Source organism: Neoroseomonas eburnea, from assembly GCF_018129005.1.
GTDB classification, from domain to species: domain Bacteria; phylum Pseudomonadota; class Alphaproteobacteria; order Acetobacterales; family Acetobacteraceae; genus Neoroseomonas; species Neoroseomonas eburnea.
The window spans coordinates 1-57,671 of record NZ_JAAEDL010000004.1; the positions used below are offsets into that span (position 1 = coordinate 1).

Consider the following 57,671-nt stretch of genomic DNA (forward strand, 5'->3'; position numbering starts at 1 on the left):
TCTTGTTGCTCGCGGTGCGCGGCAGGCTGTCCACGAAGGCAAACTCCCGCGGGACCTTGTAGGCTGCCATCTCCCCACGCGCCCAGGATGACAGGCCCGCGGCATCGATCTTTGCGCCACGCCGTAGCACAATATATGCCTTCACCGCCTCACCTCGGCACGGATCGCGGATGCCGATCACGCAGCATTCCTGCACGGCCGGGTGGCGATAGAAGGCAGCTTCGCATTCGGCAGGCCAAACCTTGAATCCGCTCACGTTGATCATCCGCTTCAGCCGGTCCGTGGCGAAGAAGTAGCCTTCCTGGTCGACGCGGCCGAGATCTCCCGTGCGGAGGAAGCGCCGACCATCGCGGTCGAGGAACACCGCTGCCGTTTCCTCCCGCCGATTCCAGTACCCCTTCATGATCTGCGGGCCGGCGATGATGATCTCGCCGACCTCGCCACTCGGTACGTCGTCCAGCGTATCGGGATCGATCACATGCGCGATCGTTTCCTGGATCGGGATGCCGAGACACTGCGGCTTCGGACGATTGAGCGGATTGAGGTGCGTGGCGCAGACGGCTTCGCTCAGCCCGTAACCTTCGATGAAGCGAAGGCCCCAGCGGCGCTCCAGCCGCTCGGCGACGGCAGCCGGCATCGGCGCGCCGCCGCCCGTCAGCACGCGCAGCCGCGCGAAGGCCTGCTCGTCGAAATCGGGCGCGGAGAGCACATCCACCACCATCGTCGGTGCCGCGCTCCAGATCGTCACGCCGTGACGCAGGAACAGCGGGGCGACCAGGTCCCTGTCCCAGCGCGTCATCACAACCACCGTGGCCCCGGCATAGAGACCCCCATTCATCGAGACCTGCATGCCCGCGACATGGAACATCGGCATGAAGCCGGTGATGACCGTGTCGTCGTCGTAGCCGTACCAGCGATGCTGCGCAAAGACATTGAACAGCGTGCCGGCATGGGTGTGCATGCAGGCCTTGGGCGCCCCCGTGGTGCCGGAGGTGTAAGGCAGCATGCAGAGGTCCTCCGGCGCCGCGTCGTCCGGACGGGGCGGGCGCGGTTCGGCCAACGCCTCGGCCCAGGCGATGGCGCACGGCGGCAAGCGTGCCGGCAGGACGCTGTCCGCCATCACTGCCGGCAGGCGGAAAGGCGAGGGGACGGCGACCTCGTCCGCATAGGCAGCGACGACGACAAGCCTCAGCGGTGCCGGCATCAGCGATACGAACCGCTCGAGCAGTTCGGCGCCGACCAGAGCGACCTCGGCGCCGCTGTCCTCGCAGAGATAGGCAAGCTCGGGCGTGGTGTTCATCGGATTGACCGGCACCACGACCGCGCCGGCCCGCACCACGGCCTGGAAGGCGATGATGTACTGCGGTGAATTCTGCATCGCCACCAGCACGCGATCGCCCCGGGCAACCCCGGCCCGATGCTGAAGGAAAGCCGCGAGTCGTTCCACACGGCTCAGCAGCTCCGCGTAGGTGATCTCCGTGCCGTAGTAGGCGAGCGCGACGTGCTCCGGGCGGCGCGATGTCGCCTGGCGCAGCGCCTCGCCCATGCTGCGTGGCAGCGGCCCGACGCGTGGCGGGACGCCTGCCGGCCAGAATGGCGATCGGCCGCTCATGCCGTGCGCGCGGCTGGGTCGTAGGCCCAGGCCTTGCTCACGATGCGCCAGCCCTGCGGGTACCTCACCAGCAGGAGCTCATCCACGAAGCGGTTGGGCAGCAGCGCGTCGCGCACCCGGACATGCGCCGTGGTCGGGCTCGGCTGCGTCAGGGAGACGACCTCGTCGTGCCGGGTGTCTCCGCGCGAGGCCGGCGCCGGCCGACCGGCGACGCGGGCCATGTACGCCTCGAATCCCAGCGCCTCCGTTACGCCTCCCTCGGCGCTGAAGAGTTGCGCCTGCGGGTGGAACACCTCGCGGAAACGCGCGACGCTGCCCTCGTAGAGTGCGTCGAAATAGCCGTGGACCGTGGCCAGGATTGCGTCGCGGTCGGTGCTCATGCCTGCGTCTCCATCATTGCGTTGTGCTCGCGGTCGGCGATGCCGAGGCTCTCGTCGAGGATGGCCAGCAGGGTTTCGGATTCGGCCTCGGAGATCACCAGCGGCGGCGCCAGGAACAGCGACGTCTGCTCGCCGCTGGTGCCGATCACCGCGCCGAGCTCCAGGGCGCGCCCAGCGACACGGGAGGCGACCGGCGCCTCCGCCGTATCGGCCAGCCAGTTGCGCCAGTCCGGCCCGTGCAGCTCGATCGTCCAGTGCAGGCCCTGTCCCGCGACGCGACAAACGCTGGGATGGCGGCGGGCAATCTCGGTCAGGCGCCGTGCGTAGAAGGGCTCCAGCGCCGAAACCCGGTGGAGCAAGGCCTCGTCGCGCAGAATGCGCAGATAGGCGCTGACCGCAGCCATGGCGAGGGGATGGCCGCGCAGCGTCCCGTAGTTCTGCCAGGCGCAGCCTTCCATCGCGGCGACGATGTCGCGCGAGAGAATGACCGCCGCGACCGCGACGGAGCCGCCGCCAAGCCCTTTGCCGAGCGTGACGATGTCCGGCCGGCTGGTACCACCCTGGAAGGCGAAGGTACGGCCGGCACGGCCCAGGCCCGTGACGACCTCGTCCGCGATCCAAAGGGCGCCCTGCTGCCGCGCGATCCCCGCTACAGCGTCCTGGTAAGCGCCATCGTGGTAGAAGCCGCCCTGGGTGTAGTCGAGGATCACCGCCGAGGATTGCGCAAGCATCGCCGGCGCCTCATCGAGCCGGAGCGCGGCCGGCCGTCCACGGCCAGTTGCGCTGTCGTAGGTCAAGCCGTCGGGCGCCGGCAGCACATGCACCGGCGCGCAGGGAAAGGGTCGCCGCGTGTAGCCCTGCGCGGCAAGGCCGCCGTGCCAGTGTGGTTGGACGGTAGCGTCGCGCGACAGGCCAACCAGCCCATGGTAGGCGCGTTCCCGCGTCGCAATCGCCTGGCGCCCGGTCAGCGTCTGCGAGAGCGAAAGGGCGATGTCGTTCGCCTCGCTGCCGCTCAGGCAGAAGCGCACCGCACCGGCCCAGGAATCCTCGCCGGCCAAGCCGATCTCGAACAGATTCTCCGCCGCTTGATCCCGGCCGTGCCAGGACCAGCCTTCGCTGACCATGGGGAGGCTGACCGCCTCGCGCAGCGCCTCGACCATGCGGGGATGGCCATGGCCGAGCGGGCCGCCGGTGTTGCTCCCGTCCAGCACGCGCCGCCCGTCGGCGAGATGGAAATGCACACCGCCCCCACCTACGACGCGTGGCGCCTCGGTGCCTGCATTCAGCCCAGTCCGCAGCAGCCTTTGCATGCTGTCCTTCGCCCTTCCGGCCGTCATCGTGTGATACCGCCGAGCCGTGCTGCCGACCTGTCGGCGGCGAGGCGCGGCGGTATCGCGCAGGGTTGGTGTGGCGGCTGCGCGCGAAACAAGGCGCTCATACCGAGTCAGCCGAAAGGCTGGCCGGTATGAGCCTAGGGCGCACCCTTAGGGGCGACAGCGCCAGCTGTCCGCGTTTGCTGTGGGCCAGTCCCGTCATCGGGCACCGCCACTGCGCGCCCGGCGTATGACGGCGGTCATCCGCGCAGCAGCGCCGCGACGGCAGCGAGCCGCGGCCGAGCCTCCTCCGTCGGCAGCCGGCCGAAGCCGATGACGAGCCCCTGCCGGTCGGGCACCCCAACGTAGCATTGCGACAGCGGCTGAATGAAGTTTCCGGCCCTGCGGCTGCGCGCGGAGGCCTCTCGGTCGGTCAGCCGGGCGGCAAGGCGCGGCGTGAACAGGCCGGTGAGATGCAGGCCGGCGCCGCTTGGCGCGACCTCCAGCTCCTCCGGCAGCAGCGCCTGGAGCGCGTCGAGCACGGCTTGCTTGCGCGCCGCATAGACCGGCCGCATGCGCCGCAGGTAGCGCAGCAAATGGCCTTCGCGGAGGAACTCGGCCAGCGCGGGCTGCGCGGTGCCGGCGGTATGGACATCGATGCGTGCGCGGCCGCGGCCGAAGGCTTCGACGAAGGCGGTGCTCGCCACCAGGTACCCGATGCGCAGGCTCGGCAGCATCACCTTGGAGAAGGTGCCGAGGTAGATGACGTGCCCCGCGCGGTCGAGCGACTTCAGCGAGGCCGCCATGCTGTCGCGGTGGCGGAATTCGGAGTTGTAGTCGTCCTCGATGATCCAGGCGCCCTGCGCCTGCGCCCAGTCGAGCAGTTCGAGCCGCCGGTCGAGGCTCATGGCGACGCCGAGCGGGAACTGGTGGGAGGGCGTGACGACGGCCAACTTTGCGCGCGGCGCGCGGCGGACGCCTTCGGCCACGACCAGGCCCTTGGAGTCGACCGGCACGGGCACCAGGCGCGCGCCGGCGGCCTGCAGCGCCCAGCGCGCCTCGATGAAGCCGGGCTCCTCCACCCAGACCTCGTCGCCCGGGTCGATCAGCATGCGGCAGCACAGGTCCAGCGCGCCGGCGCTCGCCGGGGTGATGACGACCTCCTCGGGCCGGCACAGCAGGCCGCGCACCGTGCCGAGGAATTCCGCCGTCGCCTCGCGCAGTGGCCGCCAGCCGAGCGGCGACATGTCCGTGCAGGCGGAGCGGGGCGCATGGCGCCAGGCCTGGCGCAGCAGTCGCGCCCAGGTGTCGAAGGGGAAGTCCGCGATGTCGGGCGTGCCGGTGCTGAAGGGTGAGGCCAGGTCGAAGGCGTAGTCGATGGCGAGCACCGATCGCCAGCGATGCGACAGGCGCGAGGGCTCGATATCCGCCCGCGGCGGCGGCGCATCCGGGGCGACCTTGCGGCCGAGGGCGGCGACGCGCACCCCGCCGCGCGGCACGGAGAGGAGGTAGCCCTCAGCGTAGAGCAGCTCGAGCGCGGCCAGCACGATGACGCGGGAGCAACCGAGCTCCCGCGCAATCTCCCGCGAGCCGATCAGCCGCGACCCGGCCGGCAGCCCGCCATCGAGGATGCGGTCGCGCAGATGCGCCGCGACCTGCTGGTAGAGCGGCATGTCGGCCGCACGGTCGAGATGCATGCCGGCGACCGAGAGGCGTCGCGCGGTCGAGGCGCGCGGCGCTCCGGCGCGGCTAGCCCGCTGCGGGCGGTCCGTAGCCGCCGCCACCGCAGCTCTCCATCGTGACCAGATCCCCCTGTTGCAGCAGCATGTTCGTCTTGCCGGGCACAGTGCTCCGCTCGCCGCCGCGCTCCAGCGTGATGCGGAAGGGCAGGCCGGGCTCGCCACCCGCGAGGCCATAGGGCGGCACCCGTGTCCGCTCGACGCAGGAGGTCAGCCACATGCTGGGCGAGAGGATACGGTAGCTGCGCACCACGCCATCACCGCCGCGATGCCGGCCCGCGCCGCCCGAGCCGCGCCGGATCGACTGCTCCCCGATCCGCACGGCGTAGTTCGCTTCGATCACCTCGACCGGCGTGTTGGAAGTATTCGTCAGGTGCACGCGCGTGGCGGGCGAGCCGGGGCGGTCATGCCGCGCCCCCTCCCCGCCGCCATGCACCTCGTAGAGCATGCGCCAGGTGTCGCCGGGGCGCGGCTCCGCGAAGGCAAGCAGGCCGGACGTGGCAGGCCCACCGGCCGAGAGACGCTCCGGGATCACCTGCTCCATGGCGCGGAACACGGCATCGACGATGCGCATCGAGGTCTCATGGTTGCCCGCCGCGACCGCCGCATTCCAGCCTGGCTCGAAGACCGAGCCCGGCCGGGTGATGATATTGAAGGGCCGCAGCGCGCCGGCATTCTGCTGCATGTCGCGGCCGCTCAAGATGCGTGCAGCATAGCAGACCGCGGAACGCGCGATGAAGGGCGTGGTGTTGCAGAAATTGGTGACGCGATCAGTGCTGCCGGACAGGTCGAAGGTCGCCGTCTCGCCGCTGATCGCGATGCGGACATGGATGCGCGCGGGCGCGCCGCCCGGGCCGCCATCGTCGAGGAAATCCTCGCCCTCATAGACGCCGTCGGGCAGGTCGCCGAGGGCGGCGCGCATCTCGGCTTCCGAGAGGTCGTGCAGCCGCGCCAGCGTTTCAAGGAAGACATCCGTGCCGTGCTGGGCGCAGAGTTCGTGGATGCGCCGCTCCGCCGCCTGGGTGGCGGCGACCTGCGCCATGAGGTCGCCCTCGCAGGACACCGGGTCGCGCACATTGGCGAGGATGAAGTCCAGCACCGGGCGGTTCACGCCTTCGGTCGAGACAATCGGCATCGGCGGGATGCGCATCGCCTCCTGGAAGGTATCGACCGCCTGGGCGAGATAGGACCCCGGCCAAGTGCCACCGACATCGGGCCAATGGGCGAGGCTGATCGCGAAGGCGACGATGCGCCCATCCACAAAGACCGGCCGCACCACCTTCACGTCGTTGAGGTGATTCCCGCCCAGCGCGCCGAGATTGTAGATGACGGCATCACCTTCGCGGAACCGCTCGGCCGGCCAGACGTTCAGCAGTTCCGGCACGGTGTAGGCCATGGCGCCGAGGTGGATGGGGATGTCGCGCCCCTGGCCGACCAGCCCGCCGGCTGCATCCGTCAGCGCGGAAGAGAGGTCGCCTGCTTCCCGGAGCAGCGGCGAGCGGGCGGAGCGCGTCATCACCAGGCTCATCTCCTCCGCGGCAGCGGAGAGGCCGTGACGGATGACCTCGACGACGAAGGGATCGAGCGGGATCATGCCGTACTCCTGGTCAGGAACAGGTTGCCCGCATCATCGCCGCGCGCCTGCCAGCCTGGCGGCACGATGACGGTGGACCAGGCATCCTCGATGATGGCGGGTCCGTTGACACTGCCACCGAGGGTTTCGCGCGGGAGTATGGATGTGTCGGTCGCGCCGATACCCGGGAAGACGCAGCGCCGCGACCGCGCCGGACGTGCGGGCCGGCCGACATTCGGGCGCGCCATGGGTATGATCGAAGGCTTGCGTGCCTGCACACGCAGGGATTCCACCACGCAGTGCTCTTCGGTCGCGTAGCCGAAAAGCATGTGATGGCGGCGGTGGAATTCCTGCACGATCGCCTGCGGATCGAAGGGCAGAGCGAAGGGAACCGGCAGCGAATCGCTCTGCGCGGCGTAGCGCATCAGGGCGACATGCTCGATGGCGATCTCCCGCGCCGGAATGCCGTTGGCGATCAACGGTGCGATGGCGTCGTGGGTGAGTTCCACGAGACGCTCCTCGAAGACCTTGCGGGCGAAACCGTCGAGCGGCAGGCGTACGGTGCGCTGCTGCAGGAAGGAGAAATCCGCCGTGAGGCAGCCGAGCGCCGAGAAGGCGCTGGAGGCGGCCGGCACGATCACTTCCTTCAACCCATACAGATCCGCGAGGCCCGCCGCGTGCATCGGTCCGCCGCCGCCGAAGGCGAGCAGCGTGCAGTCGCGCCCATCCACGCCGCGTTCCACGGTGACGCGACGCAGCGCGCGCGCCATGGCCGCATTGGCGACGCGCAGGATGCCGAGCGCCGTCTCCGTGACGCCGAGTCCGAGCTCTGCCGCGATCGGCGCGACGGCTCTCTCCGCGGCTGCGATGTCGAGGGTGATCGTATCGCCGAGCTTCACCTCCGGATCGAGGTAGCCGAGGATGGCATTGGCATCGGTGATGGTCGGCCGCTGCCCGCCGCGCCCGTAGCAGGCGGGCCCAGGCTCGGAGCCGGCGCTTTCCGGACCGACCGACAGGCCGCCGGGACCGAGCTTCACGATCGACCCGCCACCGGCGCCGATCGAATGCACGGCGAGCATGGGCTGCCGCAACGGACGGCCGCCGATCATGCGCGTATCGGTCATCTCCGCCTGGCCATCGACGATCAGGCAGACATCGGTGGTGGTGCCACCCATGTCGAAGGTCAGCACGCGCGGCCGGCCGAGTTCCCGCGCCATGCGGGCCGAGGCCGAAACGCCAGCGGCCGGCCCCGATGCGGCCATGACCAGCGGACGGCGCTTGGCGGCCGGCACCGGAACCATCGCGCCGGCGGAGTGGAAGACCTGCAGGCCAGAGCCGAGGGGCAGCTTCGCCTCCAGTTCACTGAGGTACTCCACCGCGATCGGCATGGCTGCCGCGTTGAAGGCGGTGGAGGAAGCGCGTTCGTATTCCCGCGCTTCCGGGTTCACCTCGTGGGAGACGCAGAGATGCGGCACGTGCGGGGCGAGGGCCTCGGCCAACATGCGCTCATGTACCGGGTTGGCGTAGCTGTGCAGCAGGCAGATGGCGACGCTCTCGGCGCCGGTCTCCTTCAGCCAGGCAATGGCACGCGCGATCTCCGCTTCCGTCAGCCCTTCCAGTATCGCGCCGGTATGGTCCAGGCGTTCGCGCAGGCCGAAGCAGCGCTCGTGCGGCACCAGCGGCCGCGGCTTCGGTGGGACATCGAGGCGGTAGAGATCCTCTCGCCGGTAGCGGCCCACCTCCAGCACGTCCTCGAAGCCCGCGGTGGCGATCAGCGCGACCTTGGGCAGCCGCTCCTCCACCAGGGCGTTGGTGACGCGCGTGGTGCCGTGCACGAAGCGCCGGACCTCCCCCGGCGCCAGCCCCACCGCGGCAATCGCTTCCAGCATCGCGCGTACCGGTGCGGTGGGGCGCGACGGCACCTTCGCGATCCGCGCCTCCTGCGTGCCGGCATGCACGGCCAGGATGTCCGTGAAGGTGCCGCCGATGTCGGTTCCGATGTCCCAACCGGTATCCTGCAACAGATGCGTCTCCCCGAGGTGTCGCTCAGCCGGCCAATGCCGGGGCGGGATCGAAATGCGGAATGGCGGCGAGCAGCTCGCGCGTGTAGTCCGCGCATGGCGCGGCAAAGAGCGCGCGGCTGTCGCCCTCCTCAATGATACGGCCCTGCTGAAGGACGATGGTGCGCTCGCACATCATGCGTACGACATTCAGGTCGTGGCTGACGAACAGGAACGCCAGCCCCTCCTCCCGCCGCAGATCATCGAGCAGTTTCAGGATCACCGCCTGCACCGAGACGTCGAGTGCCGCCGTCGGCTCGTCCAGCACCAGCAGTTTCGGGCGCGCGGCGATCGCGCGGGCGATTCCGATACGCGCCTTCTGGCCGCCCGAGAGCTGATGCGGAAAGCGCGTGAGCAGTTCGGTCGGCAGCCCGGCGCGGCGCGCGCACTCCTCGACCCGCGCGCGCAGCTTCGCGCCGTCCCTCAGGCCCAGCATGCGCTTCAGTGGATGTGCGATGCAGTCGAATGCGTTGTAGCGCGGGTTCAGGCTGTCATGCGGATCCTGAAACACGATCTGGATCTCCCGCCGTAGCGGGTTGGCATGGAAGTCTCGCGCCGGGATGCCACCGACATCCTGCCCATCGAACAGGATCGTCCCCTCGCTTCTGTCGATCAGTCGGCAGATGAGACGGGAGATCGTGCTCTTGCCGGAACCGGACTCGCCGACCAGGCCGAGGCTCTCGCCCGGGCGAATACTGAAGGAGACACCGTCCACCGCGGCGAAGCCGGCGTATCGCTTGACGAGGTCGCGCACCTCGAGGAGCAGCGGCGTGCCAGCCGCCTGCGGGCGTGGTGGCGGTGGCGGACGGGGCGGCTCGCCGACCAGGTCTTGCACGGTCGAGCGCGGCGTCGGCGAGGCCGCCACCAGGCGCCGCGTATAGGCGTGGCGTGGGGCGCGGAACAGTGTCGCAGCCGGTGCGCGCTCCACCACCTGGCCTTCCTGCATCACGGCCACGTCGCCGCAGTACTGCACGGCAAGGCCCAGATCGTGGGTGATGAGGATCATGCCCATGTTGCGCTCGGCCGTCAGGCGCGCGAGCAGGTCCATCACGGTCTTTTGCGTGGTGACGTCAAGGCCGGTCGTGGGCTCGTCCGCGATCAGCAGTGCCGGATCGCAGGCGACGGCCATGGCGATCATCACCCGCTGGCACATGCCGCCGGAGAGTTCATGCGGGTAGGCCTCGAAGCGGCGCTCCGGGTCACGGATCAGGACGTCCCGCAGCAGATCGAGCGCGCGATCGCGGCGTTCGCGCCCCGAGAGGTCCTGGTGCGCCCCCAGCGCATCCATCAATTGCCGTCCCACGCTGCGGATCGGATTCAGCGCGGAGCGCGGGTTCTGGAAGATCATGGAAATGGCGCCGCCGCGCAGTGCGCGCATGTCGCCCTCGCTGGCTCGCGTCAGGTCCTGGTCGCGGAACAGGATGCGCCCCGAGGAGATGCGCCCCGCGCGGTCAAGCAGCCGCGTCACGGCATAGGCGGTGACGGACTTGCCTGACCCGCTTTCCCCCACGATCCCAAGCGTGGCGCCGGGCAGCAGGTCGAGCGAGACGCCGCGCACCGCCTGCACCCGCCCACGCCGCGTCGCGAATTCGACGTGCAGGTCCTCGACCTGCAGCAGAGGGGGGATCACGTGCGCATCCGCGGGTCGAGGATGTCCCTCAGCCCATCCCCCAGCAGGTTGAAGCAGAGCACGGCCAGCATCAGCGTGAAGCCGGGGAAGGCGACCAGCCACCACTGGCCGGAGGTGATGAAGCGCGCGCCCTCCGCCACCATGATCCCCCATTCCGGCGTCGGCGCCGTGACGCCGAGGCCGAGGAAGGACAGCCCCGCCGCATTCAGGATCGCCCAGCCGAGGTTGAGCGAGATCTGCACGGCCATCGCCGGAAGGATGTTGGGCAGGAGGAAGCGAAGCACGACGGACAGGTGGCTGTCACCACAGGCACGCGCCGCTTCCACCCATCCGGCGTCGCGGCGGACGTTCACCTCGGCGCGGGCGAAACGGATGTAGAAAGGCAGGTTGATGAAGGCCGTGGCGATGATGATGTTCTCGACGCGATTTCCGAGCGCCGCGACCATCGCCATGGCGAGCACGAATAGTGGGAACGCCATCAGCACGTCGACAAGGCGCCCGACCACACGGTCCATCCTGCCCCCGGCGTAACCGCAAAGGCTTCCGATCACCGCCCCCGCGGCGAAGGAGATCGACACAGCCGAGATGGCGATGGCCAGATCCAACCGTGTCGCGGCGATGAGCCGGCTGAGGATGTCGCGGCCGAGTTGATCGGTGCCCGCCCAATTGGCCGCGGAGGGCGGCTGGAGCGCGTTCCGCACATTGGATGCGATCGGGTCGTAGGGCTGGATCCACGGCGCGAAGATCGCGAGCACAGCCAGCAGCAACACACCGGTGGCGGCGACGGCCGTGATCGGATTGCCGCGCAGCACCCATCCGGCATGGCGAAGGGTTGCGCTCATTCGATCGAAACCCGCGGATCCGCGATGCCGTACAGCGTGTCGATGACCAGGTTCACGATCACGAAGGCGCTCGCCATCAGCAGCACGAAGCCCTGGACCGGCGCATAGTCCGAGCCCAGCAGCGCATCGAGCGCGTAGGAGCCGACGCCCGGCCAGGAGAAGACCTTCTCGACCAGCACATTGGCGCCAAGCATGGTCGAGAACACGATGCCGGTGATGGTGATGACAGGCAGCAGCGCATTTCGCAGCGCATAGACGAGGACCACGCGCCCGCGCCCGAGGCCGATGGATTTCGCAGTGCGGACGAAGTCGCTGCCGAGCACGGCAAGCATCGACGCCCGCGTCATGCGCGCGAGCGGCGCCAGGGTGAAGAGCGCCATGGTGGCTGCCGGCAGCACGAGCTGCGCGGCCGCGGCCCGCCAGCCTTCCATGTCGCCGACCAGCAGGAAGTCGACCAGCAGGAAGCCGGTGATGTCGGGTGGCGAGGCGGCGAAGATGTCCAGCCGCCCGGTCGGATCCGGCGCGATGCCGAGCACGACGTAGAAGACGTAGATCAGCAGCAGCCCGGACACGAAGGTCGGCACGCAGACGCCGAGCGAGCAGACCAGACGTACGCCATGGTCAAGCAGGGATCCCGGCCGCAGCGCGGCCAGGATGCCGAGCGGCAGGGCAAGGCCAAGTGCGAGGATCAGCGCCGTCACCGTCAGTTCCAGCGATGCCGGCAACCGTTCCGTGAGGTCGCGCAGCACAGGCTGCCCCGTGGTGAGCGACCGCCCGAGATTGCCCGTGCCGACGTCGTAGAGGTAGTGCGCGAGCTGCACCGGTATGGGCCTGTCCAGCCCGAGCACCCGGCGCAGCTCGTCGATCTCCTCCTGCCCCGCATTCGGGCCGGAGGCGAAGAACACTGCCGGATCGCCGGGCAGGACCCGCATCAGCAGAAAGGTGAAGACCACCACGCCGAGCAGGGCCGGCGCGGAGGCGACCAGCCGGCGCCCGACGCGACGGCCGACCGCTCGCAGTGCGCGCATCCTCAGCCCCGCTTCAGGTCCCGGAAGTCCGCCTGCCGATGGAACCAGTAGGTGTAGCCGGAGATGTCCTTGGCCATCACCGCGTCCTGGTTCGCCTGCCAGACCATCGCCATCGGCACGTTCTCGGCGACGAGGTTGATCATGCGTTTCACCGCCGCCTCGTACTTCGCCGGATCGGTTTCGAAGCGCGCGGTCTGGGTCAGCGCGGCGACCTCCGGATTGTTCCAGCCGCTGTAGTTCCAGCGATGCGTGCCGGTGAAGTAGGTGCGCATGAAGTAGTCGGGCGCGGGCAGCCAGGCCGAGCCGATATCCGTGAAGAAGGGCAGGCGTCGCTCCACCACCATGGTCGAGATCTGCGCATCCGGCATCTTCTGCACGGTGACCTCGACACCGATGCGTGCGAGGGATTCCTTGATCAGCGCGGCCATCGGCTCGGCGAAGGCGGTCATGCTGTTGGCGAAGGTGAAAGTGGTGGCAAAGCCGTTGGGATGGCCCGCTTCCGCCAGCAGCGCCTTGGCACGGTCGATGTCGAGATTGAGCGGCATGGTGCGCGGGAAGGCGGCATCCGGCACCTCGGCCCAGCGCGCGCCGAACAGGATGCGGCCGCGGCCGAACTGCGCGGCCTGGAACATCGCTTCGTAGGGCAGCGCCGCGGCCAACGCCTGGCGGACCTTCGGGTTGTCGAAGGGTGCCATCTGCGTGTTGAAGACGATGGTCTGGAAGGCGTTGGTCTGCGGGATGGAGACCACCTTCACGCGGCCCCGGCTCTCGATCGCCGGGACATCGCTGGCCGCGAGGTCGATGGCGAGGTCGGCATCGCCGCGCTCGACCAGGCTCGCGCGGGTGGAGGCCTCCGGCACGGTCTGCAGGATGACGCGACGGAAGAAGGGCGGCGTGCCGCCCTCTCCGTTCTTCCAGGCGTCGTTCCGTCGCAGCACCACCTGCTGGCCGGGCCGGTTCGTCTCGACGATGTAGGCGCCGCCGGCGGCCGTGTTCTCCTTGAGCCAGTTCATCGCCCAGGGATCGTCCGCCGTGGCATGCCGCTTCGCGAGCGTGCTGTTGATCATCATCGCGAAGGGGATGCAGAGATTGCCGAGCGCGAGGCGGTCCGGACGGGGCAGCTTCACCTCGACCTGCCGTTCGCCCACCACCTTGAACTGCTCCGGTGAGGTCAGCGATCCGCTGGACAGCTGCGGCGGCGCGAGGCTGCGCGCCGAGACTGCACGGTCGAGCGACCACTTCACGTCAGCCGCCGTCACCGGCGTGCCGTCGTGCCAGGTCGCCCCCTGGCGGATATGGAAGGTCAGCGTCAGCCCGTCCGGAGAGCGATCGATGCGCTCGGCCAGCTCGCCACGGATATTGTCCATGTCGAAGGTCATGCCGCCTTCGCCGGGCTTGCGGCCGAAGGAGGCGAGCCGGTCGTAGATGTTCATGGCGAGGCCGAAATTCTCGCGCGTGCCGCCCGGGGTGGTGGGATCGAGGGAGTTGATGACCCCGCCCATGACCTGGCGCAGCGTTTCCGCCCGCGTCTGCGCGGCGGCTTCGCGCCCGGCCGTGGCGGCCCCGAGCGTTCCGCCGGCCGCGACGCCCAGGAGGCCCTGGAGCCCCTGCCTGCGATTGAACTCCATCTCTGCATCCCCCGTCTGCTGGCCGTGGCGCCGTCGTGCCGTCCCTGTCGGTCTTCGTCTTCTGGTCCGATCGGACCCTTCAAATCGGGTCCAGGTGAAGGTCCAGATTGCACCCGAAGCCCTGGGCCAGATGGCATCGCCTATCGCGGCCGAACCCCGCACGAGCCTTGAGCGTGGCGACGTGAAGGGCCCGCGCGCAAGGCCGATAGCGCCGCCAAGAAGCGCCGCGAAGCAGTAGTTGCCCTTCGAGCGGGCGCGCCATGCCCATGCTGCGGGCAACCGCCGTCGCGGTCCGGCCTGGGCGGTCAGGCCGGTGCGGCCGCGTGGAGGAGGCGGGCGGGGTCGATCTCGACCTGCTTCTGCCCGTAGCTGCGCAGGTCGGCGTAGAGGCGGGGCAGGTCGGCCTCGAACAGGCCGCGCGTGACGCCGGCAGCGACGCGCGGCGCGCTGATCGACATTGCATTGATCGAACTGCCGGAGGGCCCGAAGCTCATCGTCGTGCCGATCCCGAAGAGGTGGATATCCCCGATCCAGGGGGTCTCGCCGGGGCGCCGCTCCAGGAAGGCGCTGTCGGCGTTCAGGTAGGGATACTGGCCGAGACGCTCATTCGCTTCCTCCGGCGGCGGCGTGTAGCGGTCCTGCCATCGCGCGATGTTGTCCGCGCAATGCGTGAGCTCGGGACAGAGCCTGGGGTCCATGCGAACGCCGGTGCCGGCGATGCAGTAGTCGGCGACAAAGGGGCCCGCCGGCGTGGTCAGCACCACGCGCCCGCCCTCGACGCGGGCGGCCTCCCACTCGCGCCCGACATGCATGTGGAAATTCGCGTGGCGGATGACGCGGTCGTAGTGGTCCTGCGCGAAGCCTTCCCGCAGGCCGAGGATGTAGGACATGAAACGCCAGCGCCATTCGTCCGGCATCTCCCCCATGTGGCGCAGGAAGCCCGCGAAGGTGAGCCAGCGATAGGGCTGCACGACCATGGGTTCGGCGCGGCGGCAGAACAGGTGCACCTCGGCTGCGCCGTGCTCGAGTGCAACGGCCGCGTTGTCGAAGGCGGAGGCGCCGGCGCCGAGCACGGCGACGACCTTGTCGCGCAGTGCCGCGAAGTCGATCATCTCATTGGTGTGGGCGCGGAAGGTCCGCGGCAGCGCCGCGATCTGCGGCGGCATCCACCAGCCGCCGATGCCTTCCTGCCCCGTGGCCAGCACGACCTTGCGCGCGAACATCGCGCCGTCGCTGGTCTCGATGCGCAGCGCCGGCAGGCCGTCATCCGTGGCGATCGGGGATATGGCGCCAGCCGCGACGCCGTTGCGCACCGGAATGCCCGTGACACGTCGGAACCACAGCAGGTAGTCGTTCCACAGCTCCTTCGGAATCCAGCGCATCCGCGCCCAGTTCTCCGTACCGAAGCTCGCTTCGTGCCAGGCCTGGTAGGTGAGGGAGGGCAGTCGCAGATCGGGACCTGTCTGGTCCTTGAGAGAGCGCAGCGCCTTCATGCGGCCGTAGGTGACCCAAGGACCCTCCCGGCCGTAGGTTGCACGGTCGATGACCAGCAGGTTGTCCACCTTGTCGCGCTTGAGCGCATGCGCAACGGCGATGCCGCATTGGCCTGCGCCGATGACCAGCGCATCGAGGACCGGTGCGCCGTCGGCGGTCTTCGCCGCCAGCCAGGGCGCGCGAGGATGCGCGACCAGTTCGAGGTCCCGGCTGACATCCTGTTCCAGTTCAAGCAGCGTGCGTGGGGCGGGCAAGGTCACCGACTCCGGTCTGTCCTGCGGCCTTTCAAGCAGGCGGCGTGCCGGTCGTCGACCGGCGGCCGGGGCGAGAGGTGCCGATCGTCGGCACCCGGATCGGCCGGGCAGGCATGGCATCACCACAAGACGGACCGGCCGGGCGGCGACGCGGCTGACTTGCGCCGCACTTCCTTGCTTAGATGCGGCTCAGTTCCGGAGGGTGGATGCGTCAGCCTGTGGCCGAGACGCGAAATGTGCCGAAGGGCGGCTCATTGTGGTCCGCGGCGGTCGCGACTGCCTCGACCTTTCCGCCGCCCGGTCTGTTCGCCCAGGATGCCGGGACGATCGCCGCAATCATGGCGCGCCCGGATGTCTCGCCTGGCGGCCTGGGCGCTGCCATCCGGATGGTGACCTTCTTCATCAATCGTGGCGGACGTGCCATATCCGCATCCCGGCGCGCGGAACTCACACGCGCAAAGCGCCTGCTGCGGGCGCAACTGAAGATCGCTCCCGTGCTTCCACCCGGTGCGCGGCGTGCGGGTCGCTACCGCCACGTCGCTCTCGGCGCGGTGCGTGTCGTCCGTCGCGGCCGCATCTGGCAGATGCTCCGCGGCGATGGTGCACCGCCGATCCCGCTCGGGCCCGACGGCTGGCGCTACCTGCGCGCCGCATGACGATGCCGTGCCGGTACCGGCTTGTTCAGGCCGGATCACTGCTCGCCAGATACCAGGCTGCTATGTCGTCCCCTTGCAGGAAGGCGATCCGCGGATCGGCAGCCAGCTCGGCGTACAGGGCTTCGAGCGCCGCGATCCGGTGCGGCACACCGGTGATGTAGGGGTGGATCGCGATGCACATCACCTTCACACCCGCGGAGGCTTCGGCCTCCTGCAACAGCCGTGCCGCTTGCAGGCGCGCGCGGCGGGGCAGTTCCCGCTCGTCCTGGTGCTGGATCATCACGACGGGGATGTCGTTGAGCTCCACGCTGTACGGCATCGCGAGCAGCGTGCCGTGCGCGGTGGCGATGCGCGCCGGCAGGTCGTCCACCACGAAGTCGCCTGTCCAGCGGAGGCCCGCCTCGGCGAGCAGACCGGGTGTATCCGTCGTCTCCGTCAGTCCGGGTCCCAGCCAGCCCGTGCAGGGCCGGCCGGTAAATTCCAGGATCGCCTGCGCGGTGCGGGCGATCATGCCGCGCTGGTCCTCGATGCGATGCGTCGGCTCCTGGAACCAGCCATGGCCCATGAATTCCCAGCCGGCGTCGCGCGCGGCCGCCGCGACCCGTGGATAAGCGTCGATGACGCTGCCATTGACCGAGAGCGTCGGGCGGATGCCGAGACGCTCGAACAGCGCATGGAAGCGCCAGAAGCCGACGCGCATCCCGTATTCGTGCCAGGCCCAGTTCGGCACGTCCGGCTGCAGCGCGGCGCCGGTCGGCGCCACGAGCACCTGGCGGGGCATCGGGTTCTCGATCAGCCAGTTCTCGACGTTCACCACCGGCCAGACGATCAGCTTCGCGCCGCCTGGTCCTTCGTGGCGCGGCCGATCGGCGGGAGTGGTGTAGCGCAGGCGCTCAACCGGCCGCATCTCAGGCTTCCTTGCGGGCAATGGCGGCGACCGGCCCGCCGCCATCCGGTCCCTGGTGCTCGGCGCCGCCGGAGATGAAGAGGTCCGTCCGTCCGACCGCCGCCGCGGCCACCCCGCAGACCAGCGCGCGCGCATGGCGCGTCGCGTTGATGTCGCTGTCGTCGTTCATGATGTGCCGGTTCCCTCGAATGCGCCCGCTGCTGGAGGGTTCCGCCTTTGCCAGCAGCGCAACGAGCCGCGCACAGTGATCGGGCGCGAGTTGGCCCGCGCCGGGGTCGAGCCCGGCGCCGCGCAGGGCCGCGTGGATCGCCGGCAGGTCGATGCCGTCCTGCATCACGGCGTGCGCGATCGTCAGATCCCCGGCCCAGGACGCGCTATTGCCGAGCACGACGATCTCGTTGCGGGTGAGTTCGACGCCGGCGGAGGCGCTGGCGCGGTGCGAGAACAACGTGGTGTCCTGCCCGATCACGGCATCCGACAGCGCCCCGGCCGGAACCTCGCCCAGGGCCAGGGCGACGACGAGCGCGGAGGCCCCCCGCGACAGGCCCATGGAGGCATAGGTGTCGTGCGTGGCGACCGTCGCGCCGCGCGCCTCGGCCGCTGCGATCCGCTCGCTGGTCAGCAGCGGGCACTTGATCTGCACGTAGTGGACGTCGGCCGGCGAGGTCAACGCGGCGTCCGCCATGGCGGCACGCACCGCGGCGGCGGTCGCCTCGAGCTGGGGCATGCGGCCGATCTCCTCCGGCGCGAAGTCGCGCGTGAAGGCAGTGCCCATGGCGAGGGCCCCGGTCGCGGCCGCGTCCGTCGTGCGCACGCTGAAGACCAGGAAATGAGGGCTGAGGCCGCCTTCGGTCCCGCCCGACATCACCATGGCGATGCGCGCGGCAACCGCCTCCGGTGTCAGTGCCAGCCGTCCGGCCAGCATCACCGACAGCGCCTGCACCGCATAGGCGCGAGTGAAGTCGTTGACGCAGCCATTGCCCTCGGTCTTTCCGAGGATCGCCACGATATCCGCCGGGTCCAGCGCGCCTGCATCGAGCAGGGCCGCAACGCCGGACACGTCGCCGGGATGGCGCATCGGCACCCGATGCACCGTCGCGATCCGGGCCATCGGCGTCAGGCAGCCTTGCGCGCGTGGTGGCTGTGCAGCCGGGCGGAGAGATCCCGCCGGACCTCGTTGAATTCGGGCGAGGCGACGTCACGCGGCCGCGGCAGGGCGATCCCGTGCTCGCTGGCGATACGGCCGGGGCCGGGCTCCATCACCACCACCCGATCGGCGAGGAAGATCGCCTCCTCGATTGAGTGCGTCACGAAAAGCACCGTCAGTCTGGTTCGCTGCCAGATATCGAGCAGCTCATCCTGCAGGCGTTCCCGCGTCATGGCGTCAAGCGCGCCGAAGGGTTCGTCCATCAGCACCATCTCGGCGTCGTTGGCCAGCACGCGCGCGATGGCGACGCGCTGCTTCATCCCGCCTGAGAGCTGGTGCGGCCAGGCGTCGGCGAAGCGGGTGAGCCCGACCATGTTGACGAACCGCTCGACCGTGTCGCGCACCTCGGATCTCGGCAGGCCGCGGGACGCCGGCCCGAAGCCGATGTTCTGCCGCACCGTCAACCAGGGAAAGAGGCCGTAGTCCTGGAACACCATGCCGCGATCCGGCGCCGGACCGCCCACCGGCTTGTCCCACATCAGCGCCTCGCCGGAAGTTGGTACCTCGAACCCCGCGACGATCCGCAGCAGCGTGGACTTGCCGCAGCCGGAGGCGCCGATCAGGCAGACGAACTCGCCTTTCCTCACCACCAGGTTGGCGTCGCGCAGCGCCTCGATCTTCTGGCCGTTCAGCTCGTAGATCTTGCCCACGCCGCGGATGTCGAGGATCGGCAGCTCAGCCATGGTGGGACGGGCTCCAGCGCAGCAGGCGGTTCATGATCGTCACGACGACGCGGTCGGAGAGGTAGCCGGCGATGCCGATCACGATCATGCCGCAGATCACGAGCTCGGTGCGGGACAGCGTGCGGCCGTCCATGATCACGGCGCCGAGCCCCTGCGGCACGCCGGTCATCTCGCCGACGACGATGACGAACCAGGCGAGCCCGAGGCCGAGCCGCAGCCCGGTGAAGATCGAGGGCAGCGCGGCCGGCAGCACCACGCGGAAGAACTGCGCCGACCCGGTGCAGCCGAGCATGGAGGCGGCCTCGAACAGGCGCTTCTCCACGCTGCGCACGCCGAACACCGTATTGAGCAGGATCGGGTAGAAGGCGCCGAGGAACACCAGGAAGAAGGCCGAACGCGCCCCAAGCCCGAACAGGATCATCGACAGCGGCAGCCAGGCGGTGACCGGGACCGGGCGCATGAGCTGCAGGAAGGGATCGAGCACGGCCCGGACCGTCTCGTTCCGCCCGATCAGGATGCCGAGCGGCACCGCAACCAGGGCGGCGAGGGCGAAGCCACCGTAGACGCGGCTCATCGACGCCAGCAGGTGGATGTGCAGCGTCGCGGAGAAGGCATCGTCCCAGATGCCGCCGACCGCGAAGTCGACCATGTACTCGGCGACCTCGGCCGGGGAGGGGATGAGCCGCGTCATCCCCGCCTTCACCGCGACGTGCCAGAAGGCCAGCAGGGCGAGCGGAACGATCAGCGCCAGGCCGAAGGCCTTGAACCGCGCGGGCCATCGGCTCGCGGGGCGTGCCGCATTCGCCGGCTCGGCCGCGGCGGCGGCGGTGGTGACGCTCATCGTGCCATCCTCCCCGACCGTGTCAGGACGTCGCGACCTCGTTCGAGAAGCGCGGGTTGAGGAACTTGTCGAAGCTCGGCAGGGCGCGGATCTGCCGTAGGCTCAACATGTGTTCGGCATAGGTGCGCGACTGCCGCAGCACGGTGTCGTCCAGCTTCCAGGTGTATTCGACGTTGTCGGCGCCGAGCGCCTGATCCACCGCGGCGCGTGGCGCGCCAAGCACGCGGACGGTGGTTTCGGCGACCTCCGCCTTGTTGGCCATCATGTGCTCGGTGGCCCGGCGATGGATGGTCAGCATGGTCCGCACCAGCGCCGGATCCTGTGCGATCACCTGCTCGGAGGTGCCGAGGATCATGTTCAACCCGCCCATGGCGGTGCCGTAGGGGTATTCCACGAGCTCGCCGACACCGGAGGAGATGGAGAGGCCCGGCCCGGGCTCGGCGCCCACATAGGCGTCGATGTCACCGCGGGCGAGCATGGCGTGCATCTCGCCGAAGGGCACGCGCACGGGGGTGATGTCGCGCACGCTCATGCCCGTCATGCGCAGGCGCTCCAGGATGAAGACCTCCTGCGTCGATCCCGGCCAGATGCCGATGCGCTTGCCGCGCAGCCCGGCGATATCGGCGATGCCGGATCCCTTCCTGGCGATGACACCCATGCCCTTGTTGCAGAAGGCGCCGACCACCACCACGGGCTCGCCCGCCGCGGCACCCAAGGTGGCCGCGGCAATGCCGAAGCCGCCAAAGGCGACGCTGCCCGTGACCACCGCGTTCTTGCCGTCGGTCGGGCTGTCGAAGGTGATGACCTCGATGGTCAGGCCGGCCGGCGCGAAGCGCTGATAGAAGTGCGGCGTCATCGAGTGGATGAGGCGCAGGGACCCCATCTTCACGGTGCGCGCCGCCTGGGCCTTCGCCGCATGCGGCGCGGTGAGGGGCACGAGGGCGGCGGCAACAAGCAGGTCTCGGCGGCGGATCATCGTCGTTCTCCTTGTCGGGAAGCCTCAGGCGGTGGTGGGTGCGGCGACGGCGGCGAGGAAGGCGCGCCATCCGCCAAAGCGGGTGATGTCCTCGGCGCCGTGCAGGCCCTCGGGTTCCACCAGGAAGCCCTTGGGCGCGGTGCCGTCGGCGAGCAGCAGCGTGCCGATGCACAGCGGGCCCGGGATGGCGGCGACGAAGCGCCCGAAGCCTTCCTCCGGCAGCGCCCAGACCTCGGCGGCGATGGAGGCACCTTCGCGCGGGGCGACGCGCAGCAGCCCCGGGCGTCGCGGCGGCCCGCCCGCGAGGGCAAAGAGCCGGTAGCAGGGGCGGGTGCCGGTGGCGCGCAGGAAGGTGCCGCCGAGCGCGACCAGCTCATGGTTCAGTGGCAGGCCGGTCAGATGGGCGCCGACGACGGCGATCTCGATCATGCGGCCCGTCCCTCCTGTGCTCCGGCTGCGCGCGCGATGAAATCGACACCGAGCGCGGCGAGCGCCGCATCCGACCCGCGCGGGCCGATGAGGGTGATGCCGGCGGGCAAGCCGTCCGGCCGTGCCGGGCCGGGTACGGCGAGCGCCGCCAGGTCGAGCAGGTTGACGAAGTTGGTGTAGGTGCCGAGCCGTGCATTCGGCCCGATGGGGTCGGCTTCGAGTTCCGCCAGCGTCGGGAAGCAGGGCACGGAAGGCACCGCCAGCACGTCGAAGGCGGCGAAGAAATCCTCTGCCGCGCGGCGATGTTCTGCGAGCCGGTACATGCCGCGGAAGGCATCGACGGCGGTGAAGCGGGCGGCGCCATCCAGGATCTGCTGCGTCACCGGATGGAGCGCGCCCGGGTGCGCAGCGGCGAAGTCGCCGAAGGCGGCGGCGCGCTCGGCGATCCAGGGGCCATCGTAGAGCAGCTTCGCAGTGTCGAGCAGTTCGGTGATGCCGGCCTCGCGTGCCTCCGGCAGCAGCCCCCGTGCTGCGGCCCAGGCGGCCTGCGCCGCCGCATCGTCCAGGTGAAGGTCGGTCGCCACCGGCACGGCGACGCGCGGCGGCGGCGCGGCGGGCTCCCGCCAGGCGATCGGCCGGCTGAACGGATCGGCGCGGTCCTCTCCGGCGATTGCCCGGAAGGCGCTCCAGGCGTCCTCGACGCACGACGCGAAGACCGAAATGCAGTCGAGGCTGCGGCACGCCGGCAGCATGCCGCGCGAGGAGACGGCGCCGACCGACGGCTTCAGCCCGACGATGCCGTTCAGGGCTGCGGGCACGCGTCCCGACCCTGCCGTGTCCGTGCCGAGCGCGACCGCCACGATGCCACGCGCGACCGCGACCGCGGAGCCCGAGGAGGATCCGCCCGGCACACGCGCCGGATCTGCCGTGTTGCGCGGTACGGGGTAGGGCGTGCGCACGCCGACGAGGCCCGTGGCGAACTGATCGAGATTGGTCTTGCCGAGAATGAGTGCCCCCGCCGCGCGCAGGCGGGCGACGGCTTCGGCATCCTCGGCAGGGACATGGGTGAAGGCGGGGCAGGCGGCGGTCATCGGCCGGCCGGCGACGGCGATGTTGTCCTTCACCGCCGTCGGGATGCCCCACAGCGGGTAGCGCCCGGGGTCGAAGGGCGGCAGGGCGGCAGCCTGTGCCTGGGCGGCTTCGAGCGGCACGATATCGAGGAAGATGCCGGGATCCGCGGCCTCGGCGAGGCGGCGATGCGCCTCCACGACCACGGCGTCGACCGTCAGGCCCCTGGCATAGGCCGCGTGCAGTTCGGCAAGGCGGAAGGGCAGGCGGGTGAGATCCATCACCCGAGCGAACAGCAAGCCGCGTGCCGCGCCGCCGACGCCCGTTCAGTGGCGAATTGTATACAATACTGCATGCAGTGTGGGCGGCGGAGCTGGGCAATTGCCGCCCGGGCGAGCACGCGCCGCCCGCCTGCCCGACCTCAGCCCAATCGGCGGGGGGGCTGGCCGGCCATCATGCCCCAGGCCCCCTCGGTCGCCGCGAGATGGGCCCTGACCGCCGCCGCCGCCGCCGCGGGGTCGCCGGCCAGGATCGCCGCCACGATCGCCCCATGTTCGGCATGCGAGGCGGCCAACCGGTCCCGGCCGCCGAGCTGGGCGGCGCGGAACGGTGCCAGCCGCCGCCGCGTGGCCCCGGCCAGTTCCGCGAGATAGCCGTTGCCGGCGCCGGCGTAGATCGCCTCATGGAAGGCCACGTTGGCCTCACGATACGCTTCGAGATGGCCGGTCTGTGCCAGTTGCTCCATCGCGGCGTGCCGGCTGGCGAGCCTCGCCTTCGCAGCCTTGCTCATCGCCTTGGTGCAGAGCGAGGCGCAACTCGCCTCGAGCTCCGCCATGGCCTGGAACATCTCGGCGAGCCTGTGGGGCTCCGGCCGTGCCACCACTGCCCCGCGCCGCGGGCGCTGTTCCACCAACCCCGTCGAAGCGAGCAGGCGCAATGCCTCCCGGACCGGGGTGCGCGAAACGCCGTGGGCGGCGGCGAGGCGCTCCTCCTCGAGCGCAGTTCCGGGTGGCAGCCGGCCATCCGTGATGGCGCGGGCCAGTTCGGCGGAGAGCGCTTCCGCGCGGGTCGGGCGCCGGCTGGCATCAGCGAGGGAGGCGTCAGTATCGTAAGGCATCTGTTGATCTTGGCATTTCATTGCTTGGCGGGCACGGATTGCTTCGGCCCATCCATGTCCTGCACGTGGCGTGCCGCCGTCGGCGTCGCCTCGCATGGGCGACCGCGCGGGGCAGTCGAGGCTTGCCCGGGTGTGGTGTCGATTCCGTTACACGCGCCGCCCGGATCGCTGCGTGGGTTCGCGGTTTGTCGCATTGCATTTGCGCATGACCGGGCAAGTTTCCCTGCTCTAGAAGCGCATGACAAAGGATCAGCCGGACAATCGACGTGGCCTCACCCCGCAGGACCTGGAGCACGATCGCCAAGGCGACGCTGCTCGTTTCCCTCGCCGTTGCGGCATTCTTCGCGTGGCAATATCTCCAACCGGCGCAGCTTCCCACGGGGATCGCCCGCGGCAATGGCCGCATCGAGGCCGTCGAGATCGACGTGGCCTCGAAGATTGCCGGGCGGATTGCCGAGATCCTCGTCGATGAAGGGGATCTCGTGACCGCCGGCCAGGTCGTTGCGCGGATGGATACCGCTGTTCTCGAAGCTCAGCTGCGGGAGGCGGAGGCCCAGCTCCAGCGTGCATTGATCGCGATCGAGACCGCGAACACGCAGGTTGCCCAGCGCCAGGCCGAGAAGACGGCTGCCGAAGCGGTGGTCGCCCAGCGTGAAGCGCAGGTAGACGCGGCACGCCGGCGACTGGCGCGGACCGAGGAACTCGCGGCACGCGGCAACGCCCCCTTGCAGACGCTCGATGACGACCGCGCCACCTTCGAGGGCGCGCGCGCCGCGCTCGCCGCGGCCCGGGCGCAGGTCGCGGCCGCAGAGGCGGCGATCGGCTCCGCTCGGTCCCAGGTGGTCGGCGCACAGGCTGCCGCCGAGGCCGCGCGCGCGACGATCCAGCGCATCCAGGTCGACATCGACGACAGCGCGCTCAAGGCGCCGCGGGGCGGGCGCGTGCAGTATCGCGTCGCGCAGGCGGGCGAGGTCGTCGCGGCGGGCGGCCGCGTGCTGAACATCGTCGATCTCACCGACGTCTACATGACGTTCTTCCTGCCCACGGCCGATGCCGGGCGCATCGCGCTGGGCACGGAGGTTCGCCTCGTCCTCGACGCCGCGCCGAACTTCGTGATCCCGGCACAGATCTCTCTGGTGGCCGATGTGGCGCAGTTCACGCCGAGGACGGTGGAGACCGCGGAGGAAAGGCTGAAGCTGATGTTCCGCGTCCGCGCGCGGGTCAGCGCCGATCTCCTGCGCGAGCATGTGAACCAGGTGAAGACCGGGCTTCCCGGCGTGGCCTATGTGCGTGTGGACCCCCGGGCCGAATGGCCGGCGCAGCTGCAGATCAGGCTGCCGGAATGAGCGGGCCTGTCGGCCGCCTGCACGAGGTCGGCCTGCGCTATGGCAAGACCATCGCGCTCGATGAGGTGACGCTCGACCTGCCCGGCGGCTGCATGGCCGGGCTGATCGGGCCGGACGGCGTCGGCAAGTCGAGTCTGCTCGCCCTCGTCGCCGGCGCCCGGGCGGTCCAGTCCGGGCATGTCGAGGTGCTGGGCGGCGACATGGCGGATGCGCGGCACCGCAGCCGGATCGGTCCGCGCATCGCCTACATGCCGCAGGGCCTCGGCAAGAATCTCTACCCGACCCTGTCGGTGTTCGAGAACATCGACTTCTTCGGCCGCCTCTTCGGCCATGATCGCGCCGAGCGCGAGCGACGCATCGCGGAGCTCGTCGAGGCGACCGGCCTCGCGCGCTTCACGGACCGCCCGGCGGGCAAGCTCTCGGGGGGGATGAAGCAGAAGCTCAGCCTGTGCTGCGCGCTGATCCACGACCCCGAGCTGCTGATCCTGGATGAGCCGACGACCGGCGTGGACCCGCTCTCCCGCCGCCAGTTCTGGGAGCTGATCGCGCACATCCGTGCCGGCAGGCCGGGCATGAGCGTGCTGGTCGCGACCGCCTACATGGAGGAGGCGGCGCGCTTCGACTGGCTCGCGGCGATGGATGCCGGGCGCCTCCTCGCGACCGGAACGCCGCAGGAACTGCTCGCGCGCACCGGCACGACCTCGCTGGAGGCCGCCTTCATCGCACTGCTGCCGGAGGAGAAGCGCGCCGGCCACCGGCCGGTCGATATCCGCCCCTTTGAGGCGCTGGACGGTGACGAGACCGCGATCGAGGCGCGCGACCTGACCAAGCGCTTCGGCGACTTCACCGCGGTGGATCGCGTCAGCTTCCGCATCCGGCGGGGCGAGATCTTCGGCTTCCTCGGTTCCAACGGCTGCGGCAAGACGACGACGATGAAGATGCTGACCGGGCTGCTGCCGGCCACGGAAGGCCAGGCCTGGCTGTTCGGGCAGGAGGTGGATGCCGCCAACATCGAGACGCGCCGCCGCGTCGGCTACATGTCGCAGAGCTTCTCGCTCTATGCCGAACTCACCGTCCGGCAGAATCTCGAGCTGCATGCGCGCCTGTTCAGCCTGCCCGCCGCGACCATCCCCGGCCGCATCGAGGAGATGGCACGGCGTTTCGAACTGACCGCCATCATGGACGCCCTGCCGGATTCGCTGCCGCTCGGCCAGCGGCAGCGTCTTTCGCTCGCGGTGGCGATGATCCACGGGCCGGAGATGCTGATCCTCGACGAGCCGACCTCCGGCGTGGATCCGGTCGCGCGCGACGGCTTCTGGCGCATCCTGATCGAGCTCGCGCGGCGTGACAGGGTGACAATCTTCATCTCCACCCATTTCATGAACGAGGCCGAGCGCTGCGATCGCATCTCCCTGATGCATGCGGGCCGCGTCCTGGTCAGCGACACGCCCGCGTCCCTCGTGGCGAAGCGCGGCGTGCCGACGCTGGAACAGGCCTTCATCGGCTACCTCGAGGAGGCCGCCGCCGACGGGACCCCGGCGGCACCCACCCAGGCCGCCCCCGCTGCCCCCGCGCCAGCCCATGAGCCACGCCGTGGCTTCGATGTCCGGCGCATGCTGTCCTATTCCCGGCGCGAGGCCCTGGAACTGCGGCGCGATCCCATCCGCGCGACGCTGGCGCTGCTCGGCAGCGTGATCCTGATGATCATCATGGGCTACGGCATCACCCTGGATGTCGAGGACCTGACCTTCGCCGTGCTCGACCGCGACCAGACCGTGACCAGCCGGGACTACACGCTCAACATCGCAGGATCGCGCTACTTCACCGAACGCGCGCCGATCACCGACCATGCCGAGCTCGACCGGCGCATGCAGTCCGGCGAGATCACGCTCGCGATCGAGATCCCGCCGGGTTTCGGGCGCGATATCGCGCGCGGACGGCCGGTGCAGGTCGGCGCCTGGATCGACGGCGCGATGCCATCGCGCGCTCAGACCGTCCGCGGCTACGTGCAGGGGATGCACGCGCAGTGGCTGGCGCAGCGCGCCGCGCATGCCTCCTCAGGCGGTGCCGCGGCGCTGTTCAGCATCGAGACACGCTACCGCTACAATCCCGACGTCCGCAGCCTGGTCGCCATGGTGCCGGCGGTGATCCCCATCCTGCTCATGCTCATCCCGGCGATGCTCACCGCCCTCAGCGTGGTGCGGGAGAAGGAACTCGGTTCGATCGTCAACCTCTACGTCACGCCGGTGACCAGGTTCGAGTTCCTCGTGGGCAAGCAGCTCCCCTACATCCTCCTTGGCATGCTGAACTTCCTGATGCTGGTGCTGCTGGCCATCACGCTGTTCGGTGTTCCGCTGAAGGGCAGTTTCCTCACGCTTGCCGCCGCGACTGCGCTGTATCTTTGCGCCGCCACCGCCCTTGGCCTGCTGGCCTCGACCTTCCTCAGGAGCCAGGTCGCGGCCATGTTCGGCACCGCGGTCATGACCATCCTGCCGGCGGTGCAGTTCTCGGGCGTGATCAATCCCGTCTCCTCGCTCGAAGGCGTCGGTGCGCTGATCGGGCAGATCTATCCGACCGCGCACTATGTCACGATCGCGCGCGGGACCTTTTCGAAGGCGTTGGACTATGCCGACCTGCAGGCCTCGTTCCTGCCTCTTCTGATCACGGGTCCCTTGCTGATCGCGCTGAGCACGGCGCTGCTCAAGAAGCAGGAGCGTTGAGGCATGCGCCTGGCCCACATCGCGACCCTCGGCGTGAAGGAACTGCGCAGCCTGGTGCGCGATCCGATGATGCTTGTGCTGATCGTCTATTCCTTCACCATCGCCATCTACTCGGCGGCAACGGCGATGCCGGAGACGCTCAGCCGCGCTGCCATCTCCATCGTGGACGAAGACCGCTCGCCTGTTTCCGCGCGGATCTCCGCCGCGTTCTACCCGCCCTACTTCATGCCGCCCTCCTTCATCACGCAGTCTGAGATGGATGCGCGGATGGATGCCGGGCTGGACACCTTCGCGATCGACATCCCGCCGAACTTCCAGCGCGACCTGCTGGCCGGCCGTCGGCCCGCCATCCAATTGAACGTCGATGCCACCCGCATGAGCCAGGCCTTCACGGGCAGCGGCTACATCCAGACCATCATCAGCGACGAGGTGACGGCCTTCGCCCTGCGCTATCGTGCGGTCGAGACACCGGCGGTCGACCTCATGCTGCGTGCCCGCTTCAACCCGGTGCTTAAGGAAGCCTGGTTCGGGGCGGTGATGGAGGTGATCAACCAGATCACCATGCTTTCGATCATCCTTGCCGGCGCTGCGTTGATCCGCGAACGCGAGCACGGCACGATCGAGCACCTGCTCGTCATGCCGGTGACACCCTTCGAGATCATGACCGCCAAGGTCTGGGCCATGGCACTGGTGGTGCTGGTCGCGACAGCGATCGCCATCACCGTCGTCGTGCAGGGTGCGCTGGGCGTGCCGATCCAGGGTTCCGTGGCGCTGTTCCTGGCAGGGGCCGGCGTGCATGTTTTCGCGACCACGTCCATGGGCATCTTCCTCGGTACTGTGGCGCGCTCGATGCCGCAGTTCGGCCTGCTGCTGATGCTGATCCTGCTGCCGCTCGAAATGCTCTCCGGCGGCACTACGCCGCGGGAGAGCATGCCGGTGATCGTGCAGTTCGTGATGCTCGCCGCGCCGACGACACATTTCGTCATGCTGGCGCAGGCCATTCTCTATCGCGGAGCCGGCTTTTCGGTGGTCTGGCCGCAATTCGCGGCCCTGGCGGTGATCGGCGCGGCATTGTTCGGCTACGCCTGGATGCGGTTCCGCTCGACGATCGGCGCGATGGCCTGAACGAGGCCCGGCGTGTCCCGGCATGCCGCCCATGGGTGCCCCGGCGGGGGCGGGCACGGCCTGTCCGGCCGAGATGTCCTGCGCCTCCCATTCTTCCGCCCGGGAAAGGGCGCTGCTAGACAGCGGACCGGCCGCCCCTCGGGGCGCACAGCACCCAGGTCGCGCAGGATGGAAGGCACAGGATGTCGGATCGCCGCAAGGTCGCCCTGATCACCGGCATCACCGGTCAGGACGGGTCCTACCTGGCCGAGCTCCTGCTCGCGAAGGGCTACGTCGTCCATGGCATCAAGCGCCGGTCATCGTCCTTCAACACCGCCCGCGTCGACCACCTCTACCACGATCGGCACGACCCCGGCGTCGGCTTCTACCTGCACTACGGCGACCTGACGGATGCGACCAACCTGATCCGCATCCTCGCAGAGGTTCAGCCGGACGAGATCTACAACCTCGGCGCCCAGAGCCACGTCGCCGTGTCTTTCGAGACGCCGGAATACACCGCGAATTCCGACGCCCTCGGCACGTTGCGGCTGCTCGAGGCGATCCGCATCCTCGGCCTGGAGAAGCGCACGCGCTTCTACCAGGCTTCGACCAGCGAGCTGTACGGCAAGGTGCGGGCCGTGCCGCAGGATGAAACGACGCCCTTCTACCCGCGCAGCCCCTACGGCGTGGCCAAGCTCTACGCCTACTGGATCGTGGTGAACTACCGGGAGGCCTACGGCCTGCACGCCTCCAATGGCGTGCTCTTCAACCACGAGAGCCCCCGCCGCGGAGAAACCTTCGTCACCCGCAAGATCACCCGGGCGGCGGCGGCGATCAGCCTAGGCAAGCAGGAATGTCTCTGGCTGGGCAATCTCGATGCGCAGCGCGATTGGGGTCATGCGCGCGACTTCGTCGAGGGCATGTGGCGCATCCTCCAGCAGGAGACGCCGGACGACTACGTGCTCGCGACCGGGGAGACGCACACCGTCCGCCGCTTCGCCGAGCTCGCCTTCGCGGAGGCCGGCATCGTGCTGGAATGGCACGGCGCCGGCGTGGAGGAGGTCGGCGTGGACCGTGCCTCCGGCCGCACCGTGGTGCGCATCGATCCAGAGTACTTCCGCCCGACTGAGGTCGACCTGCTGATCGGCAATGCCGCCAAGGCCCGCAATGTGCTCGGCTGGACGCACACGGTGAGGCTGCCGGAACTGGTCGCGGAGATGGTCGCTAGCGACATCGCCCTGATGCGCGACGAGGCCCCGGCGGTGCCTGGGCAGCGCGCCTATGGTTGAGACAATGCCGGCCGAGGTTTTTCGCCTGCGAGGCGCGCGCGTTTATGTCGCGGGCCATCGCGGCATGGTCGGTTCGGCCTGCGTCCGGCGGCTGGAAGCGGAGGGCTGCGAGATCATCATCGCCGACCGTCTCCGCGCCGACCTTCGCCGCCAGGCCGAAGTCGAGGCCTTCATGGAAGGAACGCGCCCGGATGCCGTGGTGGTCGCCGCCGCCAAGGTCGGCGGCATCCTCGCCAACGACACGCTGCCGGCCGAGTTCCTCTACGACAACCTGATGATCGAGGCGAACCTCATCGAGGCGGCGCACCGCGCCGGGGTGAACCGCCTGCTCTTCCTCGGTTCCTCCTGTATCTACCCGCGGGAGGCGCCGAACCCGATCGCGGAGGACGCGCTGCTGACCGGGCCGCTGGAACCGACCAACCAGTGGTACGCGGTGGCCAAGATCGCCGGCATCAAGCTCTGCCAGGCGTATCGGCGGCAATACGGGCGCGACTACATCTCCGCCATGCCGTGCAACCTCTACGGCCCGGGCGACTATTTCCACCCGGAGCGCAGCCACGTGATCCCGGCGCTGCTGCAGCGCTTCCACGCTGCGGCGCAGGAGAATGCGGAGGTCGTCACCTGCTGGGGCAGCGGCACGCCGCGGCGCGAATTCATGCATGTCGACGACGTCGCCGACGCCTGCGCCTTCCTGCTGCGGCACTACTCCGGCGAGAGCCATCTCAATATCGGCACCGGGACGGACATCACCATCGCCGAGCTGGCGCAGGAGATCGCCCGCGTCACCGGCTTCGCCGGCCGCATCGCCTGGGATGCCTCGAAGCCCGACGGGACCATGCTGAAGCGCATGGACGTCTCGCGCCTGGCGGCGATCGGGTGGCGCGCCCGGATCGGCTTCCGGGAAGGGCTGGAGGGCACCTATCGCTGGTTCCTCGGCCAGGCGGCACTGCGGCGCTGAGTGGTCAGGCCGGCGGACCCCATGCCCTGTGTGGTATTTTGTGCACCGCAGCGTCGATGGGTCGCATGTCTAGATGCTGCCGCTATTCTGCCCTAGACCCTCGCCTCTCTTCCTCCCGAAACCGCGGACAACCTCGGCATGACCCTTCTGATCACTGGCGGCCTGGGCTTCATCGGCTCGGCGGTGGTGCGCCGGCTGCTCTCCACCACCGAAGAGGTGGTGGTGAACGTCGATCGCATGACCTATGCGGCCAGCCCCGAGAGCCTCGGCGACTGGCTGCGCAGCCCGCGCCATGTCCATGTCCGCGCGGATATCTGCGACGTGGCGGCGATGCGCGACGTCTTCGCGACGCATCGTCCCTCCCGCATCATGCACCTCGCGGCCGAGAGCCACGTCGATCGCTCGATCGACGGACCGGCGGAGTTCATCCGTACCAACGTCGTCGGCACCCAGGTGCTGCTGGAGGCGGCGCGGGAATACTGGACCTCGCTCGAAGGCGAGGCGAAGGCCGGCTTCCGCTTCCACCACGTCTCGACGGACGAGGTCTTCGGCTCGCTCGAGAGCCGCGACGAGCCGCCCTTCGACGAGAACACCCGCTACGATCCGCGCAGCCCGTACTCGGCCTCGAAGGCGGCGTCCGACCACTTGGTGCGCGCCTGGCAGCACACCTACGGGATGCCGACCTTCGTCTCCAACACGACGAACAACTACGGGCCGTGGCAGTTCCCGGAGAAGCTGATCCCGCTGGTGACGCTGAACGCCCTCGAAGGCCGGACGCTGCCGGTCTATGGCGACGGTTCCAACATCCGCGACTGGATCCATGTCGAGGACCATGCGGAGGCGCTCTGCCTCGCGCTGTTCCGGGGCGAACCCGGCGCGACCTACTGCCTCGGCCCGCGGCAGGAACGCACCAACCTCGAGGTCGTCCGCGCCATCTGCGCGACGCTCGACCGGCTGCGCCCCGATCCGTCGGGGCCGCGGGAACGGCTGATCACCTACGTGAAGGACCGGCCGGGCCATGATTTCCGCTACGCCATGGACCCGTCCGGGGCCGAAGCGGCACTTGGCTGGCGCGCGAAGCACGATTTCGAATCCGGTCTCGCGCAGACCATAGCCTGGTATCTCGACAACGAAGCCTGGTGGCGCCCGATCCGGGACAAGCGCTACGCGGGCCAGCGCCTGGGTGGGGTGAAGGCATGAAGGGCATACTGCTCGCCGGCGGTTCCGGCACGCGGCTGCATCCGATGACGCTGGCGGCGTCGAAGCAACTGCTCCCGGTCTATGACAAGCCGATGGTCTACTACCCGCTCGGCACGCTGATGCTGGCGGGCATCCGCGACATCCTGCTGATCTCGACGCCGGCCGACCTGCCGCAGTTCAAGCGCCTGCTGGGCGACGGCAGCCAGTTCGGCGTGACCATCACCTATGCCGAGCAGCCCAAGCCCGAAGGCATTGCCCAGGCCTTTCACATCGGCGCCGACTGGATCGGCGGAGAGGCCTGCGCCCTCGCGCTCGGTGACAACATCATCTACGGCCATGGCCTGGTCGAGCAGCTCCGTGCCGCCGCGCGCCGCGCCGAGGCCGGCGAGGCGACGGTGTTCGGCTATCGCGTGGCGGATCCCGAACGCTACGGCGTGGCGGAGTTCGATGCCGAAGGCCGCGTCCTCACGCTCGAGGAGAAGCCGGCGAAGCCCAGGTCGGACTGGGCGGTGATCGGCCTCTACTTCTACGACAGGCGGGTCACGCAGCTCGCGCGCGACCTGGCGCCCTCGGCGCGCGGGGAGCTCGAGATCACCGACCTCAACAAGGTCTACCTCGAACTCGGCGAACTGAGGGCGGAGCAACTCGGCCGCGGCTGCGCCTGGCTCGATGCCGGCACGCCGGGGTCTCTGCTGCAGGCGGCGCTCTTCGTGCAGACGGTGCAGGAACGCCAGGGGCTGCAGGTCGGCTGCCCCGAGGAGATCGCCTTCCGCATGGGCTTCATCGATGCCAATGCGCTGCTGAAGCAGGGCAAGGCGCTCGGCAAGACGGCTTATGGCGGCTACCTCATCGAACTCGCGGAGGGCAAGCACCAGTGAAGGTCGAACGCTGCGCCATCCCCGAGGTCCTGTTGATCGAGCCCGTCCGTCACGGCGACGCGCGCGGCTTCTTCAGCGAGGTCTGGTCGCGCCGCGCGCTCGCCGCGCAGGGCTTCGACGTCGACTTCGTGCAGGACAACCATGCCTTCTCCGCTCAGAAGGGCGTGCTCCGCGGGCTGCACTTCCAGCGGCCGCCCACGGCTCAGGGCAAGCTCGTGCGCGTCGCGCGCGGCGCCATCCTCGATGTGGCGGTCGATGTCCGGCAGGGCTCGCCGACCTATGGGCAGCACGTGGCGGTCGAGCTCAGCGCGGCGAACTGGCGGCAGCTCTGGGTGCCGCGCGGCTTCGCCCACGGCTATTGTACGCTCGAGCCCGATACCGAGGTGCTCTACAAGACCGACGCCTATTTTGACCGTGCGACCGATGCGGGCATCGCCTGGGACGATCCGGCGCTCGGCATCACCTGGCCGGTCGATGCAGCCACAGCGATACTCTCCGACAAGGACCGCAATGCGCCGCGGCTTGCGGACATTCCGCCGCCCTTCCCGCAGGGGACCTGGTGATGCGGCGCGTCCTCGTCACCGGTCGTGGCGGGCAGCTCGCCACCGGCCTTGAGGCTGCCCTGCCGGCCCAGGGCTTCGAGGCCATCCTCGTCGGCCAGCCGGAGTTCGAGTTCGATCGGCCCGAGACGGTCGCCGTCGCCTTCGCCGTGGCCCGGCCCGATGCGGTAGTGAACTGCGCTGCCTGGACCGCGGTGGATGCGGCGGAAGACAACGAGGCCGCCGCCTTCCGCGCCAATGCGCTGGGGCCTGCCCTGATCGCGCGGCATTGCGCCACGCTCGGCATCCCGCTGATCCAGATCTCCACCGACTACGTCTTCGACGGCCTCAAGGGTACGCCCTATTCCGAGGAGGACGCGCCGAATCCGCTCGGCGCCTATGGGCGGACGAAGCTCGCGGGGGAATGGGCGGCGCTCGCCGGCAACCCGTGCACCACGGTGCTGCGGACCGCCTGGGTCTTCGCGCCCATGGGCAACAACTTCGTACGCACGATGCTGCGCGTCGGCGCGGAGCGGCCCGAACTGCGCGTGGTGGCGGATCAGCGCGGCAGCCCGACGGCGGCTCCGGATCTCGCGGACGCCATCGCCGGCGTGCTGGCACGGATGCGCGAGACCGGCTGGCGGGAGGCCTATCGCGGGGTCTTCCACGCCGTCGCCTCCGGCACCACGACCTGGCACGCCTTCGCCGAGGCGATCTTCGAGGCCGCCGCCCCGTTCAACGGGCCGCGGCCCAGGGTGCATGCCATCACCACGGCGGAATACCCGACCAAGGCGGTGCGTCCGGCCGATGGAAGGCTGGACACGGCGAAGCTTGCCGCGACCTTCGGTGTCACGCTGCCGCCCTGGAGGGCGGGTCTGGACCGCGTTGTGCAGGCGTTGCACGGGGCGTAGTCCGGCGCCGGCGCGGTCACGTCACCAGCGCGATAGCCTTCCTCGCCCACTCGGCGGATGTAGGACCGCAGCCGGGCGACGTCGCGCCCCGGGGTGATGAGCGGTCGAGAACCCTGTCACCGCCTTCACAGGCCAGGCACGATGCAATCATCCGCCGCCCGCGGCTCTGGCCGGCTGGATGCGTTGCGATCCCGTGCATATCCTTCCTGCGCGAGGGAGCGATTGGAAACCTTTGGTGTCCTGGAGTTGAATGAATTTTAACGATTTCGTGATTCGACGCCCGCTCCGCGCGGCGTGTCGCGGAGGATGCGATGCTGGATGGGCTGACGGCGAAGGCTGCAGGAGCTTTGCCGCTGTATGCCGTGCGGGCGGACGGCTACGCGGCCTTTCTTGACGGCCTGCCCGCCTCCTCCGCCGGATTCCTGCGCGCCACGGGCTTTGGAGCGAAGGCGGGAGAGTACGCGCTGTTGCCGGGCCCGGAGGGGCTGGCCGGTGCGGTCGTGGGCTTGGCGCCGGACGGGAGTCCCTGGGCCTTCGGCGGTCTTGCCCGCGGCCTGCCGTCGGGCACCGCCTGGCGCCTGGCGCCGGGGCCGCAGGATGCCGTCAGCGCGACGCTGGGCTGGGCGCTCGGCGCCTACAGGCCGGGGCGGCACAAGGCTGCCGGCCTCGCGCCAGCCATGCTTGAGATCCCGGAGGGCGCGGCCGAGGCGGTGATGATGGCCGAGGCGATCTGCGCCGCCCGCGACCTGATCAACGCACCGGCAGCCGATCTGGGGCCGGCGGAACTCGCCGGCGCCGTGGCCACGCTCGCCGCCCGCCACGGCGGGACCTGCACAATCGTCGAGGGCGAGGACCTCGCACGGGAATTCCCGGCGGTGGCGGCGGTAGGTGGCGGCAGCCCGCGCGCCCCGCAGGTTGCGATGCTGCACTGGAGCGGGGCGGATGACGGTCCGCTTATCGTGCTCTGCGGCAAGGGCGTTTGCTTCGACAGTGGTGGCCTCCACCTCAAGCCGCCTGCCGGCATGCTTCGCATGAAGAAGGACATGGGTGGCGCCGCCGTGGTCCTCGCCGCTGCCGAAATGGTGATGCGCAGCGCCCTGCCGGTGCGGCTGCTGGTGCTCGTCGGCGCGGTGGAGAACGCCATCTCCGGCACGGCGATGCGGCCGATGGACGTGCTGCGCACGCGAAAGGGCCTGAGGGTCGAGGTCGGCAACACCGACGCCGAAGGCCGGCTCGTGCTGTGCGACCTGCTTGCCTACGCCGCGGAGCAGTCGCCTGCGGTCATCTTCGACTGCGCTACCCTGACCGGCGCGGCGCGCACTGCGCTCGGTCCGGATCTCCCGGCACTGTTCTGCAATGACGATGCGCTCGCCGCGCAATTCCTCGCGGCCGGGGCGGCCGTGCACGATCCGATGTGGCGGCTTCCGCTGCACGCCGGCTACGAGTCCTGGCTGGACAGCCCCTTCGCCGATCTTTCCAACGTCGCCCAGAAGCCGATGGCCGGCGCGGTCATTGCGGCGCTGTTCCTGCGCCGCTTCGTGCCGGCCGGGATCCCCTGGGCCCATCTCGATCTCTACGCATGGAATGATTCGACGCGGCCCGGACGGCCGGAAGGCGGGGAAGCCCAGTGCGCTCGGTCCTTGTATGCAATCATTGTAAAGATTTGTCGAGTTTCCCCCGAAGCTGCGGGCGGATGACGCGCGCGCGACTATTGTGAGCATGTCCGGCATCGAAATGGCGGTCGCGCCGCCGAAGAGTCCTACGAAGGAAGACGAATAGGATGACCACTAACACCAACCCCGACCAGCAGATCGGTATCCTTCGGGAAACCATCGTCGCGCTGGTGCGCAGCGACGGGCCCGACCTGTCCGCGCGCCAGCTCGCGGTTCTGCTGACGGTCTATCTCGGCGAAGGACCGCACACGGTTCGCGGCCTTGCCGCCGACCTCAACGTGTCGAAGCCGGCGATTACGCGTGCGCTCGATCGCCTCGGCGAACTCGATCTGGCGCGCCGCAAGGTCGACCCGGCGGACCGCCGCAGCGTGCTGGTGCAGCGCACCACGAAGGGCACGACCTTCCTGCGCGACCTGCGCAGCGTGATGACGGAAGCCACCAAGGCGACGACCGACGCGCGGCTGCTGTCGGCGCCGGTCAACCCCGAACCAGCGCTTCGCGTGGTCTGATTTCCGTTCGCGCGAGGGCGATGCGAATCGTCCTCGTCGCCGCCGGGCCTCAATAGCCCGCGGAGAAGTCCACTAGGTTGACCAGCGGGCGGCCGGCGCGGGCGTTGTGGATATTCTCCACGACCTGCGGCGCGGCGCTGGACGGGATGGTGATGCTCGCCGCATGCGGCGTCAGGATCACCTTGGGATGCACCCAGAAGGGGCTGTCGGACGGCAGGGGTTCGGGCTCGAAGACATCGAGCGCGGCACCGGCCAGTTGGCCCGAATCGAGCGCCGCCAGCACATCGGCCGCCACCATGTGACCGCCTCGGGCGGCGTTGATCAGATAGCCGCCAGGCTTCATCGCGCCGAGCAGCTTCGCGTCTAGCACGCCGCGCGTCTCCGGCGTCAGCGGCAGCAGGCAGACCAGCATGTCGGCCTTCGCCGCCATGGCGGCAAGGCCATCGGCACCGTTGAAAGTCTCGATGCCCTCCAGCGCCTTCGGGCGGCGCGACCAGCCCATCACCGGGAAGCCAAGGCCGTGCAGCACCCGTGCCGCGTCGCTGCCGAGTTCTCCGAGGCCGAGGATGCCGATCCGCCGGGCAGAGGTTTCGGGCGCGGGCAGCTCTTCCCAGATCTTCGCTGCCTGCAGCGCGCGGTAGTCCGGGTCCTGCCGGTGGAAGCGCAGCACGTTGAGCAGCACCCATTCCGTCATGCCCTGGGTCAGCCGCGTGTCCACCAGCCGCGCCACCGGCACGCCCGGCGGCGGCCCGGGCGGGCGGAACAGGTGATCTACGCCCGCACCCATGGAGACGATCAGCCGCAGGTTGGGGTAGCGGCGCAGCTCCATCATGTCATGCGCCGTCCAGACCACAGCGGCCTCGATCTCCGCCGGCTCCCCGGTATCGGGGAACAGGCGGATCTCCAGCGACGGATCGACGGCCAGCAGCGCCGCCTTCCAGTCCTGCATGGTGTGGGCCTTGGTGGAGAGCAGCACCGCCATCAGCGGGGTTCCTTCAGCAATTCATCGATGCCGGCGACGAAGCCGCGCCAGTCGTCCTTGTGCGTCGCCGCGCGCTCCGAGCCGTCCGGCAGCTTCGCATAGAGACTCAACACGCCCTTCGACCACAGCGCATCGAAGTGGCCGGGTGATTGCAGGGCGAAGGCGGCGCTGCGCTCGAACACGCCGTCCTTCACCTTCGGCATCACCTTCGCGATCCACCACCAGCAGCCGAGTGCAAGCACGATGGTCCCCGCCCAGGCCCCGGCCTGCCCGATGCCGAGCGCGTCCAGCGGCGCCCCGCCCCACCTCAGCGCGATGAAGGAGGCGGCGAGGATCAGCCCCGCCGGCCAGATATTCTCCCAGGAGCGATAGACCGGCGAGCCCGGCGAATTCATCTTGCGGATGTGGACGCCGAGCTTCACCTGCCCGGCATCCAGCAGCGCCTTTAGGCGTTCCAACTCGTTCACGTCCGCAATCCCGGCGCCTCCGCGGCCCGCAGGTCGAATGCCGCGGCCATCAAGGCGCGGGTGTAGGCTTCCCGCGGGGCGGCGACAACCTGTCCGGCCTCGCCTTCCTCGACCACCTGGCCATCCTTCAGCACGATGATCCGGTGTGCCATCGCGCGCACCACGCGCAGGTCGTGGGAGATGAAGAGGTAGGCGAGCCGATGCTTCGCCTGCAGCGCACGCAGCAGTTCCACCACCTGCGCCTGCACGCTGACATCGAGCGCGGAGGTCGGCTCATCCAGCACCAGGAAGCGGGGCTTCAGCACCAGGGCGCGGGCGATGGCGATGCGCTGGCGCTGTCCGCCGGAGAATTCATGCGGGTAGCGCTCGGTCATGGTCGGCTGCAGCCCGACCTCCTCCAGCGCCGCTGCGACCGCTTCCGCGCGCTGCGCGCGGCTCAGGCCGGGCTCATGGACGGCGAGGCCCTCGCCGACGATCTCGCCCACGCTCATGCGCGGGGAAAGTGCACCGAAGGGATCCTGGAAGACGATCTGCATGCGCCGGCGCAGCGGCCGCAGCGCGCTGCGTTCCAACCTCTCGATCGCGGTCCCTTCGAAGCGGATGGCGCCGTCGCTATCCTCCAGCCGCAGCAGTGCCAAGCCAAGCGTCGTCTTGCCCGAGCCGGATTCACCGACCAGCCCGACCGTCTCGCCTTCCCGCACGGCGACGGAGACGCCGTCCACCGCCTTCACCTCGGCGACCACGCGGCGCATCAGGCCGCGTCGGATGGGGAAGCGGACCCTGATCGCCTCGCCATGCATGACCTCCGGCGCGTCGTCGGCCACCGGCGCCGGCTGGCCACGGGGTTCGGTCGTCAGCAGCATGCGGGTGTAGTCGTGCGACGGCGCGGCGAAGACATCGGCGACACGGCCCTGCTCCACCGCGTGCCCATCCTTCATCACCACGACGCGGTCGGCGTGCTTCCTCACGATGTTCAGGTCGTGGGTGATGAGCAGCAGCGCCATGCCGAGCTCGCGCTTCAGCCGTTCCAGCAGTTCGAGGATCTGTGCCTGGATCGTGACGTCGAGCGCGGTGGTGGGCTCGTCCGCGATCAGCAGCTTCGGATCGTTCGCCAGCGCGGCGGCGATCATCACGCGCTGCCGCTGACCACCGGAGAGCTGGTGCGGATAGGCGCCGAGCCGATCCTCCGCCTTCGGAAAGCCGGCGCGGCGCAGCAATTCGACGACGCGGGCACGCAACGCCGCGCCGGCGAGCGGCTGGTGCAGGGTGATCGCCTCGGAAACCTGGCGCTCCACCGTGTGCAGCGGGTTGAGCGAGGTCATCGGCTCCTGGAACACCATCCCCGCCACGCCGCCGCGCAACCGGCGCAGGTCGGCGTCCGGCGCGGTCAGCACCTCGGTCCCGTCCAGCAGGATGCGCCCCGCCGGATTGCCGCCCGCGCCCGGCAGCAGCCGCAGGCAGGACAGCGCGGTGACTGACTTGCCGGACCCGGATTCGCCGACCAGCGCGACGGTCTCCCCGCGTTCGACGGTGAAGGAGACGTCCTCGACCACCCGCTTGCCGCGGAAGGCGACGGCGAGTTTCTCGACCTCCAGCAGCGGCCCATTCGTCGGGCGCGGCCGATTCAGCTCTTCGCGCCCTTCGGCGCGCCGACCATCGGACGCGCTCATCGCGATCCCCCCGGCAGTTTTCGCGGGTCGAAGGCGTCGCGCACGCCTTCGCCCACGAAGATCAGCAGTGTCAGCATCCCGCCCAACACCACGAAGCCGGTCATCGCCAGCCACGGCGCCGTCAGGTTGTTCTTGCCCTGGTTCACCAGCTCCCCCAGCGAGGGCGAGCCCGGCGGCAGGCCGAAGCCGAGGAAGTCGAGGCTGGCCAGCACCGTCACCGACCCGCTGAGGATGAAGGGCAGGAAGGTCAGCGTCGCCACCATCGCGTTCGGCAGGATGTGACGGAACATCACCACCACGTCCGACACGCCGAGCGCCTTGGCCGCGCGCACGTAGTCGAAGTTGCGCCCTCGCAGGAATTCCGCCCGCACCACGCCGGTCAGCCCCATCCAGGAGAACAGCAGCAGGAAGACCAGCAGCACCCAGAAGGTCGGCTCGATGACGCTCGCCAGGATAATCAGCAGGTAGAGCTGCGGCATGCCCGACCAGATCTCAATGAAGCGCTGGAACAGCAGGTCCGTCAGCCCGCCGTAGAAGCCCTGCACCGCGCCGGCCGCGATGCCCACCACCGAACTCACGATCGTCAGCGAGAAGCCGAACAGCACGGAGATGCGGAACCCATAGATCACCCGCGCCAGCACGTCCCGCGCTTGGTCGTCGGTGCCGAGCCAGTTGCGTGCCGAAGGCGGAGAGGGCGCCGGCTGGCCGAGGTCGCGCACCACGGTGCGGTAGGAATACGGTACCAGTGGCCAGACCATCCAGCCGCCCTTGGCCTCGAATTCCTCGCGGAAGCCGCGGTCGTGCCAGTCCACCAGGGTCGGCAGGCCGTCCTCGATCACGTCGGCTTCGGCGTAGTCGGTCAGCACCGGGACGAACCAGCGGCCGTCCACCTTGGCGACGAGTGGGCGGTCATTGGCGATGAACTCCGCGAACAGGGTGACGAAGAACAGGAAGCCGAAGATCACCAGCGACCAATAGCCGCGCCGGTTCGCACGAAAATTCGCCAGGCGGCGGCGAGTGATGGGGGAGAGCGTCATGGCGCGGCGCGTCCGCGGGAGGGCTCGGCCCTCCCGTACCCACCCGCCAAGGGCCTAAGGGCCCCTGGAATCCGCGAAATGCCCGGCGCGGTGGAGAGGCGTGATGCGCCCCTCATCCAGGTCGCGCGCTTGAGCCTCTCCACCCCGCCGGCCATTTCCCTGGAGTCCGGAGGCCCTTCGGCCGCCGTCGGGTGGTGCACGGGGGTGGCGCCCCCGTGCGGCGCCACAGCGGCCCTGGCGATCCCCCGCATCATCGCCGCGCCTCGAAGTCGATCCGCGGGTCCACCAGCGTGTAGGTGAAGTCACCCACGATTTGCATGACCAGGCCGAGCAGCGTGAAGATGTAGAGCGTGGCGAACATCACCGGATAGTCGCGCCGGATCGCGCTTTCGAACCCGAGCAGGCCGAGACCGTCGAGGGAGAACACGATCTCCGTCAGCAGCGCGCCGGTGAACAGGATGCCGATGAAGGCCGCCGGAAACCCGGCGATGATCAGCAGCATCGCGTTGCGGAAGACATGCCCGTAAAGGATGCGCTGCTCGGTGTTGCCCTTGGCGCGCGCGGTGACCGTGTACTGCTTGCCGATCTCGTCCAGGAAGGCGTTCTTGGTCAGCATGGTCAGCCCGGCGAAGCCGCCGATCACCAGGGTCAGCGTCGGCAGCGCCATGTGCCAGGCATAATCCAGCGCGCGCTCGAAGAAAGGCAGGTCGGCCGCGCCGGGGCTCGCCAGCCCACGGAGCGGGAACCACTGCAGGAAGGACCCGCCGGCGAAGAACACCACCAGCAAGATGGCGAAGAGGAAGCCCGGGATGGCGTAGCCCACCAGCACCACGCCGGAGGTTGCGATATCGAAGCGCGACCCGTCCCGCACCGCCTTGCGGATGCCGAGGGGGATCGACACCAGGTAGATGATCAGCGTCGACCACAGGCCGAGCGAAACCGAGACGGGCATCTTCTCGAGGATGAGGTCCACCACCGGGCGGTCGCGGAACAGGGACCGCCCGAAGTCGAAGCGCAGATAGCTCACCATCATCTCGAAGAAGCGGACGATGGCCGGCTTGTCGAAGCCGAAGGTGCGCTCGATCTCGGCGACGATGGCCGGATCGAGCCCCTGCGCGCCGCGATAGCTGCCGACCGGTCCCTGTCCGGCACCGCCGGCACTGCCGCGGGCCTCGGCGGCATTGCGCGTGCGCACCTCGCCGCCGCCTTCGCCGGTGATGCGGCCGAGGGTCTGTCCCTCTCCGCGCAGCTCGGCGAGCATCTGCTCCACAGGGCCGCCCGGGGCGAACTGCACGACGGTGAAGTTGACGATGATGATGCCGAGCAGCGTCGGCACCACCAGCAACAGCCGGCGGAGGAGGTAGGCACCCATGCCGCGGCTACGCGCGCCGCGCTTCGGTGAGAGCGCGGTCCCGCGCGGGGTCCAGCCACCAGGCGGTGGGGAAGGCGAGCCCGTAGCGCGGGTTGCGGTCCGGCCGGCCGAACTTGTCCCAGAAGGCGATGCGGAAGGTGCGGCTGTGCCAGTGCGGAATGACGAAGTCGTGATGCTGCAGCACGCGGTCGAGGGCGCGCGTGCGCGCGACCAGCTCGTCATAGTCCGGAGCGGCGATCACCAGCTCCACCAACTCGTCGATCGCCGGGTCGCAGATGCCCGCGACGTTCTGGCTGCCGTTCTCCCGTGCCTTGGCGCAGGTCCAGTAGTCCCGCTGCTCGTTCCCCGGGGAGAAGCCCTGGCCCTGGCCGTCCACCGTCATGTCGTAGTCGAAGGCATCGATGCGGACCTGGTACTGGGCAGGATCGACGGTGCGCACGCGCGCCGCGATGCCGAGCCGTTCCAGCCACTGCACGTAGGGCAGCGCCACGCGTTCGAAGGTGGCGCCCTGCAGCAGGATCTCGAACTCGAAGGGCTGCCCCTGGGCGTTCACCAGGCGGCGGTCGCGCACGGTCCAACCTGCCTCCCGCAGCAGCGCCAGCGCGCGGCGCAGCCCGGCGCGGTTGTTGCCGGAGCCGTCGGTGACCGGAAGCTTGTATTCCTCGGTGAAGACGGCATCCGGGACGCGGCCGCGGAAGCCCTCCAGGATCGTGCGTTCGCGCCCCTCCGGCAGGCCGCGCGCGGCGAAATCGGAATTGGAGAAGAAGGAGGAGGTCCGCGTATAGGCGCCGTAGAACAGGTTCGCGTTCATCCATTCGAAGTCGAAGATCTCGATCAGCGCCCGGCGCACCCGGGCATTCTGGAACAGCGGGCGGCGCAGGTTCACGGCGAAGCACTGCATGCCGGTCGGGATCTGGTGTGGGATCTCCTCCCGCTTCACGAGGTTGCGGCGCGCGGCGGGGAAGTCGTAGCCGGTCGCCCAGTCGCGGGCGACGTTCTCCTGCCGGAAATCGGTCTGGCCGGCCTTGAAGGCCTCGAAGGCGACGGTGGTGTCGCGGAAGTACTCGTAGCGGATGGTGTCGAAATTGTTCAGGCCGCGCCGCACGCCGAGGTCGCGCGCCCAGTAGTCCTCGACGCGGCGGTACACCGTGCTGCGGTTTGGCTCGAAGCGCTCCAGGCGATAGGGCCCCGAGCCCAGCGGCGTGTCCAGCGACGGCCGCGCGAAATCCCGCCCTTCCCACCAGTGCTTTGGCAGCACCGGCATGTCGCCGAGAATCTGCGCCAGTTCGCGGTTGCCGGCATCGCGGAAGCGGAAGGTGACCCGGCGCGGCGATTCGGCCACCACCTCCGCCACATCGGCCCAGTAGGCGCGGTAGAAAGGCCGTCCCTGGGTGCGCAGCGCGTTGAAGGTGAAGACCACGTCCTCGGCCGTCACGGGCTTGCCGTCGTGCCAGCGCGCAGCTTCGCGCAGCTCGAAGGAAACGCCCTTGCGGTCGGCCGGCAGCTCCACCGTCTCGGCGAGCAGGCCGTATTCGGCGGTCGCCTCGTCCGGATTGCCCGCCATCAGCGTGTCGTAGATCAGCCCGATGCCGGGGTCCGAGGTGCCGCGCAGGATGAAGGGGTTGAAGCTGTCGAAGGAACCGAGGCGGGACAGCACCACCTCCCCACCCTTCGGCGCTGCCGGATTGGCCCAGGGCCAATGGGGGAAGTCGCGCGGCAGGCTGGGTTCGGCCAGCAGGGACAGGGCGTGGGTGCGCACCACCTCCCCGGGCTTGTCGCCGCCTGCGGGCACCAAGGCGCGGGCGCCGCGCGGCAGGGCGGGAAGGGCGGCCAGGGCGCCGAGCGCCAGGAGATTACGTCGCAGCATGCTTCGCAGGATGGGGGTTCGCCCCCCGTGCGGCAACGTCCGTGAGGCTACCGATCGGTAAGCAGGGCCACAGCCTCTGGCAGCAGGGCCGGGTCGCCCACCGCCAGGACCCGGCCATCGGCCTCGGCGGTCAGGACTTCGCCGCGCCAGCCGGTAACGCGCCCGCCTGCGCCTTCCACCACCGGCACCAGCGCCGCCCAGTCCCAGATTTTCATCGTGGCGTCCACCACGATGTCCACCAGACCGATCGCCAGCAGGCCGTAGGAATAGCAGTCGCCGCCCCAGGTCACGCGGCGAGCGGCGGCGCGCAGGCGCTCGAATCCCGGCCGGTCGGGCGGGAGGAACATGTCGGGACTGGTGCAGGACAGCTCGGCCTCCTCCACCGCGGCGCAGGGGCGGCAGGCAGCGGTGCCGCCGAGCGGGGCGCGGAAGCGGGTCGGCTGCCCGGCCACGCCGAGCCAGCGCTCCCCGGTGACCGGCTGGTCGATGATGCCGAGCACCGGCCGGCCCCGGTGCAGCAGGGCGATCAGGCTGCCGAAGAGTGGCCGGCCGGTCACGAAGGCCCGGGTTCCGTCGATCGGGTCCACAACCCAGACCCATTCGGCGTCCGGGCGGTCGGCGCCGTGCTCCTCCCCGATCACGCCATGGCCGGGGAAGCGGGCGGCAATCAGGGCGCGGATCGCCTCCTCGGCCTCCTTGTCGGCGCGGGTGACGGGGCTGGCATCGCCCTTCGCCTCGACCAGCAGGGCGGAGCGGAACAGCGGCCGGATCACCGTGCCGGCCGCGTGGGCCGCGGCCTCCGCGGCCTGGATCAGGTCTTCGCCGATCAGGGTCACGCTGCGGGCCTCCGCCAAGCCGGGGTCAGGCCGGCTGCTCCGGGCAGCCGGCGAGGGGCTGCCCCGGTCAGGGCGCCGGCGCGTTCGGGGAGATCGACCGCAGATAGGCGATCAGGTCGGCCCGCTGCTGTGCGTTGGACATGCCCGCGAAGGACATGCGGTTGCCCGGCGCATAAGTGCGCGGGCTGGCGATCCAGGCGTTCAGCTCCTCATAGGTCCAGGTCTTCTCCGCCATGCCGCGGATGGCGCCGGAATAGTTGAAGCCGTCCGCATGCGCGTGCTTCGTGCCGACGATGCCGAACAGGTTCGGCCCGACGCGGTTCGCCCCGCCCTCGTTGAAGGTGTGGCAGGACGCGCACTGGCGCTGCGCGAGGACCTGCCCGTTCTGCACATTGGCATTGGCGAGCAGCGGCGTGATCGGTTCGAGCGCCGGGGCTGCCGCAGGGGCCGCGGCCTGCTGCACGGCTTCGCCACCCATGGCGATGGCGGGCTCATGCGGCATCCTCGGATGCACCAGCAGCCCGCCGATCACCCCCGCCAAGCCGAAGGTGACACCCGCGGTCAGCACCGCCGCGACGATCTTGTTGCCTTCCAGACTGTGCATGCCCGTCGTAGCCCTTCGTGCCGCTCACCCGGGCGCGTTTGCGCCCCAGGACCGCCTTGCCTAAAACGCCGCGGACCATAGTGCCCGAGTTTCCGCCCGACAAGCAGCCGGAGCCGCCTTCTTGCGCCCCATCCTCGTCATTCCGGCCCGCATGGCGGCCACCCGCCTGCCCGGCAAGCCTCTCGCCGATATCCACGGCCGCCCGATGATCGCCCATGTCCTCGACCGCGCGCGGGAGGCTGGGATCGGCCCCGTTGCCGTCGCCGCGGGGGAGCCCGAGATCGCCGCCGCCGCCCGCGCCGCCGGCGCCGAGGCCGTGCTGGTGACCGAGGACGTGCCTTCCGGCACGGACCGGGTCCATCGCGCCATGGCGGGCCTCGACCCCGAGGGCCGTTACGATGTCGTGGTGAACCTGCAGGGCGACTTCCCGACCATCGCCCCCGAGACCCTGCGCGCCGTGCTGGAGCCCCTCGCGGACCCGGCCGTGGACATCGGCACCCTGGTCTGCCCGATCGCGAATGAGGAGGAGGCCAACACCGCCTCCTTCGTCAAATGCGCCTGCGCCTTCGAGGGCGAATCGCGCGTCGCGCCGGCGCTGTATTTCTCTCGGCTGCCGATCCCCTGGGGGGAGGGGCCGCGCTGGCATCATATCGGCGTCTATGCCTATCGCCGGGCGGCGCTGGACCGCTTCGTCGCCTTGCCGGCGAGCCCGCTCGAACAGCGCGAGAAGCTCGAGCAGCTTCGCGCCCTCGAGGCCGGCATGCGGATCGCCGCCGCGCGCGTCGAGCACGGCCCCTTCGGCGTGGACACGCCGCACGACCTCGACCGCGCGCGCAGCCTGCTGGCGCCCTGAACGGATAGCCCCATGCCGACCAAGACCATCGCCTTCCAGGGCCTGCCCGGCGCCTATTCGGACCTCGCCTGCCGCGCCGCCTATCCCGGCTGGACGACGCTGCCCTCGCCTTCCTTCGAGGCGGCGATGGTGGCCCTGCGGGAAGGGCGCTGCGACCTCGCGATGCTGCCCTGCGAGAATTCGCTCGCCGGCCGGGTACCCGACATCCACCGGCTGCTGCCGCAGTCCGGGTTGTTCGTCGTGGGCGAGCACTTCCAGCGCGTCGAGCATTGCCTGCTGGCGCCGAAGGGAGCGACGCTCGCCACGCTGAAGCGCGCGCACAGCCATCCGGTCGCCCTCGGCCAGGTGCTGCGGCTGCTGAAGGAGATGGACCTGCAGCCGGTGATCGAGGCCGACACAGCCGGTGCGGCCCACCTGGTCGCCGAGCGCGGCGGCGTCGAGGACGCGGCCATCGCATCGGAACTCGCCGCCGAGATCTACGGCCTCGAGATCCTGAAGCGGAACGTCGAGGACGAGGCGCACAACACCACGCGCTTCTATGTCATGGCGCGCGAACGCCGCGACCCGCCGGTGAGCGCACCCGACACCGTCACCACCTTCGTCTTCCGCGTCCGCAACATCCCCGCGGCGCTCTACAAGGCGCTCGGCGGCTTCGCGACCAACGGCGTGAACATGACGAAGCTCGAATCCTACATGCTCAACGGGCATTTCTCGGCCACCCAGTTCCTCTGCGACGTGGATGGCCACCCGGACAGCCCGCCGCTGCGGCGCGCCTTCGAGGAGCTGGAATTCTTCTCACGCGAATTCCGCATCCTCGGGAGCTATCCGGCGCATCCCTACCGGCTGGAACAGGCCGCCGCCACCGACTGATCGCGAGTCGGCCCGATGCGGCGCATCGGGCCGGGAGCGAGCAGCGCGACCGCACCCGGACCAACAGCCGCGCCCGGCCGGTCGGAACGCGGTGCAAAGGCCAGGTCGCTGGATGGCGCGGCCCGCGCCTGGCGCACACGCATACCCGTCAGCCTGTCGGCTGCACCGGTATGAGAGTCCTGGTCCGGCGCGCAGCCGCTACACCAAAGCTGCGCGCGATACCGTTCGCCTCGCCGATCATGACGTCATCGGCAAGTCTCGACGGCATCAGACTCCACGGGTCGCTTACGGCGGACCTGTGGGATCATGCGCGGATCCAGGTCTCCGAGAAGGCCAGCATCGCCGTCGAGATGCGCTGCCCCGCGATGTCGCGCGGGATCGGCGCGCCCGGCCGGATGCGGCCGTTCACCGTGATGCTCGCCGTCTCGCAGCCGACGAAGAGCGTCGGCATGTGGTGCTTCCCGGTTGCGGAATTCTCCGGCGGCAGCGCGAAGCAGAAGGGCCTGCCGAGGCCCGACCAGGTCAGCGCCACCGTCATGTCGGTACCGCGCACCGTCTCGCTGTAGGTCGAGATCGCGTCGCCGCTGGTCTTCACGCTGTCGAGCCTGCGGTACTGCAGGCCCGCCAGCCCAGGCTGCCCGCGCCAAGCGCCGAAATGGGAGACGTAGTCGGCGACCAGCCAGCGCGCGAGCGTCTCGTTGTCCGTCAGGCAGATGTTCGGCCGGTCCGCCGGCGGCGATGCCTCCTGCGGCGAGAGCAGCAGCACCAGCGCATGCCCGCGCCCATGGGGGGAAAGCACGACGCGGAAGAAGGAAGCCAGCGTCGTGAAGGGCCCCGACGGGTCCTCCTTCAGCGAAATCCCGGGGTTCTCGCCCGACCACTCGACGGTGCCGGGAAAGAGCAGCGTATCGGCCATGAATGCGTCTCCGTTGGGGCGCGCAGGGTGCGGCGCCCGCCCCTCAGGATCAATGGCCGACGGGCGGTACGAGCAGCACGTAGTCGCCCTCGGCTGAAGGATGCCCCTCGGCCGCCGCGGCGAGGCCACGCGCCAGCCGTTCGGCGATGCCGATGCGGTAGTGCTGCGGGTCCCAGTAATGTGTGTCCTCGCGCGTGATCGGGCTCGGGATCATGAAGTCCGCCAGCGCCGTGCCCGGGCGCGCTTTCGCGATGCGCGTGATGGCGGCGCGACAGGCTTCCATGCGCTGTTCGTCCAGCGTGCCGGGCCGGGGCTGCAACGAGACGTGGTACGGCACGAAGAACAGCACCGCCCGCGTCACCGCGGGCAGCGCGGCGAGCCTTTCGGCCAGCAGCGCATGCTGCGGGAATTCGAAGGCCGGATCCGCGGCAGCAGGCGCGGCCGGCGGTGGCACCAGGGACTGCGCCGCGCGCGCGGCGTCGTAGCGCGCATCGTTCGGCAGGAAGTCGGCATAGCCGTCCCGTCCATAGCGCGGCCTCGCCAGGCGCAACATGGCGAGCGCCTGCTTGCCGGCTTCCTCCGCCGCGAAGGGGTTCAGGATCTCCCCGTAGCCGCGCCACGGATTTCCGCCATACATCCATTCAGGGAAGGGCCGCGGGGTCAGGCGCCGCAGCGGCCCGCTCTCGCACCACTCCTTGTCGAGCCCGACCATCACCACGCGCGGCGCCGGGTGTCTTCGGGTGAACAGGGCAAGCAGTTGCGCCTGCTCCCACGCCGTGCCGCTGTTCATCGACAGGTTCGCGAAGCGCGCGCCGAACAGCTCGTCGAGCTGTGCGGGCCGCAGCAGTCTGCTCGTGGAGGTGCCGACCACCACCGAATCGAAGCGCGGGTCTTGCGCGATCATCGGATAGGAGAAGCGCTGGTTGGTCGTCACCGTCTCGCGCCGCAGCGGCAGGGAGAGCGGCAGCATCCCCCACGGATCGACCAGCGCGATGAAGGCATAGGCGATCGCCGCCGGCACCGCGGCGAAGAGCAGCAGCAGCCGGAGGAACCGCGCCCACGCCGCGGTGGGCTCAGAACTGGAAGTAGATGAACTCATTCGGGACCCGTCCGCCGATCAGCAGCAGCATCAGGAACAGCACCACGCCTGCCGCGGCGCCGGCCCATGGCCTCGGGCGCAGGCGTTCCAGCGCGAAGACCTGCGAGGCCGGGCCGAATACTGCCGTCACGCAGCCCGCGAGCAGCGCGACGGTCTGCGTCGTGTCCATCGCAACGGCGCCGCCGCCGGTCCAGGGTGGGCCGGCCATCGTCGCGAACATGCGTGCCGCGGTGGCGAAATCCGGCGCGCGGAACAGCACCCAGCCAAGCATGACGAAGGCCAGCGTCAGCGCCCAGCCGATCACCCACGGCATGCGCAGGCCGGCCCGCGCCCAGGCGCCATTCACCGCCAGAGCGATCCCGTGCAGCCCGCCCCAGACCACGAAGGTCCAGGCCGCGCCGTGCCACAGCCCCGCCAGCAGCATGGTGACGACGACGTTCACCGCCTGCCGCGCCGCGCCGGACCGGTTGCCGCCGAGCGGGATGTAGAGGTAGTCGCGCAGGAAGCGCGACAGCGTCATGTGCCAGCGCCGCCAGAATTCGCGGATCGAGGCCGAGCGATAGGGTGCGTCGAAATTGGCCGGCAACCGCAGCCCGAACATCAGCGCGAGGCCGAGCGCCATGTCGGAATAGCCGGAGAAGTCGAAATAGATCTGCAGGGTGTAGGCCAGGGTGCCGAGCCAGGCATCGCCGGCCCCCAGCGCCTGCGCCGCCGCCGCGCGGCCGAAGACGGCGTCCGCGACCGGCGCGACGGTGTCCGCGATCGCCACCTTCTTCACCAGGCCGATGGTGAACAGCACCAGGCCGCGCGCCAGGTTCTCCGTCATCTCCGGCCGGCGCGGGTCGAGCGCGAACTGCCAGATCACCTCGTTGTGCCGCACCAGCGGACCGGCGACGAGCTGCGGGAAGAAGGTGACGAAGAGGAAGAAGTCCGAAAGCCTGTAGATCTTCGCCTGCCCGCGCTTCAGGTCGATCAGGTAGGAGACCTTCTGGAAGACGTAGAAGGACACGCCGAGCGGCAGGATGATGTTCCACTGTTCGTGCCGTCCGCCCAGCGCCCACGCCACGTTGTCCGCGATGAAGTTCGCGTACTTCACCCAGCCGAGCACGCCGAGATTCATGGCGATGCCGATATCCGCCCACCATCCGCGCGGAGCGCCTGCATGGGCGCGCGCCACCACCCAGTTGAGCAGCGTCAGCCCGACCAGCACCGGCACGAAGCGCGGGTCCCAGAAGGCGTAGAACACCAGGGAGGCAAGCACGACCCAGGCCTGCCGCGCGTCGCGCGTCGGCGCCAGGTACCAGCCGGCGAGGGCGAGCGGCAGCAGGCCGAGGATCAGCGCCTGGGAATTGAACAGCATGGGCTGGTGTCGTGTCCCGTCCTCAGCGCCGCGAGCTGCGGTCCGAATAGCAGGGGTTGCGCCGCGCGGTGTCGCGCAGATCCGGCGGCAGGGGTGCCATGCTGCCGCTCTCCATCCGGGCGCGGGCCGAGCTGGACCACTGCGCCGGCAGGATGTCAGGGTTGGAGAAGGACCCGCTCACCCGCACCGGGATGTCGAGGGCGAAGAAGTTCGTCGTCTCGCGCTGGCTGCCGATGATGAGATCCACCCATTCGCGGTTGAGGTCGAAGCTCGCCAGGCCGCTGACCGTCCCGGTGCCGGCGCGGATGCGCACCGGGGCCGCTTCGCCGCGCCCCGCGCGCACGTCCACCGCCGCCAGCAGGCAGGAGACGCGCGTCATCCCGCGCGATGTGCGGAACAGCGCCCGCACATCGGTGGAGGCCATCTCGATCACCTCCCGCGCGATGCTGCCGCTGGTCATCGCCGCGACGACCGAGATGCGCGCCCGGGCGGTCGCCGCATTCAGTGTCGTGGCCTCCGCCGCGACCGCCGCATGCGCCTCGATCTGCCCGGCGAGCGGCAGGCGCGGCAATCCGAAGGCACGGCGCAGCGTATCGACGTCGCCCTGCGTCATGCGCGCCGTGGCGCTGATGCCGGCACCGCCGCCTTCGGCCGGAAGCAGTTCGCCGGAGGCGTCGAAGCGCGCGCCGAAGGCGACGAGGCCGAGCGATTCCACGGCGATCCGCGCCGGCGCCATCTCCGCCTTCATCCGCACATCGGTGGCGCGCAGCCGCGCGTAGACAAGCTCCTGCACGCCGAGCTCCGCCCGCAGCAGAGGGTCGGGCATCTCCGGCACCACCAGCGGCAGGTCGGCGTCGCCGCTGGCCTGGTTGCTGCCCTGCGGCCGCGCACCGAGCAGCCGGTTCACATCCAGCCGCGTGAAATCCATCGTCACCACGATCGCATCCGGCTGCCCCCGGCCGCCCTCGGTCAGTTCGAGCAGCGGGGCGGCGAAGGGCGCGCCGTCGAGCGCGCCCTCGGCCTCGGTCAGCCGCCAGACATCGCCGCTGCGCGTCGCCCGGCCGGAGAGCGCGATCGGCACCGGCGGCACCTCCGTCCCGCCCGCCCCGGCCATGGCGAGGATCGCCGCCGGCGTCGCCGCCGAGAACCGGATGCTGCCCGCCGCGCCGTCCACGTTCAGCGGGTCGGTGGCGGTGCCCCGGAAGGTCAGCGTGGTCTCCGCCGAGGAGGCCGCGTTCAGCTCAATGGGGAAGGGGATGCGCGCGTCGCGCAGCGTCGCGATGCTGCCGAGCGTCGCCTCCATCGTCACCGGCACGTCGCTGTAGCTGCCGGCGGCGGTCAGCCGGGCCGGCTGGTCCAGCGCGTCGGCGGTGATGGCGGCGGTGTCGAGCCGCGTGCGCAGCTCCTTCCCGCTGGTCGTGCGGAAGACGATCTCGCTGCCGGTCAGACGCAGGTCGTGGATCATCGGCAGCCCGCTGCGGTCGGGCGGCGTGGCGGCGGCCGGCGGCGGGGTGGCGGGCCGTTCCCCGAAATGCCAGTTGGCGCGCCGGTCGGCGGCGCGTTCCAGATAGAGGGTGAAGCCGTCCATCGCGGCGCGGCGGAGCACCACCTCGCCCCGCAGCAGCGGCAGCAGATCCAGCGTGGCGCTCAGGCTCGCCACCTCGGCCATGGCCGGCCGGCTGCCGCCCTCGATGTTGTCGAGTTGCGCATCGCGGAGTTCGACCCCGAGCGACAGGCCCGGGGAGACGCGCAGGCTCCCGATCGTCACCTTGCGCCCGAGTGCCACCGTCGCCCGCCCGGCCGCCATCGGCGCCAGTTCGATCGCCGGCAGCACCAGGACGGCCGTCGCCACCGCCAGCATGGGGATGCCGGCGAGGATGCCGAGGATGATCTTGGTCCGGCGACCCATTCGCACGACCTCCAACCTGTGGTGGGCGCTTACACCACCCGGCCCGGCCCGTGAAACCCGCGGGTGGACCCCCTGTCAGCCCGAACCGGGTGCCTCGAAGGATATTCCGAGAGGGAAGCGGATGGCGGTCCAGGTGGCCCGGCCACCTGGCGGGGGGGGGTCGGGGGCGGCGCCCCCGACCGGAGCGCGAGGCGGAGTCTCGCTATGAGCCCGTGGCGTCTGTACCGTCGCCACTCGGCTCCGGCGGCACCAGCGCCGCGACCAATCCGTGCAGCGCCTCGGCCAGGCCCTCGGCCCGCATGCGCGGATCCTCACTTGCCACCGCCAGGGCACGCACGGCCACCGGGGCGCCGAAGGCGATACGCACCGGGTGGCGGCGGGGCAGGCGGGCGTCGCGCGGCATGGCTTCGAAGGCACCGCTGATGAAGGCGGGCACGACGGTAACGTCGTCCATGCCGTCCAGCACCACGCCGATGCCGGGCAGGAAGCGTTGCAGCCGGCCGTCGGGCGACCGCCAGGATTCCGGGAACCACACCAGCCCCTGGCCGCGCTCCAGCACCGCGCGCGCCATCGCGACCGCCTGCGCCGGCATCCGCTCATCCACCGGGAAGACCTGGAAGGTATGGGCGAAGCCGCGTGCCACGGCGTTGGCGAAAAGGCGCTCCACCGCGCCGCTCCACCACAGGCGGCGTGCCGCGGCGAAGGGCAGGGATGCCGCGACCAGCCCGGGGTCGAGGTCGCTGACATGGTTGGCGACGATGACGAAGGGACCCTCGCGGGGCACGTTCTCCACCCCGGTGGCGCGCAGGTCGAACATCACGCGGCCGATGCCCCGCGCTGCCGCCCAGCCGCCCGCGCGCAGCGGCCAGAGCAGCGGCGAGCGCGGGGCGGTGGCGCGCGTCACCTCGGCGGCAAGCTCCTCGGCGCTGCGGTGCGGCACCGTGACGACGGCGGCACCACCCGCCGCGCGCCGCAGCAGGGCGCGCACCGTCGCCATCTCGGCCATCTCGTGCTCGGTCAGTCGCATTCCCGTGCGCTGCTCGATCTCGAGCGCCAGGGAGATCCATTCCAGGCTGTCGATGCCGAGGTCGAGCGCCGGGTTCGCCTCGGGCGAGAGCGGTTTGCCGGCGTAGCGCGCCTGCAGGATCTCCCACACCTCGCGCGCGCCGGGTGTGGCGACCAAGGCGGCGTCCTCCTCGCTCAGCGGTGCGGGGGCCTGCGGCGCGCGGCCTTCCAGAAGTTCCTCGTAGAGCCTGGCCAGGCGGAAACGCTGCACCTTGCCCAGGCGCGTGCGCGGCAGCGGCTCCCGCGCCAGCACGTAGCCGGCGAGCCTCTGGTAGGACGGCAGGTCCTGTGCCGCCGCCGTCAGGGCGACCCGCACCACATCCTCGACGCGCGTATTGCCGCCGGCGCGGATCGCGGCGAGGTCCGGCAGCACCACCGCGACCAGCGCGCCGGCGCGCTCGAGCACCGCGATCTCCTTGATCGCCGGATGCGCGCCGTAGGCCTCCTCCACCTCCTCCGGCATCACGTTCTTGCCGCCGCCGAGGACGATCAGTTCCTTGCTGCGCCCGGTGACATAGAGGAAGCCGTCCGTGTCCAGGCGTCCGAGGTCGCCGGTGCGGAACCAGCCATCCGCGGTGAAGGCGGCGGCATTGGCTTCCGGGTTGTTGCGGTAGCCGGCGAAGACATTGGGCCCGCGCAGCAGGATCTCCCCGATGCCGAGCACGTCGGGTGCGTCGATGCGGATCTGGGTGCCGGCAGCGATCGGCCGGCCTTCCGATCCGATCCGCTGCGCCCCTGGCGTGTTGCCGGTGAAGAGAGAGGCCGTCTCTGCCAGGCCGTAGCCGCTGGCGACCTTCCAGCCGAGCGCCTCCAGCATCCAGGTGGCCTCCGGGTCGAGCTTCGCCCCTCCCGAGACCATCAGGCGCAGGTCCGGCGCCATCTGCGCATGCAGCGAGCCGAACAGCCGCCGCCCGATGTCGATGCCGCCCCGCCGCAGGCTGGTGGCGAATTCGAGCAGCGCGCCGAACACCATCCGCGCGGCGCGCCCGCGCGCCGCGACCCGCGCCTGGAGCCCGGCCAGCAGCGCGACATAGAGGCGCGGCACGCCGACCATGATGGTGGCGCGCGCGGACTTCAGTGCCTGCACGATCTGCGGGCCCGTCACCGCTTCCGGCAGCACGACCGTCGCGCCGGCGGCGAAGGGCGTCATCAGCCCGACGAGGAAGGGATAGACATGGTGCAGCGGCAGCGGCACCAGCATCCGGTCGCCCGGGCCGATGAGGCCCTGCGCCAGCACGCCCGTCAGGTTGGCGGTCAGGTTCGCATGCGTCAGGGTGAACAGCTTCGGCGCGCCGGTGGTGCCGGAGGTGGCGACGATCAGCGCGTCCTCGTCGGGCCGCAACTCCGGCAGCGGGCCGGGGTCGGCGCCGCGCAGCGCGTGCCAGCCCTCGGGGGCGTCCGGCTCGTCCACCAGCACGATGCGCAGCCCGTCGCGGCGCGGCATCGCGGCGGCGGCATGGGCGGCGGAGGCGAAAAGCCAGCGGCAGCCGGCATCGGCAATGATCGCCTCGGCCTCATGCGCGCCGGACAGGTCGTCGATCGCCAGCGGCAGTGCGCCCGTCGCGGCGACCGCGAGCCGCACCACGATCCAGTGCGGCGAGTTGGGGGCATGGATCGCGACGGGTTCCCCGCGCGCCATCCCGGCCGCGATCAGCCCGCCGGCCAGGCGCGCCGCCTCGTTTGCGATCGTGGCGGCGGCCCAGGGGATGGGCGTCTCGCCGGCCATGGTCACGACCGCCGGTGCGTTGCCGCGCGCGGCAAGCGCGGCGATCAGCCGCGCCGGCGTCCAGCATGTCGTGTCCGCACCCGGTATCGCGTCCATGCCCGGCTCCCTGTTCCGGGACCGATCATGGCCCGCCCGCGCTGTGTCGCCAAAGGCCGGAGTGTCCGTGCCGCCGTCCGGCACAGCCTGGGCATGCCGGCACCGGAACCGAGAATGCACCATTCGGCACATTCTCGGGCGGTCTCAGATCCAGCGGCCGGTCCGCCTCACCTGGGAGGGTGTCAGCCCCATCGGGGAAGGGCCGATGTCGCCACCGAGCGTCAGCACGCGGCCCGCCGCATCCCGCCAGGTGGTCGCGACGGTGATGTCGGGGTTGTTGGTGATCCCCGGCTTGTCGCGGCAGCACAGCCAGTAGACTTCGTCGGCGATCGCTCCACCGCTGCTGCCGCCGCCGATGATGTCCGACAGTCGCTTCTCCGAGCCGTCCGGGACCGGGATGACGAGGCCGGCGCCGGAATCCTCGCCGACCAGGTAGACGCCGCTGGGGTCGCGGAAATCGTTGGTGCCGAAGCAGACGTAGTTCGGAATGGTGCTGTAGGCGGTCTTCACTTCCGTCGCGGCGGCGCGGACGGTCGCCTCGTCCGGGGCCTGGCGGCACAGCAGATCCATCAGCGGATCCGACGCCTCCGAATTCAGCAACTGGCCATCACGCGTGAAGAAGTAGATGGTCACTCCGGGTGGCACGAGATAGGTGCCGAAGGACGTCCCGGGGCCGCGGCCGCCATGGCCGGTCACGACCACACCCGTCATGCTCGCCTCCTGTCGCATCGTGTCGAGGGGGCTGCATCTCAAGCGCCCGTCCAACCGGCCAAGGCCTCTGCTCCGCCTTGCCAGGGGCCGCTTCTCCGAGGGCCCGATGCTGTGAACCCCACAATATCGGAATCATAGCTGGCGCCAAACGTTGGTTGCAAGATGCCCGGCAAATACGCCCATCGCGTGTGTTACTGCCGCGCCGCATGAACGCATGGCGATGGGGGGCTGTCGCGCCGCAGCCATGGGCATGGCATCCTGCCAGCCTTGCGGAGGAACGCCATGCCCGAGACCAACCTGCAGATCCTGCTGAAACGGCGCCCTGTCGGCGCCCCGGTGCCAGAGGATTTTGCCGTCGTCGAGACACCCGTGCCCGAGCCCGGCGACGGCCAGGTGCTGGTGCGGGCACGCTTCCTTTCGCTCGACCCCTACATGCGGGGGCGGATGGCCGATGCGAAATCCTATGCCAAGCCGGTTGCGCTCGGCGCGGTGATGGAAGGGCAGACCGCGGGCGAGGTCGTGGCGTCCCGCCATCCGGATTTTGCGCCGGGCGATGTCGTGCTCGGCGGCTATGGCTGGCAGCGCTTCTCGGTCGTCGGGCCGGAGAGGTTGTTCAAGGTGCCGGCTGCCGACCCACCGCTGTCGAGCAGCCTCGGGGTGCTCGGTATGCCCGGGCTCACGGCCTGGGTAGGGCTGGAGGACATCGGCCAGCCCAAGGCTGGCGAGACGGTGGTGGTCTCAGCCGCTTCCGGCGCGGTCGGCCAAGTGGTCGGGCAGATCGCAAAGATCAGGGGCTGCAAGGTGGTCGGTATCGCCGGCGGCTCGAAGAAGTGCGACTTTGTGGTGAAGGAGCTCGGCTTCGACGCCTGTCTCGATCACCATGGCGATCTCGATGCGCAGCTCGATGCCGCGGTGCCCGAGGGCATCGACGTCTATTGGGAAAACGTCGGCGGCAAGGTGCAGGCCGCGGTCTTCCCCCGCTTCCGCGACTTCGGCCGCATGGTGATGTGCGGCATGATCGCCCAGTACAACGAGGCCCCGGGCGCCGACGCCGCCGGCGCACCGGCCGGCCCGAACCTTGGGCCGGTGGTGCGCAAGCGGCTGCGCATCCAGGGCTTCATCGTCAGCGACACCGGTTGGCCCCGCTACGGTACCTTCCGCGCTCAGATGGAGGGTTGGATCCGTGAAGGCCGCCTGCACTGGCGGGAAGATGTCGTGGACGGCCTGCGCAACGCTCCGACGGCCTTCATCGGCCTGCTGAAGGGCGAGAATTTCGGCAAGCTGGTGGTCCGGGTGGACTGATGTCGGTCAGCTTCCCTGCTGACCGGAACCAGAGCCCTGGTTTCGCGCCGGGCCGTCCCGCCGGCCCCGCGCGCAGCACCGCCGGGCCTTGCCGATGACGCCTTCGGCAAGGCCAGCCTGAACGATCGGCGCGGGCGCTGCGCGGAGCTGCCGCCTTCCGCGCGGCTGCGGCGCCGTCTCACGGCTGCGCTCGCCGTCTGCACCGGGCGGTCAATCAGCCGCCTGCGATGCCCGCGGAGCGGCGAAGCGCGGCGCCACCTTCTCCATGAAGAGGCGGATCGAGCGCGCGGCGACCTCCGCGGGCATCGGGCCGAGGCGGAAGGAACAGATCACGCCGCCGACCCCGGTCGCCTCGATTTCCGCCA

Annotated in this window: 49 protein-coding genes (1 of these 49 running past the window's edge); 15 read left to right on the plus strand and 34 right to left on the minus strand. The window is 70.0% G+C overall.

What is annotated here, in order from left to right:
• From GXW74_RS05275 to GXW74_RS05325, 11 genes are all read right to left on the minus strand, one after another.
• On the minus strand, nt 1-1,612 hold a 1,612-nt coding region (locus GXW74_RS05275; RefSeq protein ID WP_211845330.1), incomplete at its 3' end, for a long-chain-fatty-acid--CoA ligase.
• A complete protein-coding gene (locus GXW74_RS05280; protein ID WP_211845331.1) occupies nt 1,609-1,992 on the minus strand; it encodes a nuclear transport factor 2 family protein in 384 nt (127 codons plus the stop codon). The genes GXW74_RS05280 and GXW74_RS05275, both read right to left, overlap by 4 nt.
• Nucleotides 1,989-3,302, minus strand: coding sequence for an aminotransferase class III-fold pyridoxal phosphate-dependent enzyme (locus GXW74_RS05285; RefSeq protein ID WP_211845342.1), 1,314 nt, complete (start codon nt 3,300-3,302; stop codon nt 1,989-1,991). The genes GXW74_RS05280 and GXW74_RS05285 overlap by 4 nt, the downstream gene beginning before the upstream one ends.
• A gap of 263 nt (nt 3,303-3,565) precedes the next feature.
• The gene (pdxR, locus tag GXW74_RS05290) at nt 3,566-5,089 is read right to left on the minus strand and encodes a MocR-like pyridoxine biosynthesis transcription factor PdxR (protein ID WP_338148143.1); all 1,524 of its coding nucleotides are present in this window, start codon (nt 5,087-5,089) and stop codon (nt 3,566-3,568) included.
• A complete protein-coding gene (locus tag GXW74_RS05295; protein ID WP_211845344.1) occupies nt 5,055-6,638 on the minus strand; it encodes a hydantoinase B/oxoprolinase family protein in 1,584 nt (527 codons plus the stop codon). The genes pdxR and GXW74_RS05295 overlap by 35 nt, the downstream gene beginning before the upstream one ends.
• Entirely contained in the window at nt 6,635-8,638 is a 2,004-nt protein-coding gene (locus tag GXW74_RS05300; RefSeq protein WP_246522926.1) for a hydantoinase/oxoprolinase family protein, read from the minus strand. The genes GXW74_RS05295 and GXW74_RS05300 overlap by 4 nt, the downstream gene beginning before the upstream one ends.
• A 25-nt stretch (nt 8,639-8,663) precedes the next feature.
• Nucleotides 8,664-10,307 (minus strand): dipeptide ABC transporter ATP-binding protein, encoded by a 1,644-nt coding sequence (locus GXW74_RS05305; RefSeq protein WP_211845671.1) that lies wholly within the window; start codon nt 10,305-10,307, stop codon nt 8,664-8,666.
• A complete protein-coding gene (locus GXW74_RS05310; RefSeq protein WP_211845346.1) occupies nt 10,304-11,149 on the minus strand; it encodes an ABC transporter permease in 846 nt (281 codons plus the stop codon). The genes GXW74_RS05305 and GXW74_RS05310 overlap by 4 nt, the downstream gene beginning before the upstream one ends.
• Nucleotides 11,146-12,177 carry an ABC transporter permease gene (locus GXW74_RS05315; RefSeq protein WP_211845348.1) on the minus strand — a complete coding sequence of 344 codons (1,032 nt, stop codon included), beginning with the start codon at nt 12,175-12,177 and terminating at the stop codon, nt 11,146-11,148. Before GXW74_RS05315 ends, GXW74_RS05310 begins: the two co-directional genes overlap by 4 nt.
• Before the next feature lie 2 nt (nt 12,178-12,179).
• Complete coding sequence (locus GXW74_RS05320; protein ID WP_211845350.1) at nt 12,180-13,805, minus strand: ABC transporter substrate-binding protein; 1,626 nt, start codon at nt 13,803-13,805, stop codon at nt 12,180-12,182.
• A gap of 305 nt (nt 13,806-14,110) precedes the next feature.
• Nucleotides 14,111-15,559 (minus strand): NAD(P)-binding domain-containing protein, encoded by a 1,449-nt coding sequence (locus GXW74_RS05325; protein ID WP_211845351.1) that lies wholly within the window; start codon nt 15,557-15,559, stop codon nt 14,111-14,113.
• Nucleotides 15,560-15,771: 212 nt separating this feature from the next.
• Between GXW74_RS05325 and GXW74_RS28580 the strand changes: the two genes are divergently transcribed.
• Entirely contained in the window at nt 15,772-16,209 is a 438-nt protein-coding gene (locus GXW74_RS28580; RefSeq protein WP_211845353.1) for a DUF3175 domain-containing protein, read from the plus strand.
• Between the two features lie 25 nt (nt 16,210-16,234).
• Here GXW74_RS28580 and GXW74_RS05335 read toward each other — a convergent pair whose 3' ends face one another.
• The 8 genes from GXW74_RS05335 to GXW74_RS05365 all read right to left on the minus strand — a co-directional run bounded on the left by GXW74_RS05335 (nt 16,235) and on the right by GXW74_RS05365 (nt 23,437).
• Complete coding sequence (locus GXW74_RS05335) at nt 16,235-17,116, minus strand: polysaccharide deacetylase family protein (protein ID WP_211845355.1); 882 nt, start codon at nt 17,114-17,116, stop codon at nt 16,235-16,237.
• Nucleotide 17,117: 1 nt separating this feature from the next.
• Nucleotides 17,118-18,227 carry a cyanuric acid amidohydrolase gene (atzD, locus tag GXW74_RS05340; RefSeq protein ID WP_211845357.1) on the minus strand — a complete coding sequence of 370 codons (1,110 nt, stop codon included), beginning with the start codon at nt 18,225-18,227 and terminating at the stop codon, nt 17,118-17,120.
• Between the two features lie 5 nt (nt 18,228-18,232).
• The gene (locus tag GXW74_RS05345) at nt 18,233-19,006 is read right to left on the minus strand and encodes an ABC transporter ATP-binding protein (RefSeq protein ID WP_211845358.1); all 774 of its coding nucleotides are present in this window, start codon (nt 19,004-19,006) and stop codon (nt 18,233-18,235) included.
• Nucleotides 18,999-19,847 (minus strand): ABC transporter permease, encoded by an 849-nt coding sequence (locus GXW74_RS05350; protein ID WP_211845360.1) that lies wholly within the window; start codon nt 19,845-19,847, stop codon nt 18,999-19,001. The genes GXW74_RS05345 and GXW74_RS05350 overlap by 8 nt, the downstream gene beginning before the upstream one ends.
• 22 nt (nt 19,848-19,869) lie before the next feature.
• Nucleotides 19,870-20,823, minus strand: coding sequence for an ABC transporter substrate-binding protein (locus tag GXW74_RS05355; protein ID WP_211845361.1), 954 nt, complete (start codon nt 20,821-20,823; stop codon nt 19,870-19,872).
• A gap of 24 nt (nt 20,824-20,847) precedes the next feature.
• Nucleotides 20,848-21,252 (minus strand): allophanate hydrolase-related protein, encoded by a 405-nt coding sequence (locus GXW74_RS27880; RefSeq protein WP_246522928.1) that lies wholly within the window; start codon nt 21,250-21,252, stop codon nt 20,848-20,850.
• Nucleotides 21,249-22,601 carry an allophanate hydrolase gene (gene atzF, locus GXW74_RS05360; RefSeq protein ID WP_246522930.1) on the minus strand — a complete coding sequence of 451 codons (1,353 nt, stop codon included), beginning with the start codon at nt 22,599-22,601 and terminating at the stop codon, nt 21,249-21,251. The genes GXW74_RS27880 and atzF overlap by 4 nt, the downstream gene beginning before the upstream one ends.
• A gap of 140 nt (nt 22,602-22,741) precedes the next feature.
• Nucleotides 22,742-23,437, minus strand: coding sequence for a GntR family transcriptional regulator (locus GXW74_RS05365; protein ID WP_211845362.1), 696 nt, complete (start codon nt 23,435-23,437; stop codon nt 22,742-22,744).
• Nucleotides 23,438-23,703: 266 nt separating this feature from the next.
• Here GXW74_RS05365 and GXW74_RS05370 point away from each other — a divergent pair, with 266 nt between their 5' ends.
• The 11 genes from GXW74_RS05370 (at nt 23,704) to GXW74_RS05420 (ending at nt 36,564) form a co-directional block, all read left to right on the plus strand.
• Complete coding sequence (locus GXW74_RS05370) at nt 23,704-24,783, plus strand: HlyD family secretion protein (RefSeq protein WP_338148144.1); 1,080 nt, start codon at nt 23,704-23,706, stop codon at nt 24,781-24,783.
• The gene (gene rbbA / locus GXW74_RS05375; protein WP_246522931.1) at nt 24,780-27,503 is read left to right on the plus strand and encodes a ribosome-associated ATPase/putative transporter RbbA; all 2,724 of its coding nucleotides are present in this window, start codon (nt 24,780-24,782) and stop codon (nt 27,501-27,503) included. Before GXW74_RS05370 ends, rbbA begins: the two co-directional genes overlap by 4 nt.
• A gap of 3 nt (nt 27,504-27,506) precedes the next feature.
• Nucleotides 27,507-28,628: an ABC transporter permease gene (locus GXW74_RS05380; protein ID WP_211845364.1), complete on the plus strand. Its 1,122-nt coding sequence runs from the start codon at nt 27,507-27,509 to the stop codon at nt 28,626-28,628.
• 182 nt (nt 28,629-28,810) lie between these two features.
• Complete coding sequence (gene gmd, locus GXW74_RS05385; protein ID WP_211845365.1) at nt 28,811-29,896, plus strand: GDP-mannose 4,6-dehydratase; 1,086 nt, start codon at nt 28,811-28,813, stop codon at nt 29,894-29,896.
• Nucleotides 29,889-30,854, plus strand: coding sequence for a GDP-L-fucose synthase (gene fcl, locus GXW74_RS05390; RefSeq protein ID WP_272877234.1), 966 nt, complete (start codon nt 29,889-29,891; stop codon nt 30,852-30,854). The genes gmd and fcl overlap by 8 nt, the downstream gene beginning before the upstream one ends.
• A gap of 138 nt (nt 30,855-30,992) precedes the next feature.
• The gene (gene rfbB, locus GXW74_RS05395; RefSeq protein WP_211845366.1) at nt 30,993-32,054 is read left to right on the plus strand and encodes a dTDP-glucose 4,6-dehydratase; all 1,062 of its coding nucleotides are present in this window, start codon (nt 30,993-30,995) and stop codon (nt 32,052-32,054) included.
• Nucleotides 32,051-32,932 carry a glucose-1-phosphate thymidylyltransferase RfbA gene (gene rfbA, locus GXW74_RS05400; protein ID WP_211845367.1) on the plus strand — a complete coding sequence of 294 codons (882 nt, stop codon included), beginning with the start codon at nt 32,051-32,053 and terminating at the stop codon, nt 32,930-32,932. The genes rfbB and rfbA overlap by 4 nt, the downstream gene beginning before the upstream one ends.
• Nucleotides 32,929-33,495, plus strand: coding sequence for a dTDP-4-dehydrorhamnose 3,5-epimerase (rfbC, locus tag GXW74_RS05405; protein ID WP_211845368.1), 567 nt, complete (start codon nt 32,929-32,931; stop codon nt 33,493-33,495). Before rfbA ends, rfbC begins: the two co-directional genes overlap by 4 nt.
• Nucleotides 33,495-34,382, plus strand: coding sequence for a dTDP-4-dehydrorhamnose reductase (gene rfbD / locus GXW74_RS05410; RefSeq protein ID WP_338148145.1), 888 nt, complete (start codon nt 33,495-33,497; stop codon nt 34,380-34,382). Before rfbC ends, rfbD begins: the two co-directional genes overlap by 1 nt.
• A 311-nt stretch (nt 34,383-34,693) precedes the next feature.
• A complete protein-coding gene (locus GXW74_RS05415) occupies nt 34,694-36,079 on the plus strand; it encodes a leucyl aminopeptidase family protein (RefSeq protein ID WP_211845370.1) in 1,386 nt (461 codons plus the stop codon).
• 83 nt (nt 36,080-36,162) lie between these two features.
• On the plus strand, nt 36,163-36,564 hold the full coding sequence (locus tag GXW74_RS05420; protein WP_211845372.1) for a MarR family transcriptional regulator: 402 nt from the start codon (nt 36,163-36,165) through the stop codon (nt 36,562-36,564).
• 49 nt (nt 36,565-36,613) lie between these two features.
• On the opposite strand, the gene GXW74_RS05425 is transcribed toward GXW74_RS05420, so the two are convergent.
• The 8 genes from GXW74_RS05425 to GXW74_RS05460 all read right to left on the minus strand — a co-directional run bounded on the left by GXW74_RS05425 (nt 36,614) and on the right by GXW74_RS05460 (nt 45,399).
• Complete coding sequence (locus tag GXW74_RS05425) at nt 36,614-37,546, minus strand: 2-hydroxyacid dehydrogenase (protein WP_211845374.1); 933 nt, start codon at nt 37,544-37,546, stop codon at nt 36,614-36,616.
• Complete coding sequence (locus GXW74_RS05430) at nt 37,546-38,013, minus strand: hypothetical protein (protein ID WP_211845376.1); 468 nt, start codon at nt 38,011-38,013, stop codon at nt 37,546-37,548. Before GXW74_RS05430 ends, GXW74_RS05425 begins: the two co-directional genes overlap by 1 nt.
• Entirely contained in the window at nt 38,010-39,683 is a 1,674-nt protein-coding gene (locus tag GXW74_RS05435) for an ABC transporter ATP-binding protein (RefSeq protein WP_211845378.1), read from the minus strand. Before GXW74_RS05435 ends, GXW74_RS05430 begins: the two co-directional genes overlap by 4 nt.
• Entirely contained in the window at nt 39,680-40,720 is a 1,041-nt protein-coding gene (locus tag GXW74_RS05440) for an ABC transporter permease (RefSeq protein WP_211845380.1), read from the minus strand. The genes GXW74_RS05435 and GXW74_RS05440 overlap by 4 nt, the downstream gene beginning before the upstream one ends.
• A 250-nt stretch (nt 40,721-40,970) precedes the next feature.
• On the minus strand, nt 40,971-42,092 hold the full coding sequence (locus tag GXW74_RS05445) for a microcin C ABC transporter permease YejB (protein WP_211845382.1): 1,122 nt from the start codon (nt 42,090-42,092) through the stop codon (nt 40,971-40,973).
• Between the two features lie 7 nt (nt 42,093-42,099).
• A complete protein-coding gene (locus GXW74_RS05450) occupies nt 42,100-43,959 on the minus strand; it encodes an extracellular solute-binding protein (protein ID WP_211845384.1) in 1,860 nt (619 codons plus the stop codon).
• A 47-nt stretch (nt 43,960-44,006) separates the two neighbouring features.
• Nucleotides 44,007-44,795, minus strand: a complete 789-nt coding sequence (hisN, locus tag GXW74_RS05455; protein ID WP_211845392.1) for a histidinol-phosphatase — start codon at nt 44,793-44,795, stop codon at nt 44,007-44,009.
• A 67-nt stretch (nt 44,796-44,862) separates the two neighbouring features.
• Nucleotides 44,863-45,399 (minus strand): c-type cytochrome, encoded by a 537-nt coding sequence (locus tag GXW74_RS05460; RefSeq protein WP_211845394.1) that lies wholly within the window; start codon nt 45,397-45,399, stop codon nt 44,863-44,865.
• Between the two features lie 121 nt (nt 45,400-45,520).
• Here GXW74_RS05460 and GXW74_RS05465 point away from each other — a divergent pair, with 121 nt between their 5' ends.
• Both GXW74_RS05465 and GXW74_RS05470 read left to right on the plus strand, forming a co-directional pair.
• Entirely contained in the window at nt 45,521-46,252 is a 732-nt protein-coding gene (locus GXW74_RS05465; protein ID WP_211845396.1) for a 3-deoxy-manno-octulosonate cytidylyltransferase, read from the plus strand.
• Between the two features lie 12 nt (nt 46,253-46,264).
• On the plus strand, nt 46,265-47,122 hold the full coding sequence (locus GXW74_RS05470; RefSeq protein WP_211845397.1) for a prephenate dehydratase: 858 nt from the start codon (nt 46,265-46,267) through the stop codon (nt 47,120-47,122).
• Between the two features lie 304 nt (nt 47,123-47,426).
• On the opposite strand, the gene GXW74_RS05475 is transcribed toward GXW74_RS05470, so the two are convergent.
• The 6 genes from GXW74_RS05475 to GXW74_RS05500 all read right to left on the minus strand — a co-directional run bounded on the left by GXW74_RS05475 (nt 47,427) and on the right by GXW74_RS05500 (nt 56,004).
• Complete coding sequence (locus GXW74_RS05475; RefSeq protein WP_211845399.1) at nt 47,427-48,038, minus strand: hypothetical protein; 612 nt, start codon at nt 48,036-48,038, stop codon at nt 47,427-47,429.
• A gap of 49 nt (nt 48,039-48,087) precedes the next feature.
• A complete protein-coding gene (locus tag GXW74_RS05480; RefSeq protein WP_211845401.1) occupies nt 48,088-49,137 on the minus strand; it encodes a hypothetical protein in 1,050 nt (349 codons plus the stop codon).
• Nucleotides 49,112-50,497 (minus strand): MBOAT family O-acyltransferase, encoded by a 1,386-nt coding sequence (locus GXW74_RS05485; RefSeq protein WP_211845403.1) that lies wholly within the window; start codon nt 50,495-50,497, stop codon nt 49,112-49,114. The genes GXW74_RS05480 and GXW74_RS05485 overlap by 26 nt, the downstream gene beginning before the upstream one ends.
• Before the next feature lie 22 nt (nt 50,498-50,519).
• Nucleotides 50,520-52,406 carry an AsmA family protein gene (locus GXW74_RS05490; RefSeq protein WP_211845404.1) on the minus strand — a complete coding sequence of 629 codons (1,887 nt, stop codon included), beginning with the start codon at nt 52,404-52,406 and terminating at the stop codon, nt 50,520-50,522.
• A 202-nt stretch (nt 52,407-52,608) separates the two neighbouring features.
• Nucleotides 52,609-55,293: an AMP-binding protein gene (locus GXW74_RS05495; RefSeq protein WP_211845406.1), complete on the minus strand. Its 2,685-nt coding sequence runs from the start codon at nt 55,291-55,293 to the stop codon at nt 52,609-52,611.
• Nucleotides 55,294-55,437: 144 nt separating this feature from the next.
• On the minus strand, nt 55,438-56,004 hold the full coding sequence (locus GXW74_RS05500) for a putative adhesin (protein WP_211845408.1): 567 nt from the start codon (nt 56,002-56,004) through the stop codon (nt 55,438-55,440).
• A gap of 282 nt (nt 56,005-56,286) precedes the next feature.
• Here GXW74_RS05500 and GXW74_RS05505 point away from each other — a divergent pair, with 282 nt between their 5' ends.
• Nucleotides 56,287-57,306 (plus strand): NADP-dependent oxidoreductase, encoded by a 1,020-nt coding sequence (locus GXW74_RS05505; protein ID WP_211845409.1) that lies wholly within the window; start codon nt 56,287-56,289, stop codon nt 57,304-57,306.
• 210 nt (nt 57,307-57,516) lie between these two features.
• Here GXW74_RS05505 and GXW74_RS05510 read toward each other — a convergent pair whose 3' ends face one another.
• Nucleotides 57,517-57,671, minus strand: the 3' end of a protein-coding gene (locus GXW74_RS05510) for an LLM class flavin-dependent oxidoreductase (protein ID WP_211845410.1). The gene runs 913 nt beyond the window's last position; only the last 155 of its 1,068 coding nucleotides appear in the window; the start codon falls outside the window, past its right edge — the gene reads right to left on this strand; the stop codon is at nt 57,517-57,519.

Coding starts and splice junctions, on each gene's coding strand:
- GXW74_RS05280 (WP_211845331.1), bottom strand. CDS start 1,992: ATGAGCACCGACCGCGACGCAATCCTGGCCACGGTCCACGGCTATTTC.
- GXW74_RS05285 (WP_211845342.1), bottom strand. CDS start 3,302: ATGCAAAGGCTGCTGCGGACTGGGCTGAATGCAGGCACCGAGGCGCCA.
- GXW74_RS05295 (WP_211845344.1), bottom strand. CDS start 6,638: ATGATCCCGCTCGATCCCTTCGTCGTCGAGGTCATCCGTCACGGCCTC.
- GXW74_RS05310 (WP_211845346.1), bottom strand. CDS start 11,149: ATGAGCGCAACCCTTCGCCATGCCGGATGGGTGCTGCGCGGCAATCCG.
- GXW74_RS05315 (WP_211845348.1), bottom strand. CDS start 12,177: ATGCGCGCACTGCGAGCGGTCGGCCGTCGCGTCGGGCGCCGGCTGGTC.
- GXW74_RS05320 (WP_211845350.1), bottom strand. CDS start 13,805: ATGGAGTTCAATCGCAGGCAGGGGCTCCAGGGCCTCCTGGGCGTCGCG.
- GXW74_RS05335 (WP_211845355.1), bottom strand. CDS start 17,116: ATGCGGCCGGTTGAGCGCCTGCGCTACACCACTCCCGCCGATCGGCCG.
- atzD (WP_211845357.1), bottom strand. CDS start 18,227: ATGGCCCGGATCGCGACGGTGCATCGGGTGCCGATGCGCCATCCCGGC.
- GXW74_RS05345 (WP_211845358.1), bottom strand. CDS start 19,006: ATGGCTGAGCTGCCGATCCTCGACATCCGCGGCGTGGGCAAGATCTAC.
- GXW74_RS05350 (WP_211845360.1), bottom strand. CDS start 19,847: ATGAGCGTCACCACCGCCGCCGCCGCGGCCGAGCCGGCGAATGCGGCA.
- GXW74_RS05355 (WP_211845361.1), bottom strand. CDS start 20,823: ATGATCCGCCGCCGAGACCTGCTTGTTGCCGCCGCCCTCGTGCCCCTC.
- GXW74_RS27880 (WP_246522928.1), bottom strand. CDS start 21,252: ATGATCGAGATCGCCGTCGTCGGCGCCCATCTGACCGGCCTGCCACTG.
- atzF (WP_246522930.1), bottom strand. CDS start 22,601: ATGGATCTCACCCGCCTGCCCTTCCGCCTTGCCGAACTGCACGCGGCC.
- GXW74_RS05365 (WP_211845362.1), bottom strand. CDS start 23,437: ATGCCTTACGATACTGACGCCTCCCTCGCTGATGCCAGCCGGCGCCCG.
- rbbA (WP_246522931.1), top strand. CDS start 24,780: ATGAGCGGGCCTGTCGGCCGCCTGCACGAGGTCGGCCTGCGCTATGGC.
- GXW74_RS05380 (WP_211845364.1), top strand. CDS start 27,507: ATGCGCCTGGCCCACATCGCGACCCTCGGCGTGAAGGAACTGCGCAGC.
- gmd (WP_211845365.1), top strand. CDS start 28,811: ATGTCGGATCGCCGCAAGGTCGCCCTGATCACCGGCATCACCGGTCAG.
- fcl (WP_272877234.1), top strand. CDS start 29,889: ATGGTTGAGACAATGCCGGCCGAGGTTTTTCGCCTGCGAGGCGCGCGC.
- rfbB (WP_211845366.1), top strand. CDS start 30,993: ATGACCCTTCTGATCACTGGCGGCCTGGGCTTCATCGGCTCGGCGGTG.
- rfbA (WP_211845367.1), top strand. CDS start 32,051: ATGAAGGGCATACTGCTCGCCGGCGGTTCCGGCACGCGGCTGCATCCG.
- rfbD (WP_338148145.1), top strand. CDS start 33,495: ATGCGGCGCGTCCTCGTCACCGGTCGTGGCGGGCAGCTCGCCACCGGC.
- GXW74_RS05415 (WP_211845370.1), top strand. CDS start 34,694: ATGCTGGATGGGCTGACGGCGAAGGCTGCAGGAGCTTTGCCGCTGTAT.
- GXW74_RS05420 (WP_211845372.1), top strand. CDS start 36,163: ATGACCACTAACACCAACCCCGACCAGCAGATCGGTATCCTTCGGGAA.
- GXW74_RS05425 (WP_211845374.1), bottom strand. CDS start 37,546: ATGGCGGTGCTGCTCTCCACCAAGGCCCACACCATGCAGGACTGGAAG.
- GXW74_RS05435 (WP_211845378.1), bottom strand. CDS start 39,683: ATGAGCGCGTCCGATGGTCGGCGCGCCGAAGGGCGCGAAGAGCTGAAT.
- GXW74_RS05440 (WP_211845380.1), bottom strand. CDS start 40,720: ATGACGCTCTCCCCCATCACTCGCCGCCGCCTGGCGAATTTTCGTGCG.
- GXW74_RS05445 (WP_211845382.1), bottom strand. CDS start 42,092: ATGGGTGCCTACCTCCTCCGCCGGCTGTTGCTGGTGGTGCCGACGCTG.
- GXW74_RS05450 (WP_211845384.1), bottom strand. CDS start 43,959: ATGCTGCGACGTAATCTCCTGGCGCTCGGCGCCCTGGCCGCCCTTCCC.
- GXW74_RS05460 (WP_211845394.1), bottom strand. CDS start 45,399: ATGCACAGTCTGGAAGGCAACAAGATCGTCGCGGCGGTGCTGACCGCG.
- GXW74_RS05470 (WP_211845397.1), top strand. CDS start 46,265: ATGCCGACCAAGACCATCGCCTTCCAGGGCCTGCCCGGCGCCTATTCG.
- GXW74_RS05475 (WP_211845399.1), bottom strand. CDS start 48,038: ATGGCCGATACGCTGCTCTTTCCCGGCACCGTCGAGTGGTCGGGCGAG.
- GXW74_RS05480 (WP_211845401.1), bottom strand. CDS start 49,137: ATGAGTTCATCTACTTCCAGTTCTGAGCCCACCGCGGCGTGGGCGCGG.
- GXW74_RS05485 (WP_211845403.1), bottom strand. CDS start 50,497: ATGCTGTTCAATTCCCAGGCGCTGATCCTCGGCCTGCTGCCGCTCGCC.
- GXW74_RS05490 (WP_211845404.1), bottom strand. CDS start 52,406: ATGGGTCGCCGGACCAAGATCATCCTCGGCATCCTCGCCGGCATCCCC.
- GXW74_RS05495 (WP_211845406.1), bottom strand. CDS start 55,293: ATGGACGCGATACCGGGTGCGGACACGACATGCTGGACGCCGGCGCGG.
- GXW74_RS05500 (WP_211845408.1), bottom strand. CDS start 56,004: ATGACGGGTGTGGTCGTGACCGGCCATGGCGGCCGCGGCCCCGGGACG.
- GXW74_RS05505 (WP_211845409.1), top strand. CDS start 56,287: ATGCCCGAGACCAACCTGCAGATCCTGCTGAAACGGCGCCCTGTCGGC.